The following is a 57,671-nucleotide window of genomic DNA, read 5'->3' on the forward strand; positions in this document are numbered from 1 at the left end:
CTTTGTGCGGACATGCTTGGGATTCTGCCAAACCGTTTTCCGCCCAGCGTCGACATCCTTAATCTTTAGCGAAACTAGCGCGTCGTCACGAATACATGTAATCACGGTGAAGGCGAAGAGAGCCTTGTCCCGTTTTTGGATATCCGTGCCAGACGGCATCGCTTCTAGGGCCTTCGACAGTTCGTGCAGTTTCGGTGCGGGATTTTCTCGTGAGGCGCGCCCGGCGCGGTTCTGATTGTCGGACAGGCGGAGATACTGCACAGCTCTTCCGTCGACTTTCCTGACGTATTGTGGATGGATAGCTAGCCACTCGAAGAACTCCCGGAGGACATGGAGCGTCGACCGCATCGTCGAAACGCTGAGGCTCTGACCTTTCTGGTTTGTTCGCTTCTCCAACCAGGCCTTGAAACTCTTGGCCTGCTCGGCATTTAGGGACCGAAAATCGGCGTGGTCCGAAAACTCCTCAAATAGGTTAATACTGCTCCAAACGGCCTTCACCGTCTTCGAATCTCGGCACTTTCCATGAAGAAGTGCCTCCTCATATTGCTTTTTTGCGACCTCATTTTTTGGATTGTATTCAGCCATCACTGGTCTCCTTCGTAAGTTTGAGAATTACGAGGCCACTCGCTCGCACCACTATGGTCGATGATGGATGCGTTCTTGCCGTGGTATAGGGGATGGCATTCGGACCAGTTCTTGCCGCTCACGACCTTATTTAGGCAGGTTCCACACGTGGCACATTGCCCCCTAACGCGGATACTTCCGTTAGGGAGTTTCTCTGCCCAAAGAGAATTCATAACCGGGTTTCTAGGTGAGCGGCACTTGCAACAATAGACCTCATTTTCACCGCAGGGCTTTTTGTTCCGCTTGTTCAACTTCATAAGGAATTGACGCAAGTCGCTGCTGTGCAGGAAGTATTTCTTTGAGCCTGGAAGTATTGTGAGGCCTTCTTCCCGGATCCATCGGAATACAGTATCCGGGGTTAAACCATACAACTCTGCCACTTCATGGACGGAGTATGTATAAGCCGTTCGCAGTATTTGAAGGGAATACCGATTCCCACGGGCCACCTCAACGCGCCCCCTTTGAAGCGACGAGGGCCCTAATGTCCTCCACACGCCAAGCGGTGACTTTTGGTCCAAGCTTAACCGGTTGCGGAAAGATTTCTGCCTTTACACCTGCCCACCACGTTGACTTGCTAACTGGGAAGATCTTAAGGATTATAGGTAATCGGACGAAGCCTGTTTCTGGAAGTGAATAGTCGTGCATCTGTTTGTCCTCGTTCAGCCAATGTTGAGCAGAACCTATGACGAACGATGTGGTCTAGAATAGATAGTCAGGTTTAAAAAACTGACCCATGGAAGAACTTAAACCCACCCACCCCCTGTGTCGTATTAGCAAATTTAAACAGGTGTCTAAAAGGGATCTGAGTCTTTGTAATCCTCGGTAACATTTTGATTTATATCATCTTTACTGTCAGGTGACAGGTTGTCCTGAACCTGTATGTGGGTTGGTGTCTTTGAAGCACCCCCTTCGGGTTTCCAGTTCGTTACTTTTGCAATTTGATCAATGGCTGCAGCGACGGGGTTTCCGTCGCTGCCGGTTAATCCAAAATCATTTGCATGTTCCCGCAGCCATTTTTCCAGTGCCTGCTTTGGTGTCTTGCCGTTTGTTAGGGTAGGATCGGAAGTGACCTTCTCCCAAGCTGTAATCGCAGCGGCTAATTTTGGAGAGTAAAACTCATTTTCTGGATCAAGGTATTCCCGCGATTTACTGTCATTATGAACGAAAAAACCATCCCGGAATCCTCGATGACTAAGCAATCCCCTCAAGGATTCGACGTCAACGCGAGACAGCGAGATATCAACTGCGCGAAAATTTTCAAATCCGTCTCCCTCATATGTTTCGTAGAGAATAGTGCCTTTGACTTGATCATTGACTAGCCAATCAATAAGGGCTTCCTTCGACGCTTCATAACCAATTGGTCTTAGGTTGGTTGCTTTCTGTTCAACAAACTTCATTTCACCTGACGGATCTTCTCCAATCATAAGTAACGCTGCCTGCAAAATCGATAAGCGGTCGCATAACCGCCAATAGTCATAACTGTCCATTAAACCAATCTCCCCCTCTAGACTTTTCCAATGATAGCAGCCGGAAGTTTCTTTGTTAAAGGATAGCTATAAGTCGATGATCACATAGCCTTCAACCATTCCAAGGCTTCCAAAGAATCCATAAAATCTAGCAAACTTAATTCGGGCGTATTGTGATAAAGCGCCGTGCGACCCAGTGATCGATGAAGTAGCGTGTAACTGCATTCGGCGATTTAAAGGCACTATCCCCGATCAAAAAGGGTTCGGAAGACCTGAGAAAGTTTTTAAATTTAATTTTAATGGGGGACTGATTGGGGGTCTAAGTAAAATTCTGTGATTGTAAATAATTGATAAAAAAGGAAAATTTAAAATAAAATGGCGGACAGGGTGGGATTCGAACCCACGGTACGGTTTCCCGCACGCTAGTTTTCAAGACTAGAGCCTTCAACCGCTCGGCCACCTGTCCGCTGTTCTGAGGGGTGAGCTGCCCATCAGGTGGCGGTGATTAGCATTATCGGGAGTGATCTATCAAGCCTGGATCACAGAAATTGTAACATTCTGTGCATTACTGTGTCTGAATGGGCAATTGCAGGTTGTCCAGGCTTTCAACGGGTTCGCCAAAATAGGGGCCGCTGCACAGCGCACCATCAATTTTTGACAACATCCGGGCGGCGGCGGATTCCAGGACGCCATCAAAGACGATTGAGATATCATGTTCGGCACAGCGATTGACCATGCCCGCCAGCATGCCAAGGCCTCGTTTCAACTGGTCCAGATTGGTCACAAAGCTGGGATCCAGCATGATGTAATCGGCGGGCAGGGCTTTCAGTTTTTCTGCCGTGACCGCGCCCACATCTTTGCCATACAGGGCGATGGAGAAACCGGCCCGGCGCAGGATATTGAGTGCCTGAACCTTTTCCCAGGGGATCTGATCCAAACCCGACAGGCGCAGGATAACGCGGCGCTGCGGGGCGCGGCTTCGGAAATCCAGCAGCATGCCGATCACATTGATATCCAGCAGGGAATGAATGGCGACATTAACCGCAACGCTGATGGAATCGACATCTGGATGGGTCAGAATGTACCGGCACTGGGCAATATCGACCTGGGTGCGCAGGTCCACATCCTCTTTGGTCAGCTTTAGAATCTCCGCGGCGCCCAAACCATCATCATCCAGATTTGCCCGGAATTCCGCGATCAGGTGATGCACGGTCCAACTTGCAATAGTGCAGACCGGCGCAAAGGCACAGGTCAAAACATCATCGGCCAGACACCTGTTTAACAGCGTTGTACGGGTTTCCCGCAGATCCAGATAGGACGCCTGACTGTCGGCCAAAGTATCAAAGATGACGGAATCGATTCCCGTATCGGCAAATTGATCAACGGCATGTTCCAAGGCCGTGCGAATTGCATCCGTTTCCATAGTCTCTGCGTCCAAAGCCACCGTTGAGGTGCCAATAGCAAGAGCCATGCCTTCCGGATCGATGTCTTTGGCATAGGATTCAATTTCCGTGCGCAGACTGGATAAATCGGCATCCCGATTGTGGACCAGCCCGTATTTTCCGCGATCAACGCGCCCCAGAGAATCGCCGCCCAGGCTTTCGGCCTTTAATCGGGATTCGATGCGATCGGTAAAACGGCGCATCCCTTCCGCATCCAGGCCGGAAATCGATCCCAGGCGCCCGACATCGCCAATATCGACAAATGTCATGTCAATATCGGCCTCATTCTGCGCGGCACTGTCGATTGCACGTTGCACCGCGCCCACAAAGCCGGTGCGCGAATTTTTGGATTGGGGGCCATATTCCATGCGCGGATCCTGCACGAAATTCAGCCGGTAGAGATCGTTAAAACTTTGCGGTTTCCCGGTTACCTCAAACCCACTGACTGAGCCGGTTCGACCATCGCGCATGAAAAAGATGCTGGGCGGCATGAATTCGCGCAATGCCGCATGGACCAGAATTTCACTGACCGCGAATTGCGATTCCTCTGCGGCGAATTCGACAATGGAATGGCCTTCCAGATCTTCCAGACTAGAACCCAGCCACCGATCCGCATTTCCCCGGGCCATGGATATGCGCCCGCTTTCATCGATATAGGCCTGGAATGTCCGCCGTTCCGCATCGCTGTCGGTATGGTCTTCTTGGCCGCTCATCTGCGGGTGCTGTTCCTGTTGCTGTCAGAGTGTTTTGATATTGTGAGTTATACCAGCATAAGGGGGCAATCAATTATCAATTGGCGATTCGTCGCATTTGATATTCCCGCAGTGTTGTATCAATTCAGAAGGGTCAATAGTAACATGACCTTGCGACCGGGTCTTGCAGTTCCAATCTGCAATGCCGTATGCGTAACAGTCCCTAGAAATTAAAGGCAGAAAAGCCAATCATGAGAAAATTCATCACCATCGGGTCGATTTCCCTGTTCATGGGCCTGGGCAGTGTCGCCCCTGGTTTCGCTCAGGACACCACAGTTGCGCAGGTTTCCACCGTTCCTGCCGACACAGTGCCGTTTGTTGTCTGGCTGGAGGGGGTGAAGGCCGAAGGGCTGGCGCGCGGGCTGAAACAAGCAACCCTGGACGCAGCGCTGGATGGGGTCGAACCGATAGAGCGCGTGCTGGAACTGGACAAGCGACAACCGGAATTCACCCGGACATTCTGGGGATATCTGGAGTCCTTCATTACCCAAGACCGGATTGATCGGGGTAAGAAACTGTTGGTGACGCATGCGGATCTGCTGGAACGCGTCGCCCGGCAGTATGGCGTTCAGCCGCGGTTTCTGGTTTCCTTCTGGGGAATGGAGACCAATTTTGGGGATTATACGGGCGGGTTCCCTGTGATCGGCTCAGTTGCGACCCTGGCCTATGATGATCGCCGGGCCGCGTTTTTCCGGGCAGAGCTGTTTCATGCGCTGACCATCCTGGATCAGGGGCATATCAGTGTGAAGGATATGAATGGATCCTGGGCCGGGGCCATGGGGCAGGTGCAGTTCATGCCATCCACATTTACCGGCTATGCGGTCGACGGCAATGGCGACGGGCACAAGGATATCTGGACCAATTTGCCCGATATCTTTTCGTCTGCTGCCAATTACCTGTCCCAGATCGGTTGGGACGACACGGAAACCTGGGGGCGGGAAGTTCAATTGCCCGACGGATTCGATCTTGATCTGGTTGATCTGAAAGCGCCGAAGCCGATTTCCGAATGGCAGGCATTGGGTGTGCGGCGCGCCGATGGACGGGACCTGCCACAGGCGGATATCGAAGGGGCCATCGTGCTGCCGGCCGGGGTGAAGGGACCAGCCTTCCTGGTCTATGGAAATTTCAATGCGATCATGACCTGGAATCGCTCCATCTATTACGCGCTGGCAGTTGGATATCTGTCTGACAGGCTGGACGGGAAGGGCCCGCTTGTGGCGCAGAAACCTGCGGATGATGCGCCGCTATATCGAAAGGATGTCCTGGACCTGCAGTATCTTCTGACAGCGGCGGGATTTGACACGGGCAAGCCGGACGGGATGGTCGGGCCAATGACCCGCGCTGCAGTCAAAGCCTATCAGAAGGCCAACGGCCTGCCGCCAGATGGATATCCGACGCAGGATTTATTATCAGATCTGCGGAAGCGATAGGGGGAGACGAGAGCATGCCGGATCATGGGGCGGTTGATAGGAGCGTCAGTGTGCCAGGGGTGTTAAGACCAAGTATGTCAGCAAAAAGACGCTTCGCGGGGCGCATTTCTGTTCTTGCCATTATTTTGATGGGGCTGAGTGGATGTGCTGAAATGCAATTTCTGTCCGAAGCGTCCAAGCAGGTAAACGGAACTGTTTCGCGGCCGCCCAGCGACCCTAATATGCCGGATTTGGGCAGCCGTTATAAGATTGGCAATCCCTATCAGGTTGGCGGGATCTGGTACTATCCTAAAGAGGATTTCACCTATGCGGAGGAGGGGATCGCGTCCTGGTATGGGCCAGGATTCGATGGCAAGCCCACGGCCAACGGCGCTATTTTTTATGAAAACAGGGTATCTGCCGCACACCGAACCCTGCCAATCCCTTCTATGGTGCGGGTGACAAACCTGGAAAACGGACGCTCCATAAAGGTGATTATCAATGATCGGGGGCCATTCGCGCACAGTCGGATCATTGATATGTCGCGCCGCGCCGCTCAGCTTCTGGGGTTCGAGCGCAAGGGGACAACCCTGGTTCGTGTCGAAATGCTGGAGCAGGAAAGCCGCCAATTGGTAGCAATGCTGAATGGGGGCGGTGTCGTGGCAAACAACACCATGCCTCCAATCGCGTCCAGCGCACCGGAATCTCCTGCCCCGGCTGCGGCCCCGACAGCCCAGGTCAGTGGCGAGGATTTAGCCCCGCCGCCGGGCGTTGCCGTCTCTGAACCCAGTCAGGTCGCAAGCGCCCCCCAGGCGCCCGCAGACCCGGGAGAGCGCCCTGCAATCGTTGAACAATCGCTAGACAGCGGTACAGTGGAACAGATGCCTGTGGAGCCCAATCCGCATGTCTTCATTCAAGCCGGTGCCTTTGGGCAGTATGACAATGCCAATCGGGCGCGATCCATGCTGGGCTATCTGGGTCCGGTCATCGTGGAAGAGATCACACGATCTGAAACGCCGCTGTTCCGGGTGCGGATCGGCCCGTTGGCGGATGATGATAAGCTGGAATCTTTGTTGGTTGCGGTAATTCAGGCTGGCTATACGGATGCTGCGATTGTTGTTCCGAAGAAATAGACGTGATTTTGTCAGGATCCTGCCTGGATTTCGCCCCCGTGCTTGGGCACACTAAGGGCCGCCGCATACTTTAGGGTGTCGCATGGCAGTGTTAGGGTTGCCAATGTCGGCACCGGTATTCAACAGTTTGCCCGTTGTTAACGTTTGGAGGAACAATGTTCTCGCGCCTCGCCAAAATATCATTCGCCGCGCTTTTTTTGTCTGTCGGGTTTCTGATTGGCATGTCGGTGCAACCCAGTGCTGCACAAAGCAATGTCTATGACCTCGATACCAAAGCCAAACAGATGATATTGGTCGACTTCAAGACCGGAACAGTACTGTCGGGTAAGAACCAGGACGAGAAGATGTATCCGTCCTCCATGACCAAATTGATGACTGCTTATCTTGCGTTTGAACAATTGAAAAACGGAACATTGTCTCTGGATGATACGTTTTCTGTCAGCAAGAAGGCCTGGGAAACGGGCGGGTCCAAGATGTTCGTGCGGGTCGATACCCGTGTGCGGGTCGAAGACCTGTTGCGCGGGATTATCATCCAATCCGGCAATGATGCGACCATCGTGGTGGCAGAGGGGTTGGCGGGCAGTGAAGAGGCCTTTGCCCGTAAGATGACCGACAAGGCCCGTGAGCTTGGCATGATGAACACCAATTTCAAAAATGCCAGCGGCCTTCCAGACCCGGACCATTATACAACGGCGCGTGATCTCGCGACTCTGGCGGCCGCCCTAATCCGGAATTTCCCGGAATATTATCATTTCTATTCTGAGACGGAATTCACTTTCTCGGATATCACTCAGCAGAATCGCAATCCGCTTCTGTATCGTGATGTCGGGGTGGATGGGCTTAAAACCGGCCATACGGAGGCTGCGGGCTATGGTCTGACCGCTTCTGCGGTGCGCAACGGACAGCGGTTGATTGTTGTCGTGAATGGGTTGGAGTCCACCCGCGAACGGGCACAGGAGCCAGAGCGTATTCTGGATTGGGGCTTCCGTGAATTCGGAACCTTCCCCCTATTCGCTGCCGGTGAAACCGTTGCCGATGCGACCGTCTGGCTGGGTACGGAAGCCCGCGTGCCCTTGATCGTGCAAGAACCTGTTTCAATCGTGATGCGTCGCGCCGTGCGGGATGACCTGAAGGTCACGCTGAAAACCCAGGAACCGATTGCCGCCCCGATTGAACCCGGCAGCGTTCAAGGCGAACTGGTGGTATCTGCGCCCGGCCTGGATACGATCACCGTACCTGTCGTCGCAGGGGAACCCGTGGAGCGTCTGGGATCGTTTGGGCGGCTGCAATCGGCCGTGCAATATCTTGTGTTTGGTGAGTCCGGTCAGTGACAAATACGCCTGAGCCCTTACGTGGAAAATTCATTTCCCTGGAGGGGGGCGAGGGTGCCGGTAAATCCACGCAATGTGAGTTGCTGGCAAGTCATCTGCGCAAACGCGGGCTGGACGTCGTGCTTACGCGAGAGCCGGGCGGGACACCCGGTGCACAGGCGATCCGTGAACTGGTCGTTTCTGGGGCCGGGGATCGATGGAACCCGATCAGTGAAGCATTATTGATGTATGCGGCCCGCCGGGATCATGTGACGCGGTTGATAGAGCCGGCTTTGGCTGGGGGTTCTTGGGTTGTTTGCGACAGGTTCAGTGATTCGACTATGGCCTATCAGGGGTATACGAAGTCATTGGGTCGCGACTGGGTGGAAACGCTGGATGCGCTTGTTTTGGATGCATTTCGGCCCGACCTGACGCTGCTGTTGGATATTGATGCCAATACCGGCCTGATGCGCGCTGGTAATCGTGGTGGGCCTGACCGGTTTGAGAAGCTGGGGCTGGATTTTCACGTGGCGCTGCGCGAGGCGTTCCTGGATATCGCGCGCCTGGAACCAGATCGCATTGCGATAATTCAAGCAGATCAGACAATTGAGGCCATTGCTCGTGATATTGAAATCGCGGTGTCTCAGCGCTTGCTGTCCCGGGATCAGGCATTATGAAAAAGCCTCTCGATGAGGATGAAATTGACCCCTATGCGCCGCGTCGAAATCCGGACCTGTTCGGGCATCAAGAGGCGGAAACCACGGTTGCGACTGCCTGGGAGTCGGGGCGTTTTCCCCATGCCTGGCTGGTCTGTGGGCCGCAGGGGATTGGTAAGGCGACCCTGGCCTATCGCATGACCCGCTGGGTCCTGGCGGGTGGCGTTTCGGATCAGGGGGGCGGTATGTTTGGCGATGCGCCGCCCAGCCTGTACCTGCCGCCGGAAGCCGGTACCTTTCGCCGCGTTGTATCGGGCGGACATCCTGATTTTCGTGCCTTGTCCCGGCCAGAGGGTAAGGCCAGCATCCCCGTCGATGATGTGCGCACAATTCTGAATTTCATCCATCAGACCCCGGCAGAGAGCGCCTGGAAAGCAATCGTCGTTGATAGTGCCGACGAATTGAATACGTCGGGTGCCAATGCGATCCTGAAGGTGCTGGAGGAACCGCCGCCCCATACGATGTTTGTGCTGGTCAGCCATGCGCCAGGCCGGTTGCTGCCAACCATCCGGTCGCGTTGCCGAAAGCTGGTTCTGTCCCCATTGAGCGACGATATTATGCTGAAACTGCTGGCCCAGCACGCACCGGAGGTTTCTGAGACCGATGCGCGTCTTTTGGTGCAACTGGGGGAGGGCAGCATTGGCACCGCCCTGGATTATGCCCAGGCGGGCGGCATTGATCTGTATCGCGCAGCGATGGTTCTGTTGTCCAATCCGGCCCAACCGGATGCCAAACAACTGTATGGTCTGGCCGATATGTTGTCGGTTAAGTCAGCCGAGCAGAGCTATAATGCCTTCCGCACAATGCTGGATTGGTGGATGAAGCGGGCAATCCGCGCGCAGGTCACGGGGGAACGCCCGCCGGTCGTGCTGAAGGAAGAAGAAAAGGCCCTGGATCGCTGGGATGCGTTGGGCGGCCTTGAAACCTCCATGCAGCTATGGGAAAAGCTTACCGGCCTGCTTGCCCAATCGGACAATCCGGCCAATCTGGATAAACGTCAGTTGATCGTATCCGCGTTCCTGGAAGTCCAGAAGGCGGCGGCTCAGCGGCACTGACACTTTGGTGAGCCCGAACTGGATCAATATGACGCCCGACCCTAAGAAGACTTTCTATATCACGACTGCGATTTCCTATGTGAATGGACCGCCCCATCTGGGTCATGCCTATGAGGCGATTTCCTGTGATGTGATCGCCCGGTTCAAGCGGTTGGATGGCTATGACGTGATGTTCCTTACCGGCACCGACGAGCATGGTCAGAAGGTGGAAAAAACGGCCAAGGCCAAGGGGGTCGATCCCATGGCCTTCAGTGACGGCATTTCCGCCCAGTTTCAGGCGATGGCGACAGAGTTGAACATCTCCAACGACGACTTTATCCGCACGACGGAACCCCGCCATTTCGCCAGCGTTCAGGAGATATGGAAGCGCATCGCCGATAAGGGCGATATCTATCTGGATAAATATGCCGGCTGGTATTCTGTCCGGGACGAGGCGTATTTTGGCGAAGACGAGCTGACCAAAGGCGAGGGGGAGAATAAGGGTAAATTCTTCGCCCCCTCTGGCGCCGAAGTCGAATGGGTGGAGGAGGAGTCCTATTTCTTCCGCCTGTCAGCCTATGGCGACAAGCTGCTGGCGCATTACGAGGCATACCCGGATTTCATCCTGCCGCATTATCGCCGCAACGAAGTGGTGAATTTCGTGAAGCAAGGGCTGACGGATCTGTCCGTCTCTCGCACCAGCTTCAACTGGGGCATTCCGGTGCCGGGCGATGACAAGCATATCATGTATGTTTGGCTGGACGCGCTGACCAATTATATAACCGCGACCGGTTTCCCTGACGAATCCTCTGAAACCTATAAGAAATTCTGGCCTGCCGATATTCATGTCATCGGCAAGGATATCATGCGGTTCCACACGATTTACTGGCCTGCCTTCCTGATGTCCGCAGACCTGCCGTTGCCCAAGAGGGTGTTTGGGCACGGTTTTCTGAATATCGAAGGCCAGAAGATGTCCAAATCCTTGGGCAATGTCATCACGCCCCAGGCGATTGTTGGTGAATTCGGGCTGGATCAGGTGCGCTATTTCCTGATGCGCGAAGTGCCCTATGGCAATGATGGGTCGTTTTCCAAGGAAAGCATGGTCAACCGCATCAATTCCGATCTGGCGAATGATCTGGGCAATCTGGGACAGCGGGTTCTGTCCATGATTGCCAAGAATTGCGACGGCAAGGTTCCAACACCCGGCCGGTTCACGCCGGAAGATGAGGCCTTGATGTCTGCTGCCACCCAGGCGTTGGTTGATATGCGCAATCAGATGGATGCCCAGGCCATCCACAAGATGCTGGAAGCGATTTGGAAGGTTGTGGGTGACGCCAACCGCTATGTGGATGCCCAGGCCCCCTGGACCCTGAAAAAGACCGATTTCGCGCGCATGGAAACGGTGCTGTATGTACTGGCCGATGTCATCCGTGTGCTGGGCATTTATGTGCAATGTGTCGTGCCGGCCTCTGCCGAGACCTTGCTGGGGCAGTTGGCCGTCCCCATGGATCAGCGCGGCTTCGCTGATACCGATGCGCGTCTGGTGCCGGGAACAGCATTGCCAACCCCATCGCCCGTATTCCCACGCTATGTAGAAGCAGAGGAGGCGTAAGCCTGATGCTGGTCGATAGCCATTGCCACCTGGATTACCTGCAGCGCGACGGGCGAGACCTGAATGAGGTTGTGGCTGCCGCGCAACGGGCCGGGGTTGGAACATTGGTGACAATCTGCACAAAGGTGCGTGAATTCAATGTGATTCGTGGTATCGCTGATGCGCATGATGAGGTGTGGTGCACCGTCGGTATTCATCCCCATGAGGCGGAAAAGGAACCTGAGGTCACGACTGAACAACTGGTGGACTTCGCCCAGCATCCAAAAGTCGTCGGGATTGGGGAGACGGGGCTGGATTACTTTTATGAACACAGCCCCCGGGATATCCAGAAGCGCAGCTTTCGCGCCCATATCGCGGCGTCCCGAGAAACAGGTCTGCCGCTGATCGTCCATACCCGCGATGCCGACGAGGATACGATTGAAATTCTGGAAGATGAAATGGCCAAGGGCGCATTCCCCGGCGTCATCCATTGTTTCAGCAGCAGCAAATGGCTGGCGGAACGCTCTGTCGCCATGGGATTTGCGATTTCCATCTCCGGCATTCTGACCTTCAAATCTGCGGAAGATATCCGAAACTCCGTTGCAGCGGTGCCATTGGAAAACCTGCTGGTTGAAACCGACTCCCCCTATCTGGCCCCGGTGCCAAAGCGGGGGAAACAGAATGAACCGGCCTATGTCGTGCACACGGCGGAAAAACTGGCGGATCTGATGGGGGTTACGGGGGAAGAACTGGCAACCCGCACCACGGATAATTTCTTTCGCTATTTCAGTAAGACCAGACGCCCTGGAGCAACCGCATGAAGGCGCGGATTTTGGGCTGTGGCTCCTCTGGTGGGGTTCCGCGTCTGGGAACCGGTTGGGGGGCCTGTGACCCGAAAGAGCCGCGCAATCGCCGGACCCGCTGTTCCCTGTTGATCACAGACGGGGATCGCCGCATCCTGATCGACACCGCGCCGGACATGCGGGAACAATTGCTGCTGGCCGATGTGCATTCTCTGGATGCCGTGTTCTACACCCATACGCATGCGGATCAGGCGCATGGAATTGATGACCTGCGTGGCCTGTCTTTGTTAAGCCGCAGTCGGGTCCCCGTCTATGCGGTGCCAGAAGTCATGGACTTGTTGAAAGACCGCTTCAATTATTGTTTCAAACAGGTGAAGGACTATCCGCCCATCCTGGATTCACATGTCCTGGAGGGGCCGGTGGATGTCGCCGGGTTTCCGGTCACACCGTTTCAGGTTTGCCATGGATCGATTGATGCCACGGGCTATCGCGTTGGCGATATTGGATATATTCCGGATGTGTCGGACATTCCTGACGATGGCATGGCGATTCTGCACGGCGTATCGGTGTTGATTGTTGACGCCCTGCGGTATCGTCCCCATCCCAGTCATACGCATTTGGACAAGACACTGGCCTGGATAAGGCGGATACAGCCACAGCAGGCTATTCTAACCAATATGCATGTCGACCTGGACTATCGTACCCTGGTGCATACATTGCCTTCCGGGGTCATTCCGGCCTATGACGGGTTGGAAGTCGAGGCTTAAGAAACCACTCTGTACGGGAGAATTAAAATGGCGAAAGTTGCATTCATCGGTTTGGGCGTTATGGGCTATCCAATGGCAGGCCACTTGAAAACCAAGGGTGGACACGATGTAACCGTCTATAATCGCACCTTCGCCAAGGCGGCCAAATGGGTGGAAGAATTCGGCGGCACCGCCAAGAAAACCCCACGGGAAGCAGCGGAAGGGGCAGATATTGTCTTGTGCTGTGTCGGCAATGACAATGACCTGCGCGGTGTCATTCTGGGTGAGGATGGCGCATTTGCAGGGATGAAGGCCGGCAGCATCCTGGTAGACCACACCACGGCCTCAGCCGATGTCGCGCGGGAGCTTTATGCAATTGGCAAAGAGCAGAAGATCGGGTTTATCGATGCGCCTGTTTCCGGCGGTCAGGCTGGCGCTGAAAATGGCGTGCTGACCGTGATGTGCGGCGGCGATGAAGATGTCTATGCCAAGGCAGAAGGCGCGATCAACAGTTTCGCGCGGTCCTGCCTGTTGATGGGTGAGTCCGGGGCTGGACAATTGACCAAGATGGTCAATCAGATCTGCATCGGCGGATTGCTGCAGGGCCTGTCTGAGGCGATGAATTTCGGCTCAAAGGCCGGTCTGGACATGGAAAGGGTGATCAACGTCATTTCCAAAGGCGCAGCCGGGTCCTGGCAGATGGAAAATCGCGGCAAAACCATGGTCGATGGTAAGTTCGATTTCGGGTTCGCGGTGGATTGGATGCGCAAGGATCTGGGTATCTGTTTGGCTGAGGCCAAAAACAATGGCGCCCGCTTGCCGGTGACCGCTCTGGTCGATCAGTTTTATGCCCAGGTTCAAGGGCGTGGCGGCAATCGATGGGACACATCCAGCCTGATTCATCTTTTGGCGAATGACTGATCGGTGAATAGGGATTAAAGTCCCTGCCATGACAGATTGGTTACAAAAAACGAGCGACTGGCTGGTCACCGAAAGCCTGAAGGGCACACGGGCCGACCGCCTGATGAAACGTCTGTGCGAACAGATGGTTGAAGGCGGAATTCCCTTGATGCGGGGGGCCATCGTCTGTGGTCAACTGCATCCCCTGTTCAAGGCTTTTGCAGTCAACTGGAATCGGGAAGAGGGCCTGGTCCGGGACAGATTCAGCTATGATTCCGAGAACAATCAGGCCTGGTTGATGAGCCCCTTGAAGGCCGTTATGTCGACGTCCCGTCCGGAAATACGCGCGCGCCTGTATTTGGGGGAGGGCGTGAATGAGTTTCCGGTCCTAAAGGAATTTAAAGAACGCGGTTTTACGGATTACTTATGCATCCGCACCGGCTTTTCCCTTCCCGAAGAAACGGCATTGGCGAATATGGATGGCTGTATTGCGACATTTACCTCCGATGCGCCAGGGGGTTTTTCAGATGAGCATATCGCCGCGATCAAACGCTTGTTTCCGCGTTTTGCAATGGCCCTGAAGACGTATGTCCGGGAAACCACGGCGCAGAATCTGGCATCGACCTATTTGGGCAGCCATGCGGGCGACCGGGTTTTGAATGGTCACATGCAACGGGGCGATTGCGAAAAAATCCGCGCCGCTGTCTGGTTTTCCGATATGCGGGGATCAACTGCGACCGCCGATTGGATGGAGCCAGAAATATTTCTAGATCGCCTGAACCGCTATTTTGAGTGCACGGCAGGCTCTGTCCTGGACCATGGCGGAGAAGTGCTGCGCTTTATCGGGGATGCCGTTCTGGCGATTTTTCCAATCAATGGGCCAGGCGGCGCGGAACGGGCTGGGCGCATGGCCGTAGCCGCCGCAAAAGATGCCGTTCTTCGCATGGATGCAATGAATAAGAACCCACCAGAAGATGATCCAGATCCGATCCAGTTCGGTCTGGGGCTGCATGTCGGTGATGTTCTGTATGGCAATATTGGTGTACCGGAACGGTTGGAATTTTCGGTGATCGGCGCAACGGCCAATGAATCGGCTCGATTGCAGGATTTGACTAAGACTCTGGACCGCCAGATTGTCGCCTCAGACGCCTTTACTGCCCTTGTTGCCGCCAACTGGGAAGCCATGGGCAGCCACCGCCTGCGCGGCGTCAGCGACCCCCAGCCGGTTTATGCCCTGACGCCCTAGAAGCATCGGATCAAGCGTCCATATTCTCACCACCCGCACAGATCTCTTCCTGAGGAGGGGCTGTATCGGCGTATCCATCATCGATATTGTCACCCCGGACGTGATCCGGGGTCCAGAGCGGCAGGCGCGATTGATGCGTGTGGCTCTGGATGCCCGCCTGCGAGGATATGACGGGGAGGGGGCGGTGCTTGCAGAAAGATCACCCTTCGAGGCGCTGCGCTCCTCAGGGTGAGTGCACGTTTTATGTGTCCATATTCTCACCACCCGCACAGATCTCATCCTGAGGAGGGGCTGTAAGGGTGTATCCATCATCGATATTGTCACCCCGGACGTGATCCGGGGTCCAGAGCGGCAGGCGCGATTTGTGCGTGTGGCCCTGGATACCCGCCTGCGAGGATATGACGGGGAGGGGGTGGTGCTTGCAGAAAGGCACCCTTCGAGACGCTGCGCTCCTCAGGGTGAGTGCATTTTTTATGTGTCCATATTCTCACCACCCTCACAGATTTCATCCTGAGGAGGGGCTGTATCGGCGTATCCATTATCGAAATCGTCACCCCGGACGTGATCCGGGGTCCAGAGCGGCAGGCGCGATTTGTGCGTGTGGCCCTGGATGCCCGCCTGCGAGGATATGACGGGGAGGGGGCGGTGCTTGCAGAAAGGCACCCTTCGTGGCGCTGCGCTCCTCAGGGTGAGTGCACTTTTTATGTGTCCATATTCTCACCACCCTCACAGATTTCATCCTGAGGAGGGGCTGTATCGGCGTATCCATTATCAGCATCGTCACCCCGGACGTGATCCGGGGTCCAGAGCGGCAGGCGCGATTGATGCGTGTGGCCCTGGATACCCGCCTGCGCGGGCATGACGGGGTGGGCAACCGGGGCGGCCACGGTGACAGAGGGGGGATTGGCCGGGAAGGTTGCCTTCTGGTAATCCAGGTCTCAGTAAATTTCCTGCTTCATGCGTTCTGGATAGTCGTTGTCATAGGTTTTACCGTCGAATGTGCCTTTGCTGAGTGTGCTGAGAATCTGTCCTGCGGAGGGCAGGGCCTTGCGGTCCAGCCGTGTGTCCGGATTCCACAGCTGGGATCGCGCCAGGGCCTTCTGGCATTGGAAATAGACACGATCAACCTGCACCTGAAGCACACTGCGAGGCGGCTTTCCCTGCATGATGAAACGATCCAGCAAGTCAGGATCGACGCTGATTGCGGCGCGACCATTGATGCGCAGGGTCTCCCCAATACCTGGGATCAGAAACAGCAGCGAAACTCTTGGGTCGCGGACGATATTGCGCAGGGAATCGATGCGGTTATTGCCACGTCGGTCCGGGATCAGGACGGTGTGGTCATCGGCGATCTGAACGAATCCGGCGGGGTCCCCGCGAGGGGAGCTGTCCAGACCTTCCGGCCCGACGGTGGAGAGCACAACGAAGGGAGAGGCTTCGATAAAGGCGCGATAATGATCGGAAATATAATCGATTTCTTTGATCAGGGAGGTTTCTTTGGGAACCCCGTACAGCGCTTCCAGATCCTCAATTGTGCTGAGTGTGTGATCTGGCGCCGTCATCTATACCTCCTGCCTAAGCGTTAGTTTCGACCGGAGGCAAAGCGCACGGCCTCCTGCGTGGCGCGCACAAGGGCCTTGGCCTTGTTCACGCATTCCTGATGTTCCGACTCTGGATCACTGTCTGCAACAATGCCAGCGCCGGCCTGGACAATCATCTTGCCGTCCTTGACCACAGCGGTGCGCAGCACGATGCAGGTATCCATGGACCCGTCTGCCCCGAAATAACCGATACAGCCGGCATAGATGCCCCGGCGATCGGGCTCCAGTTCCTCAATGATCTGCATGGCGCGAACCTTTGGTGCGCCAGAAACGGTACCCGCCGGAAAGCCTGCCATCAGCGCGGTCAGGGCGTCCACGCCATCCTTTATCTGACCTTCCACATTGGAAACGATGTGCATGACATGGCTGTAGCGTTCCACGATGAATTTGTCTGTGACATCGATGGTGCCAATCTTGCTGACTCGTCCGACATCATTGCGGCCCAGATCCAGCAGCATCAGGTGTTCGGCGCATTCTTTGGGATCGCCCAGCAGATCCTGTTCCATCCGTTGATCTTCCGCGCGGTCTGCGCCCCGGGGGCGTGTTCCCGCGATGGGGCGGATCGTGACCTTGCCATCGCGCAGACGCACCAGAATTTCAGGGCTGGATCCGACAATTGCAAACCGCCGGAAGGCCAGGAAAAACAGGAAGGGCGATGGATTTGTTCGCCGCAGTGCGCGATACAGCGAAAAGGGTGGCAGGTCGAACGGCATTTCAAACCGTTGCGACAGCACGACCTGAAAAATATCGCCGGCCAGGATATATTCCTTCGCCTTGGCGACCATGGCCTGATAGGCCTGTGGCGTCATATTCGCGACGGGCTCAATCCCCGCATCCTGAGCAGATCGCCCAGCCGTGGCATAGGGCAGGGGGCGCTCCAGGCTGTCGCGCATTTCTGACAGGCGTTCCAGGGATTTTTCATACGCCGCACCGGCCCCAATTTCCGGGTCCGGGCGAACTGGTGTCACAAAGGTGACGATGTCTTCGATACTGTCAAAGACTGCAACCAGGGTCGGTCGGATGAAAATGCCGTCTGGCACCTCCAGTACGTCCTTATTTTCATCGGGGAAGGGCTCCACCAGGCGCACACAATCATAGCCCATATAGCCCACCAACCCGGCCGCCATTGGGGGCAGCGAGTCGGGCATCTCCATCTCGCATTCTTTATGCAGGGAACGCAGCGAGTCGAGGGTGGGCAGGGAATGCGCCTCAAACGCATCGGGATCAATCAGGGCACGTCGATTGACCTGGGCCTTATCGCCAAAGCAACGCCAGATCAGGTCCGGCTTCATCCCGACAAAGGAATACCGCCCGCGAATGGCGCCCCCTTCGACGGATTCGAACAGGAAGGCGTCGGCGCGTCCATCGGCCAGCTTCATATAGGCAGAAACAGGCGTCTCTAGGTCTGCGACCAATCTGGTATAAACGACCTGTGGCTTCCCTGCTTCATAGAGCCGCTTGAAACTCTCTATATCGGGAAAGCATTCCATGATCAGCGATACACTCTGTCGATGACTTCGGGGTAGGTTGTTGTCTCAATTTCCTTTTGCAGGGCGACCCCTAACTGTTCGACTAGATCATTAGACATGCCAACAGCCAGCGCATCGGAAATGTTCTTGCGGAAATCACCGTCGACCGCTGCCTCGGCGGGGGTGATCTTGGTCAGGCGCGCGATGACGAAGGCATCATCCTGCACGCCATATGCAGCCTTACCAGTGTCCAGCCCGAACAATTCACTGGCCAAGGCATCTGGAATGCGCGCACCGCCCGCAGCTTGCCCATTGCGGGCAAAGTTTTCGATGGTGTTTACCTCGGCGTTATTGCTGGCTGCAATCATGGCAACATCACCGGCTTCACCCAATTGCGCGGCCAAGGTCTGGGCGCGCAATTCTGCGGCCTGATAGCGGGCGTCTTTCATCCATGCGGCTTTGACCTCGTCCCGCACAGAGGCAAAATCCGGAATTGCCGCCGGGGTGATGTTGTCCACGCGCAGCATGAACATGGCGTTGGATTCTGTGGTTTCCAGGAAACCGACATCACCGGCTTTCAGGTCGTCGGCGAATGCTTTCTGCAAGAAGGTCAATCCTGCGGGAAGGTCGGCGAGGGGAGTGCCGTCGGGGCCCCGACCCTGGGCATCAACCGCATCGATTTTTTTAGCCTCAATTCCAATTGAAGCCCCGGCTTCTTCCAGTGTCATGCCCTGCGCAAAGGCGTCTTCCAGCTTCTTGCCATAATCGAACACTTCATCATAGGCGCGGTCCAGGGCGAGGTCGCGGGTGATTTGATCGCGTACTTCATCCAATGTGGGCTCGCTGCCTTCCTGGATGGTGTTGACGATGGCAACGGACCATCCGAAAGCCCCTTCGAAAGCACTGGTTACGCCGGGTGCTTCCAGAGAGAAAGTCGCCTCAGCAAGCGCGTCATTGGGAATGCCCTGGCGGCTGAATTGGCCCAATTCAATAAGTTGTAGGCCCATTTCTGCGATCTTGTCCTTCAACTCTTCCACAGGGACGGCTGCTAAGGTTTCGGAGGCCGCTTTCGCATCTTCTTCAGAGTTAAACAAAATCTGGCTGATATCGCGTTGTTCCGGCTGACCTAATTCACCAAGGCGGGCTTCATAGGATGCCTGAATATCATCCTCTGATACATCAATTGTGCCGGCAATCGCTTCCGGAGAGATCAGAACATAGGTCATGCCGCGCAATTCAGGACGGCGGAAATCTTCCTTCCGTTCGTCATAGAAAGCTTGCAGTGCGGTATCATCCGGTTCGGATGGCGCATCCACTGATGCGATGGGAAGGGTTAAGTATTCAGCGGACCGGCGTTCCCCAAAGAAATGATAGATGCGATCAACCAGGGCTTCGGGGGCTGCGCTGCCGGCGGTGACCGCGCCCAGCAGTTGTGACCGTGCAATTTCGTGGCGGACCAGTTCAACCATCCCAGGTTCTGTCAGGCCATTCTGTTGCAGCGCTGTTTCAAAGCGCAGGCGGTCGAACTTGCCATCACTGCCCTGGAATGTCGGGCGGGTTTGGATCTCAGTGCGCACCATATCATCGCTGGCCGTTAAATCTTTACGATCGGCCTCTGCCTCATAAAGCGTGCGCAAGGTCATGTTCTGCAGGACATTGTTGGCAAGATTTAACTGGCGGGCAACATCGCTGTCGATTGAATCGAGGCGTTGAGTCTGAAGGAAACGCTGATAGGCGATGTAGAATTCCTGGAAACTGATGTCACGGTCGCCGACTTTTGCCACCGTATCCCCATTGGCGCTGTTGCCCAGTCCTTCATAGGACGACACGCCCCAGCCCAGAAAGCTCAGAACCAGGAGGCCTAGAATAGCCTTGGCAATCCAAGAGCCGGTGGATGCGCGCATCTTTTGTAACATGATTTCACTCGTCGCAATGGTTTCAGGAAAGCGGTTCTACCATGGGACAGGTCCCAAATCGAATTCGCCCGGATCATAAGGGGGCGTTTCGACCCCCGCAATCGCAAATGCCAACCCATCTGCCAAGGAAATTCGCAGTATTTTCCGATACCGTCGCCCTTTTCTGCGGATTGGTTCTACAGATTGGCGTTCTTAGATGGGCGTGGTAAACCCGTGGCGCAAGATATTCCTATAACCAGCTAAGGATCCTTTAGACCCATGAGCAGACGTCCCCTGATTGCCGGAAACTGGAAAATGAATGGACTGTTAAGCGATGGCACCGCTCTGGCGCAGGCCGTGGCGCAGGGCGGAAAGGATGCGCCCTGCGATATTCTGATATGCCCCCCGGTAACATTGTTGGGGGCCGTTAAATCGGTTCTGTCCGGTTCTGCTATTCAACTGGGCGCACAGGATTGCCATTGGCAGGAGAAGGGGGCCCATACCGGCGATATCTCCCCCCAGATGCTGGTCGATGTTGGATGCAGCCATGTCATTCTGGGCCATTCTGAACGCCGTGCCGATCATGGCGAAACCGATTCCCAGGTGGCGCAGAAAGCCAGCGCGGCCCATCAGGCCGGTTTGATCGCGGTGATTTGTGTGGGCGAAACGGAGGCACAGCGGGATGCGGGTGATACGATGTCGGTGATCTCCGCCCAACTGGATGGATCTGTTCCTCAGTCCGCAACGTCTGAGAACACGGTCATAGCCTATGAACCGGTTTGGGCCATCGGGACGGGTCGCACCCCAACGGCACAGGAAGCCAATCAGGTGCACGCCCATATTCGTGCCCATCTGCACGGTCGTTTGGGGGATGCAGGAACAGCGGCCCTGCGCATTCTGTATGGTGGATCCATGAAGCCCGGTAACGCGGCGGACCTGTTGGCGCAGCCCGATATTGATGGCGGATTAATCGGGGGGGCAGCCCTGAAAGCCGAGGATTTCTTGAGCATCGTTGCTGCGGCAAAGGCGTGATCGCAAGGAAAACCACTTTCGGGCTTTAAATTCAGGCACTGACGCGTTACATACCCCACAATTCAAAGGCATCTGTAGATCGGGTGTCGAAACCGAGTTTCTTGAGTGAGGCCTAGACCGCGATGGAAAATATCATTCTGATCGTTCACCTGTTGATTGCCATTGCATTGATTGGCGTCATTTTGCTGCAACGCTCCGAAGGCGGCGCGTTGGGCATGGGCGGTGGTTCCGGCGGTGGTGGCGGTGGCATGTTCTCTGCCCGTGGGGCGGCAAATGCCCTGACCCGGACAACGGCCATTCTGGCAGCCTGCTTTATTGCAACCAGCCTTACGCTGGCAATTCTTGCTGGCGGTCACAAGAATACCGAATCGATTTTCGATTCGGCCCCTGCTGAAACCACAGCACCGGCCCCCGTCGATGATGGAACGCCTGTCGTCCCCACATCGGAGTGATCGGTAAAAATACAATAATATCAAGGAAGGCGGCGCAATTGCCGCCTTCTTCTTTGGGTCGGATTTCGCATCCGTGCGGATCAGGCTTGTCAGACGAAAGCCAAAGGATACAGTGATCTCCCATGTCGGCACGATACATCTTCATAACAGGCGGCGTGGTCTCCTCACTGGGTAAGGGTTTGGCCTCAGCCGCGCTTGGCGCGCTGTTGCAAGCGCGGGGCTATAAGGTCCGGCTGCGCAAACTGGATCCCTATCTCAATGTCGACCCCGGTACGATGAGCCCCTATCAGCATGGTGAATGCTATGTCACCGATGATGGGGCAGAAACGGATTTGGATCTGGGCCATTACGAGCGCTTCACCGGCGTTCCGGCCCGCCAGTCGGACAATGTCACCACAGGTCGAATCTATTCCGATGTAATTGCCAAGGAACGGCGCGGTGATTATCTGGGCGGTACGGTTCAGGTCATCCCCCATGTCACCGATGCGATTCGCGACTTTGTCGTATCCGATATCACCGATGAAGACTTTGTCTTATGCGAAATCGGCGGCACGGTTGGCGATATTGAAGGCCTGCCATTTCTGGAAGCCATCCGCCAATTGGGCAATGAATTAGGGCGCGAACGGGCCTGTTATATCCATTGCACGCTGTTGCCCTATATCGGCGCGGCGGGCGAATTGAAGACCAAGCCGACGCAGCATTCCGTGAAGGAACTGCTGTCGGTCGGGATTCAGCCAGACATTCTGCTGTGTCGGGCAGAGCGGGACATCCCCCAGGGGGAGAAACGCAAGATCGCGCTGTTCTGTAACGTGCGCGAAAGTCGGGTTATCTCTGCCCTGGATGTCGACACGATTTATGCCGTGCCACTGACCTATCATCGGGAAGGCCTGGATGTTGAAGTTCTGAGCTATTTCAACATGATGAAGGAAGGTCAGGAAGAAGAGATCGACCTGAGCCGTTGGAGCGATATCACCCGCACCGTGCGTGCGCCAGAGGGCGAAGTCACAATTGCCGTGGTTGGCAAATACACCGTCCTGCTGGATGCCTATAAGTCGCTTGCCGAAGCGCTGGTGCATGGCGGCATCGCCAATAATGTGCGGGTAAAGCTGAATTGGGTCGAATCGGAGATCTTTGAGACCGACGACCCCGTTCCCTATCTGGAAAACGTGCATGGCATTCTGGTGCCGGGCGGATTTGGAGAGCGGGGGTCGGAAGGCAAGATACAGGCCTGTCGTTTTGCCCGCGAACGCAACATTCCCTATTTTGGAATCTGCTTTGGCATGCAGATGGCCGTGATAGAGGCCGCGCGGCATCTGGCCGGCATTGAAGATGCATCTTCAACAGAATTTGGACCGGCGAAAAATGCTGTCGTGGGCTTGCTGACCGAATGGAAAAAGGGCAATCGCGTCGAAACCCGTGGCGAGAATGATGATAAGGGCGGTACCATGCGTCTGGGGGCCTATCCCTGTATTCTGGAGCCGGGATCGAAGACACAGGAAATTTATGGCGAGCGTCAAATCTATGAGCGCCACCGTCATCGTTATGAAGTGAATGTCGGCTATCGTGAAAAACTGGAAGCGGTTGGCTTGAAGTTCACGGGCATGTCCCCAGATGGCATTTTACCGGAAATCGTGGAGCGGGAAGATCATGCCTGGTTCATCGGCGTTCAATTCCATCCGGAACTGAAGTCAAAGCCGTTCGAGCCACACCCCCTGTTTGCGGGCTTCATTGAGGCCGCCGTGAAGACCAGCCGTTTGGTCTGATCGCAGCCCCGTCTTATCAAGGATCGTTCAGATGCAGCAGCATACCGTCACGCTTGGCCAGATCGAAATTGCCAATCACAAGCCGTTCGTGCTGATCGCCGGGCCCTGTCAGATGGAAAGCCGCGATCATGCGATGGATATGAGCGGCCAACTGAAAGAAATCTGTGACGGTCTTGGGATTTCCCTGATCTATAAGACCAGCTATGACAAGGCGAACCGCACCTCCCTGAAGGGTCAGCGCGGCATGGGTCTGGATAAGGCGCTGGCGGTGTTTCAGGAAGTCAAAGACACCTATAAAATTCCCGTGCTGACCGATGTTCATGAGCGGGATCATTGTGCGGTCGTAGCCGATGTCGTCGATGTCCTGCAAATCCCAGCCTTCCTGTGCCGCCAGACCGATCTGCTGATCGCGGCGGCGCAAACCGGGCGGGTGGTGAATGTGAAAAAAGGTCAGTTCCTGGCCCCCTGGGATATGAAAAATGTCGTCGCCAAACTGGTCGACAGCGGCAATTCCAATGTTCTGGTGACCGAACGCGGCGCAAGTTTTGGCTATAACACGCTGGTCACCGATTTCCGCAGCCTGCCGACAATGGCGCAACAGACCGGTATGCCCGTTGTCTTTGACGCCACCCATTCGGTGCAACAGCCAGGCGGGCAGGGCACGTCCAGTGGCGGCCAGCGCGAATTTGTGCCGGTCCTGGCCCGTGCGGCGGTGGCCGTGGGCGTAGCGGCCCTGTTCATGGAGACCCATCAGGACCCGGACAATGCGCCGTCCGATGGCCCAAACATGGTGCCCATCGACCAGATGGCAGATTTGCTGCTGACCCTGCAGAATTACGACCGGATTACCAAAGCCACTCTGTCGGCGTAATCCAATGGGGGATGTTTCGCTGGAAACTCTTATCCCTATTCTGGCGATTTACCTGCTTGCTGGATTTTCCAAAGGGATTGTCGGGCTTGGCCTGCCAACCATAGGGATCGCTTTGGCAACGATATTTGTCGGACTGGACACGGCATTGGCCTATGCCACGCTGCCGGTTGTCTTGACCAATCTGTATCAGGCGCTGGTGGGGGGGCATTTCACGATAGTTTGGCGTCGCACATGGCCCATGATGCTGATCGCAGCCCTCTTCACCGCTTTGGCGACAGGATTGTTCACCCTGGTCGATCAGAATGTTCTGACGATCTTTCTGGGCACAATTCTGATCGTGTATTCAGCCCTGACCCTGAAGACGATCACGCTGTCGCCGCCGGGGCGTCATGATGTCTGGATTTCACCGATCATAGGCGCGGTGACCGGGATTGTGACCGGGATAACCGGGTCTTCCGTCGTGCCGGGTGTTCTGTATCTGCAATCCCTGAACTTACCGCGGGATGCCTTTGTTCAGTCGCTGGGTATCCTGTTCACGGTCACCTATATCGGCCTGATCATCGGTCTTGGTCACCATAATATCCTGACAAGCAAGGTCGTCGGTGTCTCTGCTATCGCCATCATCCCCGCCCTTATCGGAATGACGCTTGGGATGCGGATCCGGCGGCGCATTCCGGAAGAACAGTTTCGCACGGTCTTCCTGTTGGTCATTCTGCTGCTTGGCGTCTATCTGTTCTTGCGTTCCTTATGGCGCTTTTTGTAATCACTGCCCGATGATTGCCCCAGATAAGTTTGGGCGCTATAAGTCGCGCGACTTAACGTATAGCCCTTCTGGAGGATACCTGCATGACCGCAATTATTGACGTACATGGCCGCGAAATTCTGGACAGCCGGGGCAATCCGACCGTTGAGGTTGAGGTGACGCTGGAAGATGGGTCCTTCGGTCGTGCCGCTGTGCCGTCGGGTGCCTCCACTGGCGCACATGAGGCGCATGAATTGCGTGATGGCGGGTCGCGCTATGGCGGCAAGGGCGTGCTGCAAGCCCTGGAAGCCGTGAACACCGAACTCTATGACATGATGATGGGCATGGAAGCGGAAGAGCAAGTCCTGTTGGACCGCGCGATGATCGAACTGGATGGCTCCCCCACGAAAAGCCGGTTGGGCGCGAATGCCATCCTGGGGGCCTCGCTGGCAACCGCGAAGGCCGCTGCTGCTGCGGCAGCACTGCCTCTGTATCGCTATGTCGGGGGCACATTCGCCAGCCGCCTGCCGGTTCCGATGATGAACATCATCAATGGTGGGGCGCATGCCGATAATCCCATCGACATCCAGGAATTCATGATCATGCCGGTCGGTCAGGACAGCTTTGCCGAGGCCCTGCGCTGCGGCGCTGAGGTGTTCCAGAGCCTGAAAGCGCAGTTAAAATCAGCGGGTCACAATACGAATGTCGGGGATGAGGGTGGCTTTGCCCCCAATCTGTCATCAGCGACCGAGGCCCTGGACTTTATCCTGAAAGCCATTGAATCCGCAGGCTACGAGACCGGTCGCGATGTCGTGCTGGCCCTGGATTGCGCCTCAACCGAGTATTACATCGACGGTGCCTACAAGATGATCGGGGAGGGCAAGACCCTGACCTCTGCCCAGCATGTCGATTATCTGGCCAATCTGGTCGCGAACTATCCGATCGCGTCGATTGAAGATGGCATGGCCGAAGATGACTGGGACGGCTGGGCCTTGTTGACCAACAAGATCGGGAAATCCTGTCAATTGGTCGGCGATGATCTGTTCGTAACCAATCCTGCACGCCTGCGCGATGGTATCGCCAAGGGAACGGCCAATTCGATCCTGATCAAGGTGAACCAGATCGGCACCCTGACGGAAACCCTGGAAGCCGTCGAAACCGCCCATAAGGCGAAATACACAGCCGTCATGTCCCACCGGTCCGGCGAGACAGAGGATGCGACGATTGCCGACCTGGCCGTCGCCACCAATTGCGGCCAAATCAAAACCGGCTCGCTCAGCCGTTCCGACCGTTTGGCAAAATATAACCAGTTGCTGCGCATCGAAGAAGAGCTGGATACAGCCGCAGTTTATGACGGATCCGCATTCCAGCGCTGATCTGTAAATATACCGTCTGCGGCCCCTTTTTCAGGATAACCGCAAAGGGCGCAGAGAAGGCGCGAAGGACGCTGAGACGCCACTCTTTTCGTCACCCTGGACGTGATCCGGGGTCCAGGGCGGTAAGCGCGATTGATGTTTGTGGCTCTGGATACCCACCTACGCGGGAGAGACGGGGATATGAGTTACATTCTCATCCTGAGGAGGCGCGATAGCGCCGTCTCGAAGGATGTGCTGTAAGTCCGGTGGTTACAGACAGATCACCCTTCGAGACGCTTCGCTCCTCAGGGTGAGGATTCTCTTGACTAAATCATCGTCACCCCGGACGTGATCCGGGGTCCAGGGCGGCAGGCGCGATTTATGCGTGTGGCTCAGGGTACCCGCCTGCGCGGGTGTGACGAGATGGTAAAGATTAACCGCAAAGAGCGCAGAGAAGGCGCGAAGGACGCTGAGGGGATGGTGCGTTATGGCGTTGCACGTCTGACCTTCCGCTTCATTCTCATCCTGAGGAGGCGCGATAGCGCCGTCTCGAAGGAGGGGCTGTAAGTGTAGTGCTTTCAGTGGGCTCACCCTTCGAGACGCTGCGCTCCTCAGGGTGAGGGGGTATTTGCCTCGAAATACCGTCGTCCCGGACGTGATCCGGGATCCAGGGCGGCAGGTGTGATTGTACAGGCGCGCGTTATCTTCCGTCTTAGACTCGCTTTGGTGAGAAGCAGTCGCTGTTTCGGGATGCAGTTTGGGGAGGGGAAGGGGGATACATATGGGGTATCGACAGGCACCGCCATGTCGGCAATTTTGACCTTTAAGGCGCGGCATTTGCTTTTAGCGCCTGATTTTCCGCCATATACCATATCATGACTCACCTACCACTGCTTGAGTTCAGGGGTCCTCTGATAGGCAATATATGCCACTGAAATAGGTAAAAAATTCCTACTAAGTTATTGAAAATATTGCCCATTGACGCGGACTCGGTTCCGTGATTCAAGGGGTGTGCTATGACTCTATTCGATGAACTTCATAGGCGCTTCCGCCATATCGCGTTCCCGGCCTTGGGGGCGTGCGTTCTCGTTTACTTTGCCTATCATACAATCCAGGGGGATCGCGGTCTGTTGTCCCTGATGCGCGTGTCCAATGAAGTGGAGCGTGCGCAGCATGCCTTGAATAATCTGCGGGAGCAGCGCCTGACCCTGGAGCATCGTGTCGGGCTGTTGGATCGGCGCAGTCTGGATCTGGATATGCTGGAAGAACGGATGCGCCTGGACCTGCAAAAAATCCATGAGAATGAAGTTGTCATTTTCCTGACGCCCAACAGCTAGTCAGATCGCACCCCAAGCAGTGGTCTTGCATATTCAGTGGATGGGGCGAAGCTGTTAAATTCATGACAAATTATTGACCGGGTTTACGTGTGCGTCATGCTGCACTGCGTCAAAAAAAGTGTGTTTCAATCAATTCAACTTAAATTCAGTTAAGTATCACTTTATTGTGGTAAATCAATTATTTGCCTAGGCTATTGATTTGCCCCCTGAAACCAAGTACCGATTCCAATGGATGTTTCGGGCAGGCTTGAAATCAAACGGGTTGCGCCCTTGAAACGAAAAAATTGGTCGGGCTTTCCGTGTTCATTGACTGGATGGCCCGCCGTAAATTGGATCTCTGTGAGAGACCTGAACGAGGGGACAACCGATGGCGAAAAAGGCGACCGCGAAACGTGCGGCTGGCAAAGCGGCTTCTAAGTCTGCACCTGCCAAGACGGCAAAAACCAGCAAAAGCGACTTGATGGATTACTACAAGAACATGCTTCTGATCCGCCGTTTTGAGGAAAAGGCGGGGCAATTGTATGGCATGGGTCTGATCGGTGGGTTTTGTCACCTCTATATCGGGCAGGAAGCTGTCGTGACCGGCATGCAGGCCGCCACAAAAGAGGGCGATGCGGTTATCACCTCGTACCGGGATCATGGTCACATGCTGGCCTGTGGCATGGATCCGAAGGGCGTCATGGCAGAATTGACGGGGCGTGAAGGGGGTTATTCCAAGGGCAAGGGCGGTTCCATGCACATGTTCTCCAAGGAAAAGCATTTCTATGGCGGGCATGGCATCGTCGGTGCACAGATTCCCCTTGGCACCGGCATTGCCTTTGCCATGAAATACAATGAGACGGATAATGTCTGCATGGCCTATACCGGTGATGGCGCGATGAATCAGGGCCAGGTCTATGAGGCCTTCAACATGGCCGCCCTTTGGAAGCTGCCGGTAATCTATGTCATTGAAAACAATAAATATGGCATGGGAACCTCTGTAGAGCGGATTTCCGCGTCGGGTGCCAATCTGCATGATCGTGGTAAGGCTTACGGCATTCCAGGCGATGAAGTGGATGGCATGGATGTGGTCGCCGTGCATGAGGCAGCCGAAAAGGCCGTGGCACACTGCCGTGCTGGAAAAGGACCGTATATCCTGGAAATGAAGACCTATCGCTATCGCGGGCATTCCATGTCGGACCCGGCGAAATATCGCTCAAAGGAAGAGGTCAATAAGGTGCGGTCCACCTCTGACCCGATTGACCGGGTGAAGGCAACATTGATCGATGATGGTCACGCCAGCGAGGAGGACCTGAAAGAAATCGACAAGCAGGTCAAGGCCGTCGTGTCGGATGCCGCAGATTTCGCTCAATCCAGCCCAGAGCCGGATGAGAAAGAATTGTGGACCGACGTGCTTTTGGAAGCCTGAACAGGCACCGCTGACAGATAAGGATATTAAATAAATGGCTATTCAACTGCTGATGCCGGCGCTGTCGCCCACAATGACCGAGGGCACCCTGGCGAAATGGATTGTGAAAGAAGGCGATACCGTTGCTGCCGGTGATGTGATGGCAGAAATTGAAACCGACAAGGCGACGATGGAATTCGAGGCGACCGACGAGGGCGTGATCGGCAAAATCCTGGTTCCGGAAGGCACCGAAGGCGTTGCCGTCAACGAACCCATCGCGATCCTGTTGGAAGAGGGCGAAGACGCCAGCGCTGCAGAGGATGCGGCAAAGGAGGCTGAGTCTGCGCCGGCGGAAGAGAAGTCACAGTCCAGCAAGGAAGAGGCCCCGGCCGAGAAGGCACCTGCTGCACCCAAGGCGGCTGAAGCGCCTGAGCCCGAGCCGGAATGGGATGGTGCGATGAAATCCCAAACCGTGCGCGAGGCGTTGCGCGATGCCATGGCCGAAGAAATGCGCCGCGACGGCAGGGTGTTCCTGATGGGGGAAGAAGTCGCCCAGTATCAGGGGGCCTATAAGATTTCACAGGGTCTGCTGGATGAATTTGGCGACAAGCGTGTGATCGATACGCCGATTACCGAACACGGCTTTGCCGGTCTGGGCGTCGGCGCGGCCTTTACAGGGTTGCGGCCGATTGTCGAATTCATGACCTTTAACTTTGCCATGCAGGCGATGGACCAGATCATCAATTCTGCGGCGAAGACCTTGTATATGTCGGGTGGTCAGATGGGGGCACCCATCGTGTTCCGCGGTCCCAACGGGGCTGCGGCGCGGGTCGGTGCGCAACATTCCCAATGCTATGCCAGCTGGTATGCCCATTGTCCGGGCTTAAAGGTCGTGTCGCCCTACAGCGCGGCGGATGCGAAAGGGTTGCTGAAGTCGGCGATCCGCGATCCGAACCCGGTGATCTTCCTGGAAAACGAGATCCTGTATGGCAAGACCTTTGATGTGCCGGACACCGATGATTGGACGGTTCCGCTGGGCAAGGCAAAGATTGTTCGGTCCGGAACGGATGTCACCATCGCGGCCTTCTCCATTATGGTTGGAAAAGCCCTGGAAGCAGCGGAGGCCCTCGCAGAGGCAGGGATCAGTGCGGAGGTCATTGACCTGCGCACCATTCGCCCGCTGGACACCGCGACAGTTATCGAGTCCGTGAAGAAGACGAACAGATTGGTTTCGGTTGAAGAAGGCTGGCCCTTTGCCGGGATCGGGTCGGAATTGGGCATGATGCTGATGGAACAGGCCTTTGACTATCTGGATGCCCCGGTGGCACGGGTTGCGGGTGCGGATGTCCCGATGCCCTATGCTGCCAATCTTGAGGCCCTGGCGCTGCCACAGGCTGATCACATCGTCCAGGCGGCCCGCGCCGTTTGTTACCGCTAAGGGCAGGAAGGGGATACGACAATGGCAATCAAGATCCTAATGCCGGCGCTGTCGCCGACCATGACAGAGGGCACATTGGCGAAATGGCTTTTGAAAGAGGGCGATAGTGTTGCGTCCGGCGACGTGATGGCGGAAATCGAAACCGATAAGGCAACGATGGAGTTTGAAGCCGTCGATGAAGGCATTATCGCCAAGATTCTGATTGAAGGCGGTACTGAGGGTGTCGCGGTCAATGAACCCATCGCGATTCTGGCCGAAGAAGGCGAAGACGTTGAAACCGCAATCGCGTCTGTAGGTGATTCCAAGCCGGAGGCTGCGGCTGCGAAAGACCCTGAGCCTGCGAAAACCGAAGCGGCGGCTGAAAAGCCTGCATCGAAAGCCGAACCCGCAGCCGAGAAGCCAGCCGCATCCTCTGGGGATCGCATATTTGCCTCCCCCCTGGCGCGGCGCATGGCGGAAAATGAAGGGCTGGACCTGGCGAAACTGTCCGGGTCAGGCCCCCATGGTCGCATTGTGAAGCGTGATATTGAAGACGCCTTGTCGTCTGGTACTGGGAAGGCGACCGTCGCATCCGACACGGCGCCGGCAGATGCGCCCAAAGCAGCAGCCCCGGCAGCGGCGAAAGCAGCGGCCCCGGCGGCGGCGGTGCCCTCAGCGGATGATCCGATCTTCAAGATGCTGCCGGAGGCAGAGGCTGTCCCGCATTCCAATATGCGCAAGACCATTGCCAAGCGCCTGACAGAATCGGCCCGTGATATTCCGCATTTCACCCTGCAGGTGGATGTCGAAATCGACAAGCTGTTGGCGATGCGCAAGCAATTGAACGAGCGGGACGGGGCGGATTACAAGATTTCCGTCAATGATTTCGTCATCAAGGCGACGGCGCTGGCCCTGACCCGTGTGCCGGATTGCAATGTCGCCTATACCGACAGCGCGATCCTGAAATTCAAAAAGGTCGATATGGCAATGGCTGTTGCCATAGACGGTGGACTGATCACACCGATCATCAAGGATTGCGCCTCTAAAGGTCTGGCAACGATCTCCAAGGAAGCCAAATCATTGGCTGCCAAGGCCCGCGACGGGAAACTGTCCCCGGAAGAATATCAGGGCGGCACGTTTACGATTTCCAATCTGGGCATGTTCGGGGTGAAGACCTTTACCTCCATCATCAATCCACCTCAGGGCGGCATTCTGTCCGTCGGGGCAGGGGAGCAACGCCCTGTCGTGAAGGATGGTGCGCTGGGCATGGCCACTGTGATGTCGCTCAGCCTGGCGGTCGACCATCGCTGCATTGATGGGGCGACTGGTGCGGCCCTGGTGAAAGAACTTAAAGCGCTGATCGAAGACCCGATCGCCCTGATGCTGTGAACGGAGGCCCCTAATGGCGGATACCAATTTTGATGTTGTGATTGTTGGGGGTGGGCCGGGCGGCTATGTCGCGGCGATCCGTGCAGCACAGCTGGGCATGAAGGTCGCTGTGGTTGAGGCCAACCATCTGGGCGGTATCTGTCTGAATTGGGGCTGTATCCCGACCAAGGCACTGCTGCGCTCTGCGGAAATCTATCACTACATGAAAAAGGCCAAGGATTATGGGTTGAGCTGTGACAATCCAGGCTTTGACCTGGATGCCGTGGTCAAGCGCAGTCGGGGTGTTTCCAAACAGTTGAATCAGGGTGTCGGCCATCTGTTGAAAAAGAACAAGGTCACCGTGATCGATGGCTGGGGCAAGCTGGCCGGAGGATCCAAGGGGGCCCGCAAAGTGGCGGTCACGAAGGATGGCAAGGCCGTGACGGAACTGACTGGAAAGCATGTCATCCTGGCAACCGGTGCGCGTGCGCGGGAATTGCCGGGGCTGGAGGCAGATCATAAGCTGGTCTGGACCTATAAGGATGCGCTTGTGCCCGATACCATGCCCAAGAAGCTGCTGGTCATTGGATCTGGCGCAATCGGGATCGAATTTGCCAGTTTCTTTAATACGCTGGGCGCGGAAACCACGGTTGTTGAGGTGATGGACCGGGTGCTTCCGGTAGAGGATGCCGAAATTTCCGCCTTTGCCAAGAAAGCCTTTGAAAAGCAGGGGATGAAAATCCTGGCTGGCGCATCGGTCAAAGAGTTGAAGCGCGGCAAGGATTCGGTGACCTGTGTCGTCGAACAGAAGGGCAAGACCCAGGAAATCTCTGTCGATCGTGTGATTTCAGCGGTTGGTATCGTTGGCAATGTCGAAGATATCGGTCTGGAAGGCACGAAGATCAAAGTCGACAAAACCCATATTCAAACCAATGAATGGTCTGAAACCGATGAACCTGGTGTGTATGCCATCGGGGATCTGACAGGCCCGCCCTGGCTTGCCCATAAGGCGGAGCATGAAGGCGTGATCTGCATTGAGAAAATTGCCGGTCTGAAGGGCGTCCATCCCCTGGCAGTGGAGCGAATTCCTGGCTGCACCTATTGCCATCCACAAGTGGCCTCTATCGGTCTTACAGAAGAAAAGGCAAAGGCCGCAGGCCATGATGTCAAGGTCGGCCGGTTCAGCTTTATCGGCAATGGGAAGGCGATTGCACTGGGAGAACCTGAAGGCCTGGTCAAGACAGTGTTCGATGCAAAGACTGGGGAGCTATTGGGTGCCCATATGATCGGCGCGGAAGTGACCGAATTAATCCAGGGCTATTCTGTCGCAAAAACCCTGGAGACGACAGAGGAGGACTTGATGCATACGGTCTTCCCGCATCCCACATTGAGTGAAATGATGCATGAATCCGTTTTGGACGCATATGGGAAGGTCATTCATATGTAGTTTTATCTATCTGTTTTTTATGTGGAAAATCCGATCATGGCATTCCCCATAAATTCACAGAGTAATTAATTAAAAATTAAATAAAATTTTAGATGTTTTGTCTTCTCTGTTGCGCGGTTCTGTGGCACGTGTACACTCAGGTCAATAGGGGTAGACAAAGCAATGGATATTGTTGAGAGAGGGGCCGGAACGATGAAAGCCACCGAGCATCCGCATATCGCGGAAGTTCGTCGAGAACTGGTGTATGAAAACAATCGTTGGCGTCATCTGATGATCGTTGTGACGGACCTTTCGCTTGACCCCAGTGATCCCGGACATGATGCAAAAACATTGAATGAAATCATCCAATTGGTCGCCAATTCCGCAATTGAAAATAACAGCGGCTATCATGGTATTGTGGTTCGCAATCCTTAATGCGCCACCAATGATGGGCTGTTGCGCTTAAATCTAATTTTATTCTCTAAATATCATCTGTTTTTCCTACTTTATTGCGGCACAGGCTTGACCCAACCGGTGTGACTCCTCAGTTTGTGAGGCATCATGATCCGCTGAGAAAGGCGTGTTTCGCATGAGTGAGCCAATAGAAAAATCAGCCGCAGCCCTGCGCCACCCAGAAAAGCGCAATCGGCCGGATAATCCCATTCAACGCAAGCCCGATTGGATTCGGGTAAAAGCGCCGGTCAGCAAGGAATATAAGGCGACCCGCAAGATCGTTGAGGATCACAAGCTGGTCACGGTCTGTCAGGAAGCCTCTTGCCCGAATATTGGAGAATGCTGGGCCAAGAAACATGCGACCTTCATGATCATGGGGGAAATTTGCACCCGTGCCTGCGCGTTTTGCAATGTCAGCACGGGACGCCCAAACAGCCTGGATGTGTTTGAACCATACCGGGTGGCCGATGCAGTCGAAAAACTGGGCCTGGAACATGTCGTCATCACGTCGGTAGACCGCGATGATCTGGCGGATGGCGGCGCGGAACATTTCGCACAAACCATTCTTGCCATTCGGGAGAGAACCCCCGGCACGACAATTGAAATCCTGACGCCGGACTTCAAGGGCAAGAAGGGGGCCCTGGACGTTGTCGTAGCGGCGCGCCCCGATGTCTTTAATCACAATCTTGAAACTGTGCCGCGGCTGTATCCGACAATCCGTCCCGGCGCGCGGTATTTCACCTCCTTGCAGCTGCTCTCGGAAGTGAAGGAAATGGATCCATCGATATTCACAAAATCCGGCCTGATGGTTGGATTAGGCGAAACGAAAATTGAGGTCCAGCAAGTGATGGATGACTATCGGGCAGCGGATGTCGATTTCCTGACGATTGGTCAATATCTGCAGCCGACTTTGAAACATGCGGCCCTGGACCGGTTTGTGACGCCAGATGAATTTGCGGCCTATGCCACGATGGCGCGCGCAAAGGGGTTCCTGATGGTTTCGTCCTCGCCATTGACGCGATCCAGCTATCATGCAGGCGATGATTTCCAGCGTCTGCGGGCGGCACGGGAGGCAAAGCTGGCGGCGGGGGCTCCTCATGCCGCTGAATAGCGCGTGTCACGTGCTTCAGCCAAATTCAATGACAATCCAATATTCAGAGCGCCCTTAACTCTATGCCAAGACATGCTGAGAAACGCAGCCTGCCATATCGCGCTGAGGATATGTATTCCCTGGTCGCGGATGTCGGACGTTATCCTGAATTCTTGCCCTGGTGTCGCGCTGCCCGCATACGCAGTCAATCAGATACCCTGTTGATTGCGGATCTTGTGATTGGGTTTAAAGGGGTGACCGAACGGTTTACCAGCCGGGTCACGCTGGATCGTGATGCCATGTTGATTAAAACGGCCTATGAAGACGGTCCTTTCAAGTATCTGGATAACAGCTGGAAATTTATAGAGAAACCCGATTCGGATGGCTGCATTGTCGAGTTTCATGTGGATTTTGAGTTTCGGTCTAAACTGTTGCAGGCAATGATAGGGCTGGTTTTCACCGAAGCTGTTCGGCGCATGGTCTCAGCCTTTGAATCCCGCGCTAAAGATTTGTATGGCCCACAATCGTAGTTTCTACAGGGGGCGTTACGCCATCGCCATGACCAAGAAACTGCTATTGTAGTAAATCACGATTTCTGTTCATGATGGCCCGGATAGACCAACAGCGAAACTTGCGCCCAGAATTCTAGTGCCATGCGATATCTTGTGGCCTTTCGCCGAGTCATGTAACTCATACACAACAAACTAGGGATTATCCCTAGTTTCGACGCAGTGTGGGAGGGATGCCGGTGATCACAACGGCGCAGATCCGGGCCGGCCGGTCACTGTTAAACATCAAACAGAGCGAACTTGCCAAGGCGGCAGGGGTCTCTCTGGCGACCCTGAATAATATCGAGCGTGGTATCGGGGACCCAAGGGCCAGCACATTGGAAGCCCTGGAGCGCGCCCTGTTTCAGGCTGGCGTTGAGACCGAAACCGATGGCAGCACGGAAACGGTGCGCCTGCATCGCCTGGCCCGGCCCAGCGCTTACGAGACCTATCACGCCAGTCAGCGGATTTTGGAAAGCCTGTCGCGCGACAGCCTGCTGAAGGTCCAGCATATATTGTTTTATACGCGCCGCGATCATGCGCTGCGGGATGCGGAGGACGCAGTCAAATTGTGTCTGCTGTTGGAAGGGCGCGTGCGCACGGTGCTGTTTGATCAGGTCAGCTTTACCTTTTCAAACGGGGGACGGGCGGCGGAAACCTCCGGCATCCTTCTGGCAGCCTTCGCGTTGCATGGCGATAAGCTGTCGATGTTGGATCGACCTATCGAAGACACGACTCTGGCTCCCTTAGCGGATGCGGTTGAGCGATTGAAACAGACACCCTGGCAACCTTTGCAACATCCCAAGGCGCTGATCGATAGTTTTGATGATTGGGATGAGAAGCTGGAGCGTTATGGCAGTCGCACCGGTCATCCCCTGGGCGATCTGGTGCGGCTTGTCGGGCCGGGGCAGGTTGTGCCCGCCCTTAACAAGCCTGCCTGACTGCTAATGCAAGGGCGGCAAGCACCGTTGCGCGCCGAACCGCAGCGCGATCACCTGGGAAGTGATGTTCCTCCACGATCGTCTGTTTATCCCGCATGGCACACCCGATAAAGACAAGGCCCGCCGGTTTGCGTTCTGAGGCACCGGGGCCAGCAACACCTGTGACCGCAATGGCAATCTGTGCCTGACAGCGGGAGAGGGCCCCTTCCGCCATCTGTTGCGCAACAGGTTTGGAAACCGCGCCGGGCCCACCCGGACCCAACAGGGCTGCATCCACGCCCAGCATTTCTGTCTTTGCACTATTGGTATAGGTGATGAAACCACGATCTACGACGTCAGACGATCCCGGAACAGCGGTCAAGACCGCGCCAATCATCCCACCCGTACAGGACTCTGCTGTGGCAATCATATAAGATGAGGCCCGAAGCCGATCTAAGGTTTCTTCTGCGATATCATACAGTTCCGAATCTATCATAAAGTATCGATCCAGGTTATGAGGAACCCCAGGCCAAACAAGCACGCCACGGCGTAAAAGCTGGCGATAACATCGTCTATCATGACCCCAAATCCGCCGGAAACCTGACGATCTGCCCAGCTGATCGGCCAGGGTTTCAGAATATCAAAGAACCGGAACAACAGAAACCCGGTCAGGACATGCTGCCAGGTGAAGGGAACAAAGGCCAGCGTGATCCAGACGGCGACTACTTCATCCACAACAATTTCAGAGGCATCGTGGGATCCTTTCACCTTGTCATATTCATTTGCCGCCCAAACCCCAATGGGAAATAGGATCACAGCGGCAGGCAGCAGAAACCAGCTTTCGCCAAAATGAACGATGACCCAGGCAAACGGAATGGCAGCCAGGCTGCCCCAGGTGCCGGGGGCGGGCTTTAACAAGCCGCTGCCAAACCAGGTAGCGATCAGGAGTGCAGGGCTCATGAAACATCCTCTTTGGGCATTAAAGAAACCGTGGCGACGGCTTGACAGGCAATGCCTTCCCCGCGCCCCGTGAATCCCAGCTTTTCTGTTGTCGTGGCTTTCACAGATACGCGGTCCAGCGACAGGTGCAGGATATCCGCAATTCGTTCCCGCATGGCCTGTCGATGGGGACCAACGCGCGGCGCTTCACAGATCAGGGTCGCATCGATATGCAGGATGCGCCCGCCGGATTGGGCAACCAGCATGGCGGCATGGCGCAGAAACTGGTCGGATGCCGCCCCGCGCCATTGTGGATCACTGGGGGGGAAGTGGTCGCCTATATCACCTTGTGCAATTGCCCCCAGCAGGGCGTCTGTGATCGCATGCAGGCCGACATCGGCATCACTGTGCCCTTTCAATTGCTGTGAATGGGGAATCCTGACACCACACAACCACACAGCATCACCGGGTTCAAACCGATGCACGTCAAAGCCGGTGCCGGTTCGGGCTTCCATTAATGATGCCATTTTCTGTTCGGCCTCCTGAAAGTCGCGCTCTGTCGTCAGCTTAACATTGGCAGCATCCCCCTCTACCAACTGTACCGCACCGCCTGCCAGTTCCACCAGGGCGGCGTCATCGGTTGCTTCTGGTCCATTCTGTGCGGCGCGGTGCAGGTCTAAGATGGCTTCTAGGTTAAACCCCTGAGGTGTTTGCGCGCGATACAATCCCTGTCTTGATACTGTTGCCTGTATCGTCTGACCGTTCTGTGACTGTTTCAGCGTATCGATTACAGGCAGGGCGGGAATTGCAGCGCCCGCTTTCTGCGTTGCCATCAGCACCCGATCGATCAGCGCATTGCTGATAAAAGGTCGCGCGGCATCATGAATAAGAACCAACTCACCTTCAGAAACCACATTAGATAATGCCTGCAATCCTCTAAAAACACTGTTTTGTCTGGTCTTTCCACCTTGCTGAAGCAAGATATCAGAAAGGCCCTGCAAGGACTGGGCGCATAATGCTTCCTGTCCCTCGCCAATGACGACAATGATTTTACCCAGGCCGGGATGGGTGCGAAATTGATCAATCGTTCTGCGCAAAACAGGAACGCCAGCCAGGGGGCGATACTGCTTGGGGATGGTGCCGCCAACACGCAGTCCCTGACCCGCAGCGACGATCACAGCGTGAAAAGTGCAATCTGCTCTAGGCGCTGTCTCAGAAGGCATAAGCAGGTTTCCAATTCATTTTCAGGCATATGTGGTGCGACACAGATGTCTTAGGATTGTCGTTTCAGGCAGGCGCGCTGGGTGCTATATACCCCACCATGATAATAGAGTCGCCCGTCTTTCAAATCATCGCTCTGTGTTGCCTGGGTCCTGCTATATGGGCATCGGTCCGGGACTGGCCGCGTAATACTGTGTATTGGGCGGTAATTGGGCTTGCAGTGCTTGGTCCGGCGGTTTGGTGCTTTGGGGTGTTACAGGCAGGGTGGCGCACGGATTTTTCCTTCACGATCTGGGTTTCGGTTGCGACCACACTGACCTTGCTGATGACACTGGCCCTGCGGCTGGAGGCGGCGCGCCGTCTGATCGTTCTGGCGCTGCCCTATCTCGCTTTTCTGATTGGCTTTGCGATTCTGTCAAATCGGGGGGACCACAGCCTTGCCCAACCGCCTGATATCTGGGTGATCGTTCATATCATCGTCGCGGTCATGACTTATGCGCTGTTGACCCTGGCTGCGGTTGCGGCCCTGGCGGTGTTCATTAAGGAACGTGCCTTGAAGGCAAAACGCAGCGGCGCGGTCGCGTCGGCTTTGCCATCCGTTGCGGAAGGTGAAAGCCTGCAAGACCGCCTTATGGCAACCTGCGAGGGTGTGCTGGGACTGGGTCTGGTCACGGGCATCGCAATTCATGTGGAACATGGACAACGTTTGCTGGAACCGGATCACAAAACTGTCCTGACTTTTGCCGCCTTTGTTGTGATTGGCGTGTTGTTGATCCTGCAACGCTATAGTGGATTGCGGGGGCGGCGCGCGTCCCAATTTGTCATGATGGCGTATCTGTTGGTGACTTTGGCCTATCCCGGCGTGAAGTTCGTGACCGACGTTTTGTCCGGATAAATCGACGCATATCCTACAATTTTGCGTAAATTGTCTGGTAAGACCATTTAATCCACGTTAAAACCCACGATCCGTAACTGCCTAAAGAATGGGCGTTCATTGTGACTGCACAGAAAAACAGCAGCACGCTTTCAGGGTTGTCTGTCGGCCCCCACCGCATTGAGACGCCGGTTTATCTGGCGCCTATGTCGGGCGTGACAGACCTTCCTTTTCGGACCGTGGCCCAGGAACTGGGCGCGCAAGCCGTCGTTTCTGAAATGATTGCCAGCGGTGAAGCCATCCGTGAAACGCGCGGCACATTGAAGCGTGCGCGCGCCGGTGGCGGGGCAGGCCCGCATATCGTCCAATTGGCCGGCCATGATCCGGCAATCATGGCGGAGGCAGCGCGCCTGTGCACCGATTTAGGGGCCGATATCATTGATCTGAATTTTGGATGCCCCGCTAAAAAGGTGACACGCAAGCTGTGCGGATCTGCCCTGATGCGCGACCTGGATCAGGCTCTGGCGATTGTTGACGCTGTGGTGGCTGCTATTGACGCGCCGGTTACGATAAAGATGCGGACCGGCTGGGATCAGGAATGCCGCAATGCGCCCGACTTCGCCAGGCGGGCTGAGAATGCAGGCGTTCAACTGGTCACGGTTCATGGGCGCACCCGGGAACAGAAATATACCGGCAGCGCGGATTGGTCCTTTATCCGGACGGTCAAGGCCGCAGTCACCATTCCGGTAATCGCCAATGGGGACATAAAGAGCTTTGCCGACATCGATGCCTGTCTGACGGCCTCTGGTGCGGATGGAGTCATGATCGGTCGCGGCGCGCAGGGGCGCCCCTGGTTTCCGGGACACGCCATCACCTATCTGCGCGACGGTGTTGTAAAGGCGGAGCCATCATCTGCCCACCGGCGTGATATTCTGTTGCGGCATCTGGACGGTATTTTGAGCCACCACGGCATCGATATTGGATTGCGCATCGCCCGCAAGCATATCGCATGGTCAATTGCAGGATTAGACGGGGCGGCCGCCTTTCGGTCCCAGGCCATGGCTGCAGAAGATTACAGGGCCGTACAGGCGATCATTCGGGCCGCCTTTGAAACAGAGCAAGAGTGTCTGGGGGAGGCCGCTTAGTGTTGAATGCGATCAAAAATACCTTTGGGGGTGGCCCAGCGCGTCCTGGCGCTGACAGTGTTATCGATTCCATTCCAGATCCGATCATTGTTGTCGACGAACATAACGATGTCGTCTTTCTGAACGCTGCCGGTCAGAATTTCCTGCAAGGGTCGGAAACGATGCTGGTTGGCGTCAATCTGCAGGATTTGATCCCCCATGACAGCCCGATCCTGGCAGTCGTTGATCGTGCCCGGCGGGTTGGCAGTTCCATGACCGTGCACGGTGTCCGGCTGTCCACGCCGCGCCTTGGGGCGCATACGGTTACCGTTGATGCGGCCCCCTTGGCAGATCGGCGGGATTGCATCGTCATCACGGTCAAGGAACATTCCATCGCGGGCAAGATTGACCATGCCATGACGCAACGGGGGGCGGCACGTTCTGTCACCGCATTGGCCGCGATGTTGGCGCATGAGGTCAAAAACCCGCTGTCTGGCATTCGCGGCGCGGCGCAATTGCTGGAAAGCATGGTACCCGCCGAAGACCGCCAGCTGACCATTCTGATCACCGAAGAAACCGACCGGATCGTGAAATTGCTGGATCGGATGGAGATATTCTCCGACCGCCCGCATTTAATCCGTGAACCGGTCAACATCCATCAGGTGCTGGACCGTGTGCTGGAAATTGCCCGCAATGGCTTTGGCAAGGGAATGCGGCTGATTTCCAACTACGATCCCTCGCTGCCTCCGATTTTGGGGGACAGGGATCAACTGGTTCAGATTTTCCTCAATCTGGTAAAGAATGCGGCAGAAGCGGCGGCAGAAGGGTCGCCAGGCGATCCTGAAATCACTGTATCAACCGCCTATCGCCATGGCGTTCGTCTGGCAGTTCCTGGCCTGGACGCGCCGATGCATCTTCCCCTGGTGGTGTCAGTCCGGGACAATGGCAACGGCATAACCGATGATTTGCGCCCGCATCTGTTTGATCCCTTTATCACAACGAAATCCGGCGGCTCCGGTTTGGGGTTGGCGCTGGTGGCGAAACTGGTATCGGAACATGGCGGCGTCATAGATTTTGAAAGTCGCCCGCGACGGACCGTCTTTTCCGTGATGCTGCCTGTTCTGAGGGCTGAAAAGAAGCTGCCGAAAACCGGTAGGAAGGAGTAATCGCGATGGCCGGCGAAACAATCCTTGTCGCGGATGATGACCGGGCAATCCGCACGGTTGTCACGCATGCGTTGACGCGTCAGGGCTATGAAGTGCGCGCCACGGGCAATGCCGCGACCTTGTGGCGTTGGGTATCAGAGGGGGAGGGCAATCTGGTCGTAACCGATGTCGTGATGCCCGACGGCAATGGTCTTGACCTGATCCCGCAGATTCGAAAGATCCGCCCCGATCTGCGGGTTATAGCGATGAGCGCGCGCAATACCCTGTTGACCGCCGTCAAGGCGACGGAGCGCGGGGCTTTTGAATATCTGCCCAAGCCTTTCGATCTGACGGTTCTGGTGGATACAGTCGGGCGTGCCCTGAAGTCCCAGGTCAGCGATCCAGGCGATATCGCGCCCAATGATTCGGAAGAAGAGCCGATGCCGCTGATCGGGCGGTCGGCGGCGATGCAGGATGTGTATCGCGTGATCGCGCGACTGACGGGTACGGACCTGTCGGTGCTGATCAGTGGCGAATCCGGCACCGGCAAGGAACTGGTCGCCCGTGCCTTGCACGATTTCTCCCGCCGCAAGAATGGACCATTTGTGGCGGTCAATATGGCAGCCATTCCCCGTGACCTGATCGAAAGCGAACTGTTCGGGCATGAGCGCGGTGCCTTTACAGGCGCAACACAGCGGAAGTCCGGGCGGTTTGAGCTGGCAGAGGGGGGGACCCTGTTCCTGGACGAAATCGGCGATATGCCGCTGGAAGCCCAAACGCGGTTGCTGCGGGTGCTGCAAGAGAGTGAATACACCATGGTCGGCGGGCGCAATCCGATCAAGACGGATGTCCGGATCGTCACCGCAACGCACCGGGATTTGCGTCAACTGGTCTCTCAAGGCCTGTTCCGGGAAGATTTGTATTATCGATTGAATGTTGTGCCCATTCGATTGCCGCCGTTGAGGGAGCGTCGCGAAGATGTGCCCGATCTGGTGCGGCATTTTCTGATCAGCGCTGCGGAATCGGGGCTGCCCCTGAAGACCCTGACAGAGGCGTCAATGGAGCGTCTGATGCGCCATCGCTGGCCGGGCAATGTGCGCGAACTGGAGAATCTGGTACGCCGCCTGGGGGCCCTATACGCACAGGATCGCATTGATCAGGAAATTATCGAGGCGGAATTGGGCGAAGCCCCCAGTTTCACCGGGCCACAAGAGGCACAAGACCCGGGGTCGGAAAGCCTGTCGGATGCCGTTCATCGCCATCTGACAGTTTATTTCGACACACATGGCGATCAATTGCCAGCGGCCGGCCTGCATGCCCGTATCTTGCGCGAGATTGAGCGCCCTTTAATCGAAATCAGTTTGCATGCGACCCGTGGCAATCAGGTCAGAACCGCAGAGTTGCTAGGCCTGAACCGAAACACTCTGCGTAAGAAAATTCGGGATTTGGATATCTCTGTCGTTCGCGGTGGCAAGGATGCATGACAGCTTCGCAGTCGCGCGCGCAGACTCCGCTTGCAGACAGGCCGCCTAATTGTGCTAAACCTGCTTGGCGATGACCATGCCGGAATCTGACGAGTCTCACCCAAAGCAAGCTGCCTCTGGCTCCTGGACGGAGCAGTTGAAGGCTATGATGCGCCGTCTGTCTTCCTCAAAGCGGGTGACGCGCCTGTTTGGTATCGCCCTGATGTCTGCAGCGGTTCTTGCCGGTTTTGGGACCTATGCTGCCTTTACCGGGGCCACGCCGTTGGGTGCTGGTCCCAGTACCCTGGTGGTGATGATCTATATCGATTTGATCATCATGCTGTTGCTGGGATTTGTCGTGGCCAGGCGCATTGTTGCACTGTGGTCCGATCGACGACGAGGATCGGCTGGGTCGCGCCTGCATGTACGGCTGGTCGCTTTGTTTGCCGCCTTATCGGTCACGCCAGCCATCATCGTCTCCACCTTCTCTCTGATGTTTTTTGATCTGGGGATTGAAACCTGGTTCAGCGAGCGGGTGCGCACCGCTGTCACTGAGAGCCGGGCGGTGGCTGAATCCTATCTGATTGAGCATCGCAATAATATCCGCACGGATGCCCTGCGCATGGCGCGCGATCTGAACAGGGATGCCCGTCAGTTACAGTTGAACAACGCAGTTTTGAATCGCACGTTGGAAATTCAACTGCGCGTTCGGGATCTGACCGAGGCTATTATCTTTCAGGGAACGTCCCGGGAAGTGTTGGCACGGGCCGGGCTGACCCTATTGCTGGAATATGAGCCAGTTGCTGCGCAGGATCTTCAGGCGGCGGCCAATGGGGATATTGTTGTGATCACCGGCGGCGCGGATGATCGGGTTCGGGCCTTGTTGAAGCTGGATGCCTTTACCGATAGTTATCTGTTTATCGGTCGATTGGTCGACCCGCAGGTAATTTCCCGCATTGAACAGGTGCGCGGCGCGGCGGCACAGTTTGAACTGTTGGAATCCCAACGCAGTGATATTCAGTTATCCTTTGCTCTGGCCTTTCTGGTGGTTGCCTTGCTGTTGCTGTTATCAGCGATTTGGATCGGTCTGACATTGGCGACGCAGCTTTCCGCGCCCATCAGTGCCTTGATCGGTGCAACAGAAAAAGTGCGGGCAGGGGATCTGGATGCCCGTGTTGTGGAATCCGAAGGCGATGATGAATTGGCGCTGCTCAGCCGGGCCTTCAACCGCATGACGTCTCAGTTATATTCGCAGCGCGAAGAGCTGATGGAAGCCAATCGCCAGATCGATGGTCGGCGTCGGTTTTCTGAGGCTGTTTTGGCTGGGGTCAGCGCCGGTGTGATCGGTCTAGACCGTCAAGGCCGGATTGACCTGCCCAATCGCCGGGCAACGGAATTATTGGGCATGGAGCCGGAAAGCCTGATTGGGGAGCGACTGACCGATATTCTGCCCGAATTGCATGCAGCCCTGGACTCCGCGCGCCTGGCCAGTGTGGGGCGCCCGGTGGAGGCGCAAATCAAACTGAATGCTCATGGTGAAACCCGCACCCTGTTCGTGCGGATCGTTGTGGAGCGCGAAGCAGGGCAATTGCAGGGGTATGTTGCGACATTCGATGATGTGTCACCGCTTGTCTCCGCCCAGCGAAAGGCCGCATGGGCCGATGTTGCACGCCGCATCGCCCATGAGATCAAAAACCCGCTGACCCCCATCCAACTGTCCGCCGAGCGATTAAAGCGGAAATATCTGAAAGAGATAACGACCGATCCGGCGATCTTTGAAGGCTGTATCGACACAATTGTCCGTCAGGTGGATGACATTGGGCGCATGGTGGATGAGTTTTCTTCCTTCGCGCGGATGCCAGCACCATCGATGCGCAATCAGGATATTGTCGATATCTGTCGCCAAAGCCTGTTCCTGCAACGCAGTGCGAATTCTGATGTTGAGTATAGTTTTGACGGCCCCGGCACGCCGCTTATTCTGCGCTGTGACGGACGGCAATTAAGCCAGGTCCTGACGAATCTGCTGCAAAATGCCCATGATGCGATTGAAGGGCGCTTTGAAGCGGCGAAAGCTCGCGGCGAAGACGAATCGACGCAAGATAAGGGACGCATAGCTCTTTCCATCCAGGCTGAGGACGGGCATGTTCGCATCGCGATACAGGATAATGGGAAGGGACTGCCGACGGAACAACGCGAACGCCTGACGGAACCTTACGTCACGACCCGCAAGAAGGGGACTGGTCTTGGGTTGGCGATCGTAAAAAAGATCATGGAAGATCACGGCGGAAGTTTAAGTCTGGACGACGCTCCGGAACAGGGGGCCTTGATCACAATGATCCTACCGATGATAAAAGACTTGGATCAGAAAGAGTCTTCCGATGATCCCTCGGAACCATCAGAGTCCGAAAACTCGTCGCCGGCATCCTCAAACCAGTCCTCCAAAGGGTCTGTAACCGATGGCTTATGATATACTGATTGTTGATGATGAAACCGATATTCGGACCCAGATATCCGGGATTCTGGAAGATGAAGGCTATCAAACCCGCAGCGCGTCGAATTCTGCGGAAGCCTTAGCAGCGGTTGCCAATCGCCAGCCATCGCTGATGATTCTGGATGTCTGGTTGGCCAATTCCGAATATGACGGCATTCAAATACTGGAAATTGTACATCGCGACCATCCCGGCCTTCCCGTGGTGATGATCAGCGGTCATGGCACATTCGATATGGCCGTGTCCGCCACCAAAAAGGGCGCGTATGATTTCATCTCTAAACCGTTCAAGACTGATGTGTTGCTGCTGACTATCGAACGGGCCCTGACAGAATCGCGCCTGAAGCATGAAAATGAATCGCTGCGCAAACTCTCGCCTTACGCGATGCTGGATGATCTGGTTGGGAAGTCTTCCGCGATAGCAGAGGTACGGCGCGCCGTTGAAAAAGTGGCCCAGACCGACAGCCGTGTTCTGATTTCCGGCCCGCCCGGCAGCGGCAAGGGGGCGATTGCCCGCATGCTGCACAGCCGATCCCTGCGCAAGAATGGCCGTTTCGTCGTATTGACCTGTGCGACGCTCAGCGAAGATACGCTTGAACAAGCGCTGTTTGGGATCGAGGCGACGAAATCACACCCCCGGCGGATTGGCGTGCTGGAAGAAGCCCATGGCGGAACACTGTTGCTGGACGAAGTCGCCGATATGGATATGGCAACCCAGCTAAAAATGGTTAGGGTTCTGCACAATAGACGGTTTCAGCGCATTGGCGGTGATACTGTGGTAGAGGTGAATTCCCGAGTTCTAGCCACCACAACCCGTGACCTTCAGGCGCTGATTGCGGAAGGAAAGTTTCGCGAGGATTTGTTCTATCGCCTGAATGTGGTTCCGATTCATGCGCCTCCGTTGAGTGACCGGCGGGAGGATATTCCGTTGCTGGCGGTGCATTTGATGGAACGCTCCGCCGCTGCGAAAAGCCGATCACCCCGCATTTTGGGCGCGGATGCATTGACGGCCCTACAGGGACATGATTGGCCTGGCAATGTCTGGGAATTATCTAATGTCATGGAGCGTTTATTGCTGATGGCGCCGGGCGGATCGCAGGATCATATTCATGCAGAAGCGGTCGGACAGGCAATAGGGGCCGCTGCGGGAACCGCATCGCGGTGGGATCATGCACCAGAGGTGATGAGCCTGCCATTGCGCGAAGCACGCGAAGCGTTTGAACGGGAATATCTGGTCTTTCATCTGGCCCGGTTTGGCGGCAATATTTCGCGCACGGCAGAGTTTGTCGGCATGGACCGCGCCGCTTTGCACCGGAAGCTGAAGGGGCTGGGCGTTGCTGGTGCCAATCGCGGTCGGTTGGATGACAAGGAATAAGTCGCCTTTCACGGTCCCCGTCCGGGACCGGAAACTGCGCAAGGGAGCCTGAATATGAAGGTTGTCATTTGTGGTGCCGGCCAGGTCGGTTTCCATATTGCCAGATATCTGTCCGGGGAAGACAACGATGTAACCGTTGTTGATCAATCCCCCGAATTGATTGGTAAGATTAACGATCAACTGGATGTTCAGGCCTTTGTCGGCCATGCCTCGCATCCCGATGTCCTGGAACGGGCAGGGGCGCGGGATGCCAATATGCTGATCGCGGTTACCTTCACCGACGAGGTGAATATGATCGCCTGTCAGGTGGCCCATACCTTGTTTAACGTGCCGACCAAGATCGCTCGGATCCGGCAACAGAGCTATTTGAACCCGATGTGGTCCAATCTGTTTGCCAGGGATCAATTGCCGATTGATGTCATTATCTCCCCGGAAATTGAGGTCGCGCGTGCGATTGCCCGGCGCATTCGCGCACCCGGCGCCTTTGATATGATCCGCATGGGCGATGACAAGGTGCGTGTGATCGGCGTGCGATGCGATGACAAATGCCCGGTCATCCACACGCCATTGCGTCAGTTGACCTCCTTGTTTCCCGATCTGAACATCACGGTCTTGGCGATTTTTCGCAATGAGACCATGCATATCCCGTCTGCCGACGATCAGATGCTGCCGGGGGATGATGTTTATTTCATTGCTGAAACCGACCATGTTCCCCGCGCCATGTCCGTCTTTGGTCATGAGGAGAAGGAAGCCCGGCGCATTCTGATCGTGGGGGGCGGGAATATCGGCACCACCCTGGCAGAAGAATTGGAATCCAGTTCCGACGGGTATTCCGCCAAGATCGTTGAAATGGACAAGAACCGCGCCCGTCAAGTGGCGGAAGTCTTGCCGACAACGGTTGTTATCCAGGGTGATGCGCTGGATCATGAGATCTTGGAAGAAGCTGGCATTCGCAATGCAGAAGCGGTCGTTGCCGTCACTGATGACGATGAAACCAATATTCTGTGTTCCCTGCTGTGTAAGCGATTTGGCGTGGATCGGGCAATTACCCTGGTGAACAAGAACTCCTATGGTCCCCTTATCACGACATTGGGGATTGATGTTGTCGTCAGCCCGCGTGAAATCACGGCGTCCACCATTCTGCAGCATGTCCGACGGGGCCGCATTCGTCAGGTGCACAGCCTGCGCGACGGTTTTGCTGAATTGATCGAGGCGGAAGCGATGGAAACATCCAGCCTGGTCGGGGAGGCATTGCGCGATGCCAAACTGCCAAACGGCGTCATCATCGGGGCGATCATCCGGGGGGATGAGGTGATTATCCCTCGGCCCGATACGGTGGTTCGAACGAAGGACCGGGTGGTGCTGTTGGCGGCTGCCTCTGCCGTTAAGAAAATGGAAAAGATGTTCGCTGTAAGACTAGAATATTTCTAATAGAAAGCTGATTCGTGAATTCTTCTGACCTGCCGCCGCCAAAAGCCATTTTGTATGACTGGGACAACACTTTGGTGGACACCTGGCCGGTTATTCATGGCGCGATGAATGGTCTGTTTCGCAAAATGGAGATGCCGGAATGGACGCTGGCTGAAACCCGAAACAGGGTGCGCCATTCGATGCGTGATTCCTTTCCCGTCATGTTCGGGGATCGGTGGGAAGAAGCGCGCGACATCTTTTATGCGGAATTCGAAGCCATCCATATGCAGGCGCTTGTTGCGGCCCCTGGCGCAGCGTCTTTTCTGCACGCCGTTCATACAAAGGGCATTCCACAGGCTGTGATTTCCAACAAGCAGGGGCGGTTCCTTCGCAAAGAAGCTGCGCATCTGGACTGGGATGTGTATTTTCACGCACTGGTGGGGGCAGGGGATGCGGCACGCGACAAGCCATCCCCGGAACCGGTTTCCATGGCGTTACAGGGATTGCGCGATGCCAGCGGCGATTTACAGCCCGGACCGGATATCTACTTCATCGGTGATTCTGGTGTGGATATGCAAATTGCCCATGCAACAGGGCTGACGCCAATCCTTATTCATGCCGATCCGGACCTGGATGGGGAATATGCGGATTGCCGGCCTGCGCGAATATTTGGCCATTTGGACGCACTGCACGCTTTTTTGGCGACGGATCGTTCCTATATCTGATAGTGTGCGTTAAATCTGGTGGGGACCAAGATCCTGCCACACAAATACGACAACTCTTAAACCCGGGCTTTTTCAGGGTTTAAGAGCGTATTCTTGTGGAAAGTCCCCGATGATAGAATAACTTAGACTGCGCGTTTGTGCTAATAACAACAAAGTTGCAAGGAAAGGGGGCATTTATGTCGTCCGACAAGAACCAGAACCTCCAGGATACGTTTTTAAATCATCTCCGGAAGAACAAAGCTCCGGTCACGGTGTTCCTCGTCAATGGCGTAAAGCTGCAGGGCATCGTTACATGGTTTGATAACTTCTGCGTGCTTTTGCGCCGGGATGCGCATTCACAGCTGGTGTATAAGCATGCGATTTCAACCGTCATGCCGGCGACGCCGGTGCAATTATTCGAGCCATCCGAAACGGATGGTGTCGAGGAAAGCTAAGCGGATTTGACTGAAAAGCTTCAAGACTCTGGTGAGTGGGGCTGGTCCGAGACCGGCGCCCGCCGCGCCGCTGTGCTGTATCCCGAAATACCGGGCGTGACATTGAAACGCCGGAACCCGGACGCACGTCTGGAAGAAGCGATCGGCCTTGCCCGGGCGATTGAACTGGACGTTGTTCATGCGGAACATGTGCGCCTGAACAAGCCGGTTCCGGCCACATTGCTGGGCGGCGGTCTGGTTGAGCGTTTGCATGGTTTGTGTGCCGCGCTTGAGGTTGAATTGCTGATCGTGGATGCCTCGCTTAGCCCGGTTCAACAGCGCAACCTGGAACGCGCCCTGGAAACAAAGGTCATTGATCGTACTGGGCTTATCCTTGAGATCTTCGGCGCACGGGCGCGAACCCATGAAGGGCGCTTACAGGTTGAACTTGCAGCATTGACCTTCCAGCGGTCCCGGCTGGTGCGCAGTTGGACGCACTTGGAGCGGCAGCGGGGTGGTCTGGGCTTTATCGGGGGACCTGGGGAAAGCCAGATTGAGCTTGATAGACGTTTAATTGATGAGCGAATTGTCCGCCTGAAGAAAGAATTGGAGCAGGTGGCCAGAACCCGCGGGCTGCACCGTAAGGCGCGGGAAAAGGTGCCTTATCCGGTTGTCTCTTTGGTTGGTTATACCAATGCCGGGAAATCCACCCTGTTCAATCGGTTAACTGATTCCGCTGTCATGGCGAAGGATATGCTGTTTGCGACCCTGGACCCAACCATGCGCAAGGTGGTTCTGCCATCGGGCCGCACCGCGATCCTGTCTGATACGGTGGGATTTATCTCTGATCTGCCAACGGATCTGATTGCGGCTTTCCGGGCGACATTGGAAGAAGTGCGCTCTGCCCAGGTGCTGGTGCATGTCCGTGATATCGCCGCCCTGGATACTGATGTCGAAAAGGCCGATGTTGAGAAAGTTCTGGGCTCTCTGGATATCGCACCCGATACGGTGGTTATGGAGGCCTGGAACAAGGTTGATACAATGCCAGCCGATATCCGCGCCGCGACGGAACAGCGGGCCGCGCTGATCCGATCCGGGGAAGAGGGTGTTGATGCCTTCGCCATCTCTGCCATGGAAGGCACGGGGTTTGATCCCTTGCTGACGGCTATTGATGAGGCCTTGGCGCGGTTCCGCGTTGAAGCAAATGTTGAGATATCAGCCGGTGACGGCGCTGCTATGGCCTGGCTGCATGAAAATGGGGATGTGCTGGACGATCTGACAGATCGGGAAGCTGGAGACGGAACCTCAGTGCTTTTGACAGTCGCCCTGGACCCAACAGATTGGAAGCGGTTTGAGCAGCGATTTGGCTATAAAGCCCTGTCATAAAACTTTCTTTGGCGGTTTCCGGCTTATTTCAGTTCGTCTCCATTGACAATTACACAACAATTCGTATATGCGCTAGCACTCACTAAGGGGGAGTGCTAGCAGCGCTTTCTCAGGACAGATTGGGGGCGATGGTTCACATCAGGTGGGCCCGCCTAGACCAGGACGAAGTTTTTGAAGGGGAAATGACCATGAAATTCCGGCCTCTGCACGATCGCGTACTAGTTAAACGCGTTGAGAGCGAGACCAAGACCGCAACAGGCATCATTATTCCTGACACGGCACAAGAAAAGCCGATGCAGGGTAAAGTGATCGCCGCGGGCTCTGGCACGATCAAAGAAGACGGCAGCGTTCGTAAGCTGGACGTCAAAAAGGGCGACACCGTCCTGTTTGGCAAATGGTCCGGCACCGAAGTCAAAATTGACGGCGACGATCTGCTGATCATGAAAGAATCTGACATCATGGGCATCATTGAATAACAGCGCGATGACGGGGCGGGGAAAGGATCCTCGCCTTTTTTATTGCCAGCTGATTATTCAGGCTCAAACCACTATTAAGGAGTCCTACTGCTATGGCAGCCAAGGAAGTTAAATTCGGCACAGACGCACGGGCAAAGATGCTCCGCGGCGTAGACATTTTGGCCGATGCGGTCAAAGTCACCCTGGGTCCTAAAGGCCGTAACGTCGTGATCGACAAGGCTTTCGGCGCACCGCGCATCACAAAAGATGGTGTTACGGTCGCGAAGGAAATCGAACTGTCAGACAAGTTCGAAAACATGGGCGCACAGATGGTGCGTGAAGTTGCCAGCAAGACCAATGACATGGCGGGCGACGGCACGACCACTGCAACGGTTCTGGCTCAGGCCATCGTCCGTGAAGGAGCCAAGGCTGTTGCCGCTGGCATGAACCCGATGGATCTGAAGCGCGGTATTGATCTGGCTGTGGATGCGGTTGTCAAAGACATCGCCAAGCGCGCCAAGAAAATCAAAACCAGCTCTGAAGTTGCACAGGTTGGCACGATCTCTGCCAATGGCGACAAAGAAGTTGGCGAAATGATCGCTGCAGCCATGGAAAAGGTCGGCAACGAAGGTGTTATCACCGTCGAAGAAGCCAAAGGCCTGACCACGGAACTGGAAGTTGTCGAAGGCATGCAGTTCGACCGCGGCTACCTGTCTCCTTACTTCGTGACCAATTCTGAAAAGATGGTTGTCGAACTGGAAAACCCAATGATCCTGCTGCACGAGAAGAAACTCTCGAACCTGCAGGCCATGTTGCCCGTTCTGGAACAGGTTGTACAAAGCAGCCGTCCGCTGTTGATCATTGCTGAAGACGTTGAAGGCGAAGCCCTGGCGACCTTGGTTGTGAACAAGCTGCGCGGGGGCCTGAAGGTCGCTGCAGTGAAGGCACCGGGCTTCGGTGACCGTCGTAAAGCCATGTTGGAAGACATCGCCATCCTGACCGGTGGTACGGTGATTTCCGAAGACACCGGCATCAAGCTGGAAAGCGTCACGCTTGCCATGCTGGGCCAGGCCAAGAACGTCACCATCAACAAAGACGAAACCACCATCGTCGATGGCGCCGGGAAGAAGAAAGAAATCGAAGGCCGTTGCTCGCAGATCCGCCAGCAGGTTGAGAACACCTCTTCTGACTATGACCGTGAAAAGCTGCAAGAGCGTCTGGCCAAACTGGCTGGCGGTGTTGCCGTGATCAGCGTCGGCGGTGCGTCCGAAGTTGAAGTGAAAGAAAAGAAAGACCGCGTTGACGACGCCATGCACGCAACCCGTGCCGCTGTCGAAGAAGGCGTTGTCCCAGGCGGTGGGTCGGCTCTGTTGTATGCCACCCACGCCCTGAAGAAGATGGAAGGTGCCAACCATGATCAAACCGTGGGCATCGACATCGTGCGTCGCGCCCTGACGGCTCCTTGCCGCCAGATCGTTGACAATGCCGGTGAAGATGGTGCTGTCATTGTCGGTAAGATGATGGAGTCGAAAGACCACAACTGGGGCTTTGATGCTCAAAACGGCGAATTCTGTGATCTGGTGAAAGCCGGTATCATCGACCCTGCCAAGGTTGTGCGTTCTGCGCTTCAGGATGCTGCCTCGGTTGCTGGCCTGCTGGTCACCACCGAAGCCATGATCGCTGATAAGCCTGAGCCTAAGGGCCAGGGCGGCGGCGGCATGCCCGACATGGGTGGCATGGGTGGCATGGGCGGCATGATGTAAGCATCACGCTGACCTAGCCTACGCCTAAGAAACTAAAGATTGAGGCCGTCGGATCCGTCCGGCGGCCTTTTTCTGTATCAGGCGTCTGGATTGAGTCTTTAATCCTTTGGCGCATCCCATTAGGTTGGCTTCATAACACTTATAAATGAGGCCCTCTTTATGTCCCGCACATTGATGCTTGATCAGGTTCATGCGCTCAGTAAGGCAGCACTGATCGGGGCAGGGACATTGGAAGAGTCTGCGTCCATTGTGGCTGACAGCATCGTCGATGCGGAGGCCGAGGGCATCCGCGCCGTCGGATTGGCCTATCTGCCTTACTATTGTCAGCATGTCCGCGTTGGAAAGGTTTCAGGCCTTGCGGTGCCGAAGGTGAAGCAGACCGGCAAGGCCGCCCTGATGGCTGATGCGCGCAACGGGTTCTGCCATCCCGCCTATGTGGAGGGGGAGAAGAAATTCTACACCCTTGCCCGAAATTGCGGTATTGCCGGGTTTGGTATTCAGCATTCCTATGCCTCTGGCGTGATCGGTTGGTTCGTGGATCGCATTGCCAAGGCCGGACTGGTTGGATTCTGCTTCACCAATGCCTCGGCATCCATGGCGCCGGCCGGGGGAAATCGTCCGCTGTTTGGCACCAATCCCATTGCCTTTGGCGTGCCCCGTGACGGCAAGCCGCCCCTGGTAATCGATCAATCCTCTACAGCCACATCCCGTGTCAGTATCGCGGCCAAGATGGAAGCGGGGGAGCCGATACCGGAAGGGTGGGGCCTGGATGCGATGGGCAATCCCTGTACCGATGCCAAGACAGTTCTGGGCGAGGGGTCTATGGCCCCTTCTGGCGGCTATAAAGGGGGCGGATTGGCGTTATTGGTGGAAATCATGGCCGCTGGACTGACAGGGGCGAATTGGTCCTTTGAGGCATCGGATTTGGGCAATGATGTCGGTGGCACGCCGGATATCGGACAATTCTTTATGGCGATTGATCCGACCGCTTTTGGAGGCGCGAATTTTTCCGCCCGGATCGAAACTCTGTTTCAGGCGATGCTGGATCAGGACGGGGTGCGCCTGCCAGGGGACCGGCGCCACGCGCATCGCCTGAAGGCGGCACGGGAAGGGGTCGTGGTTCCAGATAATCTGTTTCAGACGTTGCGCGACTATGCCCGCGGAGAGGCCGCGTGACAGCCGCGGCGCGGGTTGATCCGGATAAGGTTCAATCGATCCTGCGGGATGTCGCGGAAAGAATCGTCCTGCCGCGCTTTGATGGGTTGGCAAAGCATGAAATCATAGAAAAGGCCCCCGGTGATCTGGTCACCGTCGCGGATATCGAGGCGGAACATATCCTGACAGAGGCTTTGTCGGCCCTGTTGCCGGGATCCCGTGTTGTTGGGGAGGAGGCCTATTCCAAATCCAATGACATCCTGGATCGGTTTGATACGCCAGGCCCTGTCTGGCTGATTGATCCGATTGATGGTACGAAGAACTTCACCAAGGCGAGTGAAACCTTCTGCATGATGGTGGCCCTGGTGGAGAATAACCGCCCGGTTATGGGCTGGATCCATGACCCCATTCCCAATCGCACCGCCTTTGCAGCAGAGGGTGAGGGGGCCTGGCTGGACGGAACACGGCTGATAATACCAGACCCGCCAGCAGATTCAGCGAAAGTCGGTTTGATCAATACTTGGTATTTTGACGAACCCAAGCGCAGCGCGTTGCGTAGTGCGGCGCGGGCGCGGTTTGGCGAATTGGTGTCCCTATCCTGCGCCGGCCATGACTTTTTAGCCCAAACGCTGGGGTCGCGCCATTTCAGCTTTTACCGACGGTTATGGCCCTGGGATCATGCGCCAGGAACCTTGTTGATCCGAGAAGCAGGCGGCCATGTCGCGCGCATCGACGATGCCCCCTATCAGGCCGGAACACGCGTCCACGGTCTGTTGAGCGCACCAAACAAAGAGGTTTGGACGTCAATCCGCGATTACCTGTTGCTGGATTTTTAATCCACCAGAAGAACCAGTGCCTCTTCCGAGAAGGCTTGAATGGCAGCCTCTATCTTTTCATCGATCTTACCATCGATTGGGCCCTGATAGTATCCGCGCTTCTGGAGGTATTCCTGATACATCTGAACGCGATCTGCACCGCCTAATTCCATGGACAGGCGATAGAATTTCATCGCCTGACCCTGATCGCCCAACAGGGTATGAACCGCAGCCGCCGTATCAGCATTATCGGCATTTTCGTCCAGTTTCAGCGACTTTTCGACATAGTCCAATGCCGCTTTCGGGTCGCGAAAGGATTTGTCTTCTGCTGCGACAAGCAACCATGCGATGGAATTGTAATAGTCCGATATCGGCTGGATCTGGACCGCAACATTCAGATTATCAAACGCCTGTTGATAGTCTTTGCGGTCCATATAAATCATGCCGCGGCGATGCCAGGCAACGGCCCGTGTCGGATCCAGGTTGATCGCCTGGGTATAATCCGCCAGCGCCGCATCGATGTTATCGGTCCGCTGATTTGCCATTCCCCGGAACATAAGGGCATCCGGATTTTCTTCGCCATGGTCGATGGCGAAACTGAAATCTGTGAGCGCCTCTGTCGGATTGCCCCCGAACAGATAGGCCAGGCCCCGTCTGGTATACAGCGAATACCGGTTAGGATCGATGTCGATGGCCTTTGTATAGGCGGCCTGCGCGGTATCGAACTGCTTCAGTTCTACATGCAGATTACCCAGCGTCACCAATGTGTTGATGTCCAGCGGGTCAATTTTCTGTGCCTGATCAAGGTCACGCAGGGCGGCGTCAATATTGCCCATCTGGGCATAGCTGGAGGCACGACCGGCATAAAGTGCCGCTACCTTTGGCGCGATTTGTAGGGCCAGGTCATAGTCCTGTATCGCCTTTTGATGCTCCCCCATATCGTCAAATGTGCGGGCGCGCCCATCCAGAAAGCCGATATTGTTGGGCGCCAGATCAAGTGCTTCGGTAAAGTCTCTCAGCGCCGCAGTATAATCAAAGAGGTCAAGAAAGGCCGATGCGCGATAGGCCAGGGCGGTTGCGCGCCCCTCAGTGGACAGGATTTCACTATCCAGCAATGTTGAGCATATGTCGCGTCGTTGACTGGGCGTATTGCCTGCCCCCAGACAGCCCCTCAGCAATTGGGTCATTTTCTGCGGGGTGTCCCCGTCCGGGCTGTTGTTCAGCATCTGACCATAGCCAATCGTCGGCAGAAGGCAGGAAAGAAACAGGGTGAAAACAAGGGTTCGAATGCGTACCATCATGAACTGAGCCTTTTGGATCGTCTGTTGCTATAACGTAACGCAGTATGGCGGTGTTTCAATCTGTCATCCTTCCATTCCGGCCTGGATATTGCGAGAGTGTGGGCATGAAGACAGTATTCTTGACCGCCCTGATCCTCGTATTGTCTGGCATGTCTGCTGCGGCGCAGACAGTGCCGGATCATCCATTCACCAATGCCACGGGCGCAGGGCCTGAAACGACAACAGAGCGGGGACAGGATAATCTGCCCTATCCCCCTGCAAAACCTGAATTTCTGTTGCGCATGTCTAAAAAGGAATGCCAGACGGTCTTGCGCCGCGCCGTTGTGCCCAGTGCGGACTATGTTCCGGGGCTGGATATACGGGGCAATGCCGTTGCTGGGGCAAACCTGCCGGGGACCTTAACCGCACAGGATATTCTGCCGGAAGAGATCGCCTTCGAACTGGCACTGAATCCTATGGTTTTTGCTGGAAATCCGGCACTGCAGACCCTGTTTGCCAATTCATCAACCAGTCTGGGGATGGTCCGATACAATCTTGCATCCGGGAAGCTGACCCTGAACGACAAAGCCCTGACACCTGATACCGAGGCAGAAATAATCGCCCTGTGCCAGCAGGCCGTTCAGCGATAGCGCATCCACTGACTGCGGCTTTACCTTCACGGCGCTAGGCCTTAGATTGCGCGCACTTAACAACCTTAGCCTTAAGGGTAGATTTCTGATGCGCTTGTCCCCTGCCGTCCGCTTGAGTGAGTATTTCATGCCCACCCTGCGGGAAACCCCCAGCGAGGCGGAAATCGTCTCCCACCGTCTGATGTTGCGTGCAGGCATGATCCGGCAGGAATCTGCTGGTATCTATTCCTGGCTGCCGACAGGCTATCGGGTGCTGCGCAAGATTGAACAGATTGTCCGTGATGAAATGGACCGTATTGGCTGTCATGAAGTCCTGATGCCGACGATCCAATCCGCAGACCTTTGGCGCAAATCCGGTCGTTATGAAGATTACGGCAAGGAGATGCTGCGCATTACCGATCGGCACGAGCGGGAAATGCTGTATGGCCCCACGAATGAGGAAATGATCACCGACATCGTGGCGGAACATATCAAGAGCTATAAAGACCTGCCCCGAATGATGTATCATATTCAATGGAAATTCCGCGATGAGGTCCGCCCGCGCTTTGGCGTGATGCGGGGTCGGGAATTCCTGATGAAGGATGCCTATTCTTTTGATATCTCCCAGGAAGCGGGCCGTATCTCCTATAACAAGCAATTCGTTGCCTATCTGCGCCTATATGCCCGCATGGGCTTGAAGGCCATACCGATGG

At 55.7% G+C, this 57,671-nt stretch carries 52 protein-coding genes and 1 tRNA gene (2 of these 53 cut by a window edge); 41 read left to right on the forward strand and 12 right to left on the reverse strand.

Annotated features, from left to right (window positions below):
* From ACOSDM_RS07840 to ACOSDM_RS07860, 5 genes are all read right to left on the reverse strand, one after another.
* Positions 1–585, reverse strand: the 5' portion of a protein-coding gene (locus tag ACOSDM_RS07840; protein ID WP_420723942.1) for a site-specific integrase. 507 nt of this gene lie to the left of the window's left edge; the window shows 585 of its 1,092 coding nt (coding positions 1–585); its start codon is at positions 583–585; its stop codon lies off the left edge, out of view.
* 486 nt (positions 586–1,071) lie between these two features.
* A complete protein-coding gene (locus ACOSDM_RS07845) occupies positions 1,072–1,269 on the reverse strand; it encodes a helix-turn-helix transcriptional regulator (RefSeq protein ID WP_420723943.1) in 198 nt (65 codons plus the stop codon).
* Between the two features lie 146 nt (positions 1,270–1,415).
* A complete protein-coding gene (locus ACOSDM_RS07850) occupies positions 1,416–2,111 on the reverse strand; it encodes a hypothetical protein (RefSeq protein ID WP_420723944.1) in 696 nt (231 codons plus the stop codon).
* Positions 2,112–2,466: 355 nt separating this feature from the next.
* Positions 2,467–2,556: transfer RNA gene (locus ACOSDM_RS07855), tRNA-Ser, on the reverse strand.
* Positions 2,557–2,655: 99 nt separating this feature from the next.
* Positions 2,656–4,245, reverse strand: coding sequence for an EAL domain-containing protein (locus ACOSDM_RS07860; RefSeq protein ID WP_420723945.1), 1,590 nt, complete (start codon positions 4,243–4,245; stop codon positions 2,656–2,658).
* A 230-nt stretch (positions 4,246–4,475) separates the two neighbouring features.
* On the opposite strand from ACOSDM_RS07860, the gene ACOSDM_RS07865 reads away from it, so the two are divergent.
* The 10 genes from ACOSDM_RS07865 (at position 4,476) to ACOSDM_RS07910 (ending at position 15,172) form a co-directional block, all read left to right on the forward strand.
* Positions 4,476–5,714, forward strand: a complete 1,239-nt coding sequence (locus tag ACOSDM_RS07865; protein WP_420723946.1) for a lytic murein transglycosylase — start codon at positions 4,476–4,478, stop codon at positions 5,712–5,714.
* A gap of 74 nt (positions 5,715–5,788) precedes the next feature.
* On the forward strand, positions 5,789–6,826 hold the full coding sequence (locus ACOSDM_RS07870; protein ID WP_420723947.1) for a septal ring lytic transglycosylase RlpA family protein: 1,038 nt from the start codon (positions 5,789–5,791) through the stop codon (positions 6,824–6,826).
* 155 nt (positions 6,827–6,981) lie between these two features.
* Positions 6,982–8,157, forward strand: a complete 1,176-nt coding sequence (locus ACOSDM_RS07875; protein ID WP_420723948.1) for a D-alanyl-D-alanine carboxypeptidase family protein — start codon at positions 6,982–6,984, stop codon at positions 8,155–8,157.
* Positions 8,154–8,813: a dTMP kinase gene (tmk, locus tag ACOSDM_RS07880; RefSeq protein ID WP_420723949.1), complete on the forward strand. Its 660-nt coding sequence runs from the start codon at positions 8,154–8,156 to the stop codon at positions 8,811–8,813. Before ACOSDM_RS07875 ends, tmk begins: the two co-directional genes overlap by 4 nt.
* Positions 8,810–9,907, forward strand: a complete 1,098-nt coding sequence (locus ACOSDM_RS07885) for a DNA polymerase III subunit delta' (protein WP_420723950.1) — start codon at positions 8,810–8,812, stop codon at positions 9,905–9,907. Before tmk ends, ACOSDM_RS07885 begins: the two co-directional genes overlap by 4 nt.
* 28 nt (positions 9,908–9,935) lie before the next feature.
* Positions 9,936–11,498: a methionine--tRNA ligase gene (gene metG, locus ACOSDM_RS07890; protein ID WP_420723951.1), complete on the forward strand. Its 1,563-nt coding sequence runs from the start codon at positions 9,936–9,938 to the stop codon at positions 11,496–11,498.
* A 5-nt stretch (positions 11,499–11,503) separates the two neighbouring features.
* The gene (locus tag ACOSDM_RS07895) at positions 11,504–12,298 is read left to right on the forward strand and encodes a TatD family hydrolase (protein WP_420723952.1); all 795 of its coding nucleotides are present in this window, start codon (positions 11,504–11,506) and stop codon (positions 12,296–12,298) included.
* On the forward strand, positions 12,295–13,047 hold the full coding sequence (locus tag ACOSDM_RS07900; protein ID WP_420723953.1) for an MBL fold metallo-hydrolase: 753 nt from the start codon (positions 12,295–12,297) through the stop codon (positions 13,045–13,047). Before ACOSDM_RS07895 ends, ACOSDM_RS07900 begins: the two co-directional genes overlap by 4 nt.
* A 27-nt stretch (positions 13,048–13,074) precedes the next feature.
* Entirely contained in the window at positions 13,075–13,947 is an 873-nt protein-coding gene (locus ACOSDM_RS07905) for an NAD(P)-dependent oxidoreductase (protein ID WP_420723954.1), read from the forward strand.
* A gap of 28 nt (positions 13,948–13,975) precedes the next feature.
* Entirely contained in the window at positions 13,976–15,172 is a 1,197-nt protein-coding gene (locus ACOSDM_RS07910; protein WP_420723955.1) for an adenylate/guanylate cyclase domain-containing protein, read from the forward strand.
* Between the two features lie 938 nt (positions 15,173–16,110).
* On the opposite strand, the gene ACOSDM_RS07915 is transcribed toward ACOSDM_RS07910, so the two are convergent.
* From ACOSDM_RS07915 to ACOSDM_RS07925, 3 genes are read right to left on the reverse strand one after another with little or no spacing between them, the layout of a single operon-like run.
* Positions 16,111–16,734 (reverse strand): pyridoxamine 5'-phosphate oxidase family protein, encoded by a 624-nt coding sequence (locus ACOSDM_RS07915; RefSeq protein WP_420723956.1) that lies wholly within the window; start codon positions 16,732–16,734, stop codon positions 16,111–16,113.
* Positions 16,735–16,754: 20 nt separating this feature from the next.
* The gene (gene trpE / locus ACOSDM_RS07920; protein ID WP_420723957.1) at positions 16,755–18,263 is read right to left on the reverse strand and encodes an anthranilate synthase component I; all 1,509 of its coding nucleotides are present in this window, start codon (positions 18,261–18,263) and stop codon (positions 16,755–16,757) included.
* 2 nt (positions 18,264–18,265) lie between these two features.
* Complete coding sequence (locus ACOSDM_RS07925; protein ID WP_420723958.1) at positions 18,266–20,158, reverse strand: SurA N-terminal domain-containing protein; 1,893 nt, start codon at positions 20,156–20,158, stop codon at positions 18,266–18,268.
* Between the two features lie 258 nt (positions 20,159–20,416).
* Here ACOSDM_RS07925 and tpiA point away from each other — a divergent pair, with 258 nt between their 5' ends.
* From tpiA to ACOSDM_RS08000, 15 genes are all read left to right on the forward strand, one after another.
* On the forward strand, positions 20,417–21,169 hold the full coding sequence (gene tpiA, locus ACOSDM_RS07930; RefSeq protein ID WP_420723959.1) for a triose-phosphate isomerase: 753 nt from the start codon (positions 20,417–20,419) through the stop codon (positions 21,167–21,169).
* 122 nt (positions 21,170–21,291) lie between these two features.
* The gene (gene secG, locus ACOSDM_RS07935) at positions 21,292–21,621 is read left to right on the forward strand and encodes a preprotein translocase subunit SecG (protein ID WP_420723960.1); all 330 of its coding nucleotides are present in this window, start codon (positions 21,292–21,294) and stop codon (positions 21,619–21,621) included.
* 122 nt (positions 21,622–21,743) lie between these two features.
* Positions 21,744–23,384, forward strand: coding sequence for a CTP synthase (locus ACOSDM_RS07940; RefSeq protein WP_420723961.1), 1,641 nt, complete (start codon positions 21,744–21,746; stop codon positions 23,382–23,384).
* Positions 23,385–23,415: 31 nt separating this feature from the next.
* Positions 23,416–24,255: a 3-deoxy-8-phosphooctulonate synthase gene (gene kdsA, locus ACOSDM_RS07945; protein ID WP_420723962.1), complete on the forward strand. Its 840-nt coding sequence runs from the start codon at positions 23,416–23,418 to the stop codon at positions 24,253–24,255.
* Positions 24,256–24,259: 4 nt separating this feature from the next.
* On the forward strand, positions 24,260–25,018 hold the full coding sequence (locus tag ACOSDM_RS07950; protein WP_420723963.1) for a sulfite exporter TauE/SafE family protein: 759 nt from the start codon (positions 24,260–24,262) through the stop codon (positions 25,016–25,018).
* 83 nt (positions 25,019–25,101) lie between these two features.
* Complete coding sequence (gene eno / locus ACOSDM_RS07955) at positions 25,102–26,373, forward strand: phosphopyruvate hydratase (RefSeq protein ID WP_420723964.1); 1,272 nt, start codon at positions 25,102–25,104, stop codon at positions 26,371–26,373.
* Positions 26,374–27,368: 995 nt separating this feature from the next.
* The gene (locus ACOSDM_RS07960; protein WP_420723965.1) at positions 27,369–27,689 is read left to right on the forward strand and encodes an FtsB family cell division protein; all 321 of its coding nucleotides are present in this window, start codon (positions 27,369–27,371) and stop codon (positions 27,687–27,689) included.
* A gap of 367 nt (positions 27,690–28,056) precedes the next feature.
* Positions 28,057–29,097: a pyruvate dehydrogenase (acetyl-transferring) E1 component subunit alpha gene (gene pdhA, locus ACOSDM_RS07965; RefSeq protein ID WP_420723966.1), complete on the forward strand. Its 1,041-nt coding sequence runs from the start codon at positions 28,057–28,059 to the stop codon at positions 29,095–29,097.
* 34 nt (positions 29,098–29,131) lie between these two features.
* Positions 29,132–30,514: a pyruvate dehydrogenase complex E1 component subunit beta gene (locus tag ACOSDM_RS07970; RefSeq protein WP_420723967.1), complete on the forward strand. Its 1,383-nt coding sequence runs from the start codon at positions 29,132–29,134 to the stop codon at positions 30,512–30,514.
* Positions 30,515–30,535: 21 nt separating this feature from the next.
* On the forward strand, positions 30,536–31,882 hold the full coding sequence (locus tag ACOSDM_RS07975; protein WP_420723968.1) for a pyruvate dehydrogenase complex dihydrolipoamide acetyltransferase: 1,347 nt from the start codon (positions 30,536–30,538) through the stop codon (positions 31,880–31,882).
* A gap of 13 nt (positions 31,883–31,895) precedes the next feature.
* Positions 31,896–33,308, forward strand: coding sequence for a dihydrolipoyl dehydrogenase (lpdA, locus tag ACOSDM_RS07980; protein WP_420723969.1), 1,413 nt, complete (start codon positions 31,896–31,898; stop codon positions 33,306–33,308).
* A 192-nt stretch (positions 33,309–33,500) separates the two neighbouring features.
* Entirely contained in the window at positions 33,501–33,722 is a 222-nt protein-coding gene (locus ACOSDM_RS07985) for a hypothetical protein (RefSeq protein ID WP_420723970.1), read from the forward strand.
* 154 nt (positions 33,723–33,876) lie between these two features.
* The gene (lipA, locus tag ACOSDM_RS07990) at positions 33,877–34,851 is read left to right on the forward strand and encodes a lipoyl synthase (protein ID WP_420723971.1); all 975 of its coding nucleotides are present in this window, start codon (positions 33,877–33,879) and stop codon (positions 34,849–34,851) included.
* Positions 34,852–34,913: 62 nt separating this feature from the next.
* Positions 34,914–35,360, forward strand: coding sequence for a type II toxin-antitoxin system RatA family toxin (locus tag ACOSDM_RS07995; RefSeq protein WP_420723972.1), 447 nt, complete (start codon positions 34,914–34,916; stop codon positions 35,358–35,360).
* Positions 35,361–35,578: 218 nt separating this feature from the next.
* Positions 35,579–36,319: a helix-turn-helix domain-containing protein gene (locus tag ACOSDM_RS08000; RefSeq protein ID WP_420723973.1), complete on the forward strand. Its 741-nt coding sequence runs from the start codon at positions 35,579–35,581 to the stop codon at positions 36,317–36,319.
* On the opposite strand, the gene ACOSDM_RS08005 is transcribed toward ACOSDM_RS08000, so the two are convergent.
* The 3 genes from ACOSDM_RS08005 to ACOSDM_RS08015 are packed head-to-tail and all read right to left on the reverse strand — an operon-like array spanning position 36,303 to position 38,460.
* Positions 36,303–36,794, reverse strand: coding sequence for a CinA family protein (locus tag ACOSDM_RS08005; RefSeq protein ID WP_420723974.1), 492 nt, complete (start codon positions 36,792–36,794; stop codon positions 36,303–36,305). The genes ACOSDM_RS08000 and ACOSDM_RS08005 overlap by 17 nt on opposite strands.
* Positions 36,791–37,258 (reverse strand): phosphatidylglycerophosphatase A, encoded by a 468-nt coding sequence (locus ACOSDM_RS08010; protein WP_420723975.1) that lies wholly within the window; start codon positions 37,256–37,258, stop codon positions 36,791–36,793. Before ACOSDM_RS08010 ends, ACOSDM_RS08005 begins: the two co-directional genes overlap by 4 nt.
* Positions 37,255–38,460, reverse strand: coding sequence for a bifunctional 2-C-methyl-D-erythritol 4-phosphate cytidylyltransferase/2-C-methyl-D-erythritol 2,4-cyclodiphosphate synthase (locus ACOSDM_RS08015; RefSeq protein ID WP_420723976.1), 1,206 nt, complete (start codon positions 38,458–38,460; stop codon positions 37,255–37,257). Before ACOSDM_RS08015 ends, ACOSDM_RS08010 begins: the two co-directional genes overlap by 4 nt.
* Before the next feature lie 98 nt (positions 38,461–38,558).
* Here ACOSDM_RS08015 and ccsA point away from each other — a divergent pair, with 98 nt between their 5' ends.
* The 14 genes from ccsA to ACOSDM_RS08085 all read left to right on the forward strand — a co-directional run bounded on the left by ccsA (position 38,559) and on the right by ACOSDM_RS08085 (position 55,070).
* A complete protein-coding gene (gene ccsA / locus ACOSDM_RS08020; protein ID WP_420723977.1) occupies positions 38,559–39,353 on the forward strand; it encodes a cytochrome c biogenesis protein CcsA in 795 nt (264 codons plus the stop codon).
* 101 nt (positions 39,354–39,454) lie between these two features.
* Positions 39,455–40,477: a tRNA dihydrouridine synthase DusB gene (gene dusB / locus ACOSDM_RS08025; RefSeq protein ID WP_420723978.1), complete on the forward strand. Its 1,023-nt coding sequence runs from the start codon at positions 39,455–39,457 to the stop codon at positions 40,475–40,477.
* On the forward strand, positions 40,477–41,622 hold the full coding sequence (locus ACOSDM_RS08030; RefSeq protein WP_420723979.1) for a two-component system sensor histidine kinase NtrB: 1,146 nt from the start codon (positions 40,477–40,479) through the stop codon (positions 41,620–41,622). Before dusB ends, ACOSDM_RS08030 begins: the two co-directional genes overlap by 1 nt.
* A 5-nt stretch (positions 41,623–41,627) precedes the next feature.
* Entirely contained in the window at positions 41,628–43,085 is a 1,458-nt protein-coding gene (gene ntrC / locus ACOSDM_RS08035) for a nitrogen regulation protein NR(I) (protein ID WP_420723980.1), read from the forward strand.
* Positions 43,086–43,161: 76 nt separating this feature from the next.
* On the forward strand, positions 43,162–45,531 hold the full coding sequence (locus ACOSDM_RS08040) for an ATP-binding protein (RefSeq protein ID WP_420723981.1): 2,370 nt from the start codon (positions 43,162–43,164) through the stop codon (positions 45,529–45,531).
* A complete protein-coding gene (locus tag ACOSDM_RS08045) occupies positions 45,521–46,927 on the forward strand; it encodes a sigma-54-dependent transcriptional regulator (protein WP_420723982.1) in 1,407 nt (468 codons plus the stop codon). The genes ACOSDM_RS08040 and ACOSDM_RS08045 overlap by 11 nt, the downstream gene beginning before the upstream one ends.
* A 54-nt stretch (positions 46,928–46,981) precedes the next feature.
* The gene (gene trkA, locus ACOSDM_RS08050) at positions 46,982–48,358 is read left to right on the forward strand and encodes a Trk system potassium transporter TrkA (RefSeq protein ID WP_420723983.1); all 1,377 of its coding nucleotides are present in this window, start codon (positions 46,982–46,984) and stop codon (positions 48,356–48,358) included.
* Between the two features lie 14 nt (positions 48,359–48,372).
* On the forward strand, positions 48,373–49,062 hold the full coding sequence (locus ACOSDM_RS08055) for an HAD family hydrolase (RefSeq protein ID WP_420723984.1): 690 nt from the start codon (positions 48,373–48,375) through the stop codon (positions 49,060–49,062).
* Positions 49,063–49,238: 176 nt separating this feature from the next.
* On the forward strand, positions 49,239–49,496 hold the full coding sequence (gene hfq, locus ACOSDM_RS08060; protein WP_420723985.1) for an RNA chaperone Hfq: 258 nt from the start codon (positions 49,239–49,241) through the stop codon (positions 49,494–49,496).
* A 6-nt stretch (positions 49,497–49,502) separates the two neighbouring features.
* Positions 49,503–50,861: a GTPase HflX gene (hflX, locus tag ACOSDM_RS08065; protein ID WP_420723986.1), complete on the forward strand. Its 1,359-nt coding sequence runs from the start codon at positions 49,503–49,505 to the stop codon at positions 50,859–50,861.
* A 188-nt stretch (positions 50,862–51,049) separates the two neighbouring features.
* Positions 51,050–51,337 carry a co-chaperone GroES gene (gene groES / locus ACOSDM_RS08070; protein ID WP_420724112.1) on the forward strand — a complete coding sequence of 96 codons (288 nt, stop codon included), beginning with the start codon at positions 51,050–51,052 and terminating at the stop codon, positions 51,335–51,337.
* Between the two features lie 92 nt (positions 51,338–51,429).
* Positions 51,430–53,079, forward strand: a complete 1,650-nt coding sequence (groL, locus tag ACOSDM_RS08075) for a chaperonin GroEL (protein WP_420723987.1) — start codon at positions 51,430–51,432, stop codon at positions 53,077–53,079.
* A gap of 159 nt (positions 53,080–53,238) precedes the next feature.
* Positions 53,239–54,255: an Ldh family oxidoreductase gene (locus tag ACOSDM_RS08080; RefSeq protein WP_420723988.1), complete on the forward strand. Its 1,017-nt coding sequence runs from the start codon at positions 53,239–53,241 to the stop codon at positions 54,253–54,255.
* A complete protein-coding gene (locus ACOSDM_RS08085) occupies positions 54,252–55,070 on the forward strand; it encodes an inositol monophosphatase family protein (RefSeq protein ID WP_420723989.1) in 819 nt (272 codons plus the stop codon). The genes ACOSDM_RS08080 and ACOSDM_RS08085 overlap by 4 nt, the downstream gene beginning before the upstream one ends.
* Here the strand turns inward: ACOSDM_RS08085 and ACOSDM_RS08090 are convergent.
* Positions 55,067–56,350, reverse strand: a complete 1,284-nt coding sequence (locus tag ACOSDM_RS08090; RefSeq protein ID WP_420723990.1) for a tetratricopeptide repeat protein — start codon at positions 56,348–56,350, stop codon at positions 55,067–55,069. The two genes, ACOSDM_RS08085 and ACOSDM_RS08090, sit on opposite strands and share 4 nt — an antisense overlap.
* A 104-nt stretch (positions 56,351–56,454) precedes the next feature.
* Between ACOSDM_RS08090 and ACOSDM_RS08095 the strand changes: the two genes are divergently transcribed.
* On the forward strand, positions 56,455–56,979 hold the full coding sequence (locus tag ACOSDM_RS08095; RefSeq protein ID WP_420723991.1) for a hypothetical protein: 525 nt from the start codon (positions 56,455–56,457) through the stop codon (positions 56,977–56,979).
* A gap of 88 nt (positions 56,980–57,067) precedes the next feature.
* Positions 57,068–57,671, forward strand: the 5' end (the start) of a protein-coding gene (gene proS / locus ACOSDM_RS08100; protein ID WP_420723992.1) for a proline--tRNA ligase. The gene runs 746 nt beyond the window's last position; 604 of the gene's 1,350 nt are visible here — the first part of the coding sequence; the start codon lies at positions 57,068–57,070; its stop codon lies off the right edge, out of view.

The organism is Hwanghaeella sp. LZ110, assembly GCF_048892525.1.
GTDB lineage: Bacteria > Pseudomonadota > Alphaproteobacteria > UBA8366 > Aestuariispiraceae > Pacificispira.

What these genes read in the sequence shown, in the direction of transcription:
- ACOSDM_RS07845 (WP_420723943.1), bottom strand. Translation starts at nt 1,269, where the DNA reads ATGCACGACTATTCACTTCCAGAAACAGGCTTCGTCCGATTACCTATA.
- ACOSDM_RS07850 (WP_420723944.1), bottom strand. Translation starts at nt 2,111, where the DNA reads ATGGACAGTTATGACTATTGGCGGTTATGCGACCGCTTATCGATTTTG.
- ACOSDM_RS07860 (WP_420723945.1), bottom strand. Translation starts at nt 4,245, where the DNA reads ATGAGCGGCCAAGAAGACCATACCGACAGCGATGCGGAACGGCGGACA.
- ACOSDM_RS07865 (WP_420723946.1), top strand. Translation starts at nt 4,476, where the DNA reads ATGAGAAAATTCATCACCATCGGGTCGATTTCCCTGTTCATGGGCCTG.
- ACOSDM_RS07870 (WP_420723947.1), top strand. Translation starts at nt 5,789, where the DNA reads ATGTCAGCAAAAAGACGCTTCGCGGGGCGCATTTCTGTTCTTGCCATT.
- ACOSDM_RS07875 (WP_420723948.1), top strand. Translation starts at nt 6,982, where the DNA reads ATGTTCTCGCGCCTCGCCAAAATATCATTCGCCGCGCTTTTTTTGTCT.
- ACOSDM_RS07885 (WP_420723950.1), top strand. Translation starts at nt 8,810, where the DNA reads ATGAAAAAGCCTCTCGATGAGGATGAAATTGACCCCTATGCGCCGCGT.
- metG (WP_420723951.1), top strand. Translation starts at nt 9,936, where the DNA reads ATGACGCCCGACCCTAAGAAGACTTTCTATATCACGACTGCGATTTCC.
- ACOSDM_RS07895 (WP_420723952.1), top strand. Translation starts at nt 11,504, where the DNA reads ATGCTGGTCGATAGCCATTGCCACCTGGATTACCTGCAGCGCGACGGG.
- ACOSDM_RS07900 (WP_420723953.1), top strand. Translation starts at nt 12,295, where the DNA reads ATGAAGGCGCGGATTTTGGGCTGTGGCTCCTCTGGTGGGGTTCCGCGT.
- ACOSDM_RS07905 (WP_420723954.1), top strand. Translation starts at nt 13,075, where the DNA reads ATGGCGAAAGTTGCATTCATCGGTTTGGGCGTTATGGGCTATCCAATG.
- ACOSDM_RS07910 (WP_420723955.1), top strand. Translation starts at nt 13,976, where the DNA reads ATGACAGATTGGTTACAAAAAACGAGCGACTGGCTGGTCACCGAAAGC.
- ACOSDM_RS07915 (WP_420723956.1), bottom strand. Translation starts at nt 16,734, where the DNA reads ATGACGGCGCCAGATCACACACTCAGCACAATTGAGGATCTGGAAGCG.
- trpE (WP_420723957.1), bottom strand. Translation starts at nt 18,263, where the DNA reads ATGGAATGCTTTCCCGATATAGAGAGTTTCAAGCGGCTCTATGAAGCA.
- ACOSDM_RS07925 (WP_420723958.1), bottom strand. Translation starts at nt 20,158, where the DNA reads ATGTTACAAAAGATGCGCGCATCCACCGGCTCTTGGATTGCCAAGGCT.
- tpiA (WP_420723959.1), top strand. Translation starts at nt 20,417, where the DNA reads ATGAGCAGACGTCCCCTGATTGCCGGAAACTGGAAAATGAATGGACTG.
- secG (WP_420723960.1), top strand. Translation starts at nt 21,292, where the DNA reads ATGGAAAATATCATTCTGATCGTTCACCTGTTGATTGCCATTGCATTG.
- ACOSDM_RS07940 (WP_420723961.1), top strand. Translation starts at nt 21,744, where the DNA reads ATGTCGGCACGATACATCTTCATAACAGGCGGCGTGGTCTCCTCACTG.
- kdsA (WP_420723962.1), top strand. Translation starts at nt 23,416, where the DNA reads ATGCAGCAGCATACCGTCACGCTTGGCCAGATCGAAATTGCCAATCAC.
- ACOSDM_RS07950 (WP_420723963.1), top strand. Translation starts at nt 24,260, where the DNA reads ATGGGGGATGTTTCGCTGGAAACTCTTATCCCTATTCTGGCGATTTAC.
- eno (WP_420723964.1), top strand. Translation starts at nt 25,102, where the DNA reads ATGACCGCAATTATTGACGTACATGGCCGCGAAATTCTGGACAGCCGG.
- ACOSDM_RS07960 (WP_420723965.1), top strand. Translation starts at nt 27,369, where the DNA reads ATGACTCTATTCGATGAACTTCATAGGCGCTTCCGCCATATCGCGTTC.
- pdhA (WP_420723966.1), top strand. Translation starts at nt 28,057, where the DNA reads ATGGCGAAAAAGGCGACCGCGAAACGTGCGGCTGGCAAAGCGGCTTCT.
- ACOSDM_RS07970 (WP_420723967.1), top strand. Translation starts at nt 29,132, where the DNA reads ATGGCTATTCAACTGCTGATGCCGGCGCTGTCGCCCACAATGACCGAG.
- ACOSDM_RS07975 (WP_420723968.1), top strand. Translation starts at nt 30,536, where the DNA reads ATGGCAATCAAGATCCTAATGCCGGCGCTGTCGCCGACCATGACAGAG.
- lpdA (WP_420723969.1), top strand. Translation starts at nt 31,896, where the DNA reads ATGGCGGATACCAATTTTGATGTTGTGATTGTTGGGGGTGGGCCGGGC.
- ACOSDM_RS07985 (WP_420723970.1), top strand. Translation starts at nt 33,501, where the DNA reads ATGAAAGCCACCGAGCATCCGCATATCGCGGAAGTTCGTCGAGAACTG.
- lipA (WP_420723971.1), top strand. Translation starts at nt 33,877, where the DNA reads ATGAGTGAGCCAATAGAAAAATCAGCCGCAGCCCTGCGCCACCCAGAA.
- ACOSDM_RS07995 (WP_420723972.1), top strand. Translation starts at nt 34,914, where the DNA reads ATGCCAAGACATGCTGAGAAACGCAGCCTGCCATATCGCGCTGAGGAT.
- ACOSDM_RS08005 (WP_420723974.1), bottom strand. Translation starts at nt 36,794, where the DNA reads ATGATAGATTCGGAACTGTATGATATCGCAGAAGAAACCTTAGATCGG.
- ACOSDM_RS08010 (WP_420723975.1), bottom strand. Translation starts at nt 37,258, where the DNA reads ATGAGCCCTGCACTCCTGATCGCTACCTGGTTTGGCAGCGGCTTGTTA.
- ACOSDM_RS08015 (WP_420723976.1), bottom strand. Translation starts at nt 38,460, where the DNA reads ATGCCTTCTGAGACAGCGCCTAGAGCAGATTGCACTTTTCACGCTGTG.
- ccsA (WP_420723977.1), top strand. Translation starts at nt 38,559, where the DNA reads ATGATAATAGAGTCGCCCGTCTTTCAAATCATCGCTCTGTGTTGCCTG.
- ntrC (WP_420723980.1), top strand. Translation starts at nt 41,628, where the DNA reads ATGGCCGGCGAAACAATCCTTGTCGCGGATGATGACCGGGCAATCCGC.
- ACOSDM_RS08040 (WP_420723981.1), top strand. Translation starts at nt 43,162, where the DNA reads ATGCCGGAATCTGACGAGTCTCACCCAAAGCAAGCTGCCTCTGGCTCC.
- ACOSDM_RS08045 (WP_420723982.1), top strand. Translation starts at nt 45,521, where the DNA reads ATGGCTTATGATATACTGATTGTTGATGATGAAACCGATATTCGGACC.
- trkA (WP_420723983.1), top strand. Translation starts at nt 46,982, where the DNA reads ATGAAGGTTGTCATTTGTGGTGCCGGCCAGGTCGGTTTCCATATTGCC.
- hfq (WP_420723985.1), top strand. Translation starts at nt 49,239, where the DNA reads ATGTCGTCCGACAAGAACCAGAACCTCCAGGATACGTTTTTAAATCAT.
- groES (WP_420724112.1), top strand. Translation starts at nt 51,050, where the DNA reads ATGAAATTCCGGCCTCTGCACGATCGCGTACTAGTTAAACGCGTTGAG.
- groL (WP_420723987.1), top strand. Translation starts at nt 51,430, where the DNA reads ATGGCAGCCAAGGAAGTTAAATTCGGCACAGACGCACGGGCAAAGATG.
- ACOSDM_RS08080 (WP_420723988.1), top strand. Translation starts at nt 53,239, where the DNA reads ATGTCCCGCACATTGATGCTTGATCAGGTTCATGCGCTCAGTAAGGCA.
- ACOSDM_RS08090 (WP_420723990.1), bottom strand. Translation starts at nt 56,350, where the DNA reads ATGATGGTACGCATTCGAACCCTTGTTTTCACCCTGTTTCTTTCCTGC.
- ACOSDM_RS08095 (WP_420723991.1), top strand. Translation starts at nt 56,455, where the DNA reads ATGAAGACAGTATTCTTGACCGCCCTGATCCTCGTATTGTCTGGCATG.